Source organism: Micromonospora sp. NPDC005324 (assembly GCF_040607155.1).
Taxonomy (GTDB): domain Bacteria; phylum Actinomycetota; class Actinomycetes; order Mycobacteriales; family Micromonosporaceae; genus Micromonospora; species Micromonospora trifolii.
Genome location: NZ_JBEXGE010000043.1, coordinates 1 through 57671, shown reverse-complemented (window position 1 = coordinate 57671; position 57671 = coordinate 1). Strand labels below are relative to the sequence as shown.

The window sequence follows — 57671 nt, the reverse complement described above, 5'->3', positions numbered from 1 at the left end:
CAACCTGCATGCCGGCTGCGTGGGCCGCTTGAATGCCTTCAGGCGAGTCCTCGTAAACGAGACAGGTCGAAGGTGCAGCGCCCAGTCGGTGCGCGGCGAGCTGAAATAATTCTGGATCGGGCTTCCCGCGCTGGGCATCCTCTCCGGTTATCACATACTCGAACAGACGCCGCAGGCCAGTGGCTTCGAGGCCGGCGTCGACGACCCTACGAGCGCCTCCCGAGACGAGAGCCAACGGAACTTCTCCATGGAAGTCCATCGCGAGTTCGACGACCGGGACGTAGACTTCCAGGCCGGAAGTCCTCTCGACAATCCGATCGATACATTCGGCAACGATGATTTCGACTGGTGCAACGATACCGGCGACTTCAGCAAGCTCTGAAATCAACTCGCCACCGGAAGTGCCTATTCGAGAGGCATAGAACTCTTCCCGGAGATCGAGTCCCCATCGCTCACAGGCTTGAGACAGCGCGCGAAAGTTGATGGGGTGACTGTTGACGAGAGTTCCGTCCCAGTCGAAGAGCACCGCTCGGTAACGGTTGAAGTCGACCGGCGGACAACCGTGATGGCAAGGTTCCTGCGGCGAGCAAGAAGCTTTGACTGAAGGGTCACCTCCGGCTGATCCCAACATAACTTCTCCAAACTACGTGTAGTTGGCCGAATCCACAAATCCCCGCGGCGAACCTAAATTACGTATGGTCATCAGCGCATGCTCTCAACTCCCTTAGGTAACGTCGAGCAGCCGCCATATCTGGTGGAGCGGCGGTAATCGACGACATGAGACGACCGAGCAAGTGAACGCGACGGTAAATAGTCAGCGCTTGCTCGTTGAACGCAACCCCTTGATCATCAAGAAGATCGACCAATCGGGCTGGACGGATTCCAAGCGCACAGCCGACCCTGGCGTAGTCGAGGTCCGGATCGCCGTAGATGGCCAGTTCCCAGTCGAGCCCCGCGATGCCGGCAGAACTTTCGAGGAAGTTTCCCGGCTCTGGGTCATTGTGCAACAAAGAAGGCATGGGTGGTTCGGGTAGCCGTAAATGGGCAAGGGCGTCAGCGGTGTTTGCGACCTCGTTAAGCCCTCGGCTGACGAATGCTTCTCGATAGGAGACCAGGCGTTGACGAACATAGCCGTTCCATCGTGGCATCAGCGGCGCACAGAGCCGGCCAAAGCCAGGCCCGCCGAGCTCATGGACAGATCGCAGATAAGCAATTATTCGCCTTCCCGCCTCCTGAGTTCCGCCCGTCGTCGATCCGCGCATCCGACTCATTACAAGAAACTTCCGACTGCCGATACGACCGGAGCCTCGCTCGGACGGCGCCAATATGCGAGCGTCGTCGAGGCGCCGCAGAGCATTCTTTTCGTTCTCGGCTCGCCATGCTTCGCGGTACATCTTGATTACGACACCCGGTAGGATTAGGAGCCGATTCTTTGCAGGAATCTGTTTCATGTGCGCGACAGCGCGTCCAGTCGATCCTTGATGGCTGCCGTCACGTTCCGATACGGAGTATCAGTACCGAAGCGGAGATCCATGGCGGGTCGGCGCGCAAGCGCGTCGAGCACAGCGGCAGAATTGGCGGTCTGCTCGACGGTCTTTCTGTGGCGGATACTCAACCAGTCGCACACGTAGATATCGTCGCCCGGTGACATGCACTGGGCCGCCAAGAACCTCCGAGCTCGGCCGTCTGGAGTCGAACACGAGTCGATCTTGTGGTTGCCGTAAATGACCTCTGGGAAGACGATGAGCTCCACTGTCGCACTGGATAACAGCGGCGTGCCCGTGCGCTCACGCCACTCCTCGGGCAAGATGTGTAGCTTGTTGCTCCCCTGGAAGCTCTGCCAGTCCGAGCCAGATGCTGGCTTGGGACGGGCAAGGTTCCACCGGCTGGCGTGGCTCAAACCGAGGGCGCTCAGCGTTCCGCCGTTGAGTCGAATGGGTCCGGGCATCGCGATGGCTCGCGGAGCGGCGTCCGGAGATATCGCGATCATGGTCCGGTCGTTGGAGAGGTAAGCTCCGTCGTCGGCAGCGGCGACTGCGAGGGCGAGGCTGGACTTGCCGGCGCCGGAGTTGCCTACGAACAGGATGCCGCGGCCGTCGATGGTGGCAGCTGAGGCGTGCAGGCAGACCCAGCCGTTGTTCTCGGCCCGCCGGTAGCCGATCTCGCGGAGGTGCCGGGCGGCATTCATCGCCGCGTCCGTATCGTCGACCGTGATCACCGTGTAGCCGTCGGCGTGGCGAGCTACCACCTGTGGGGCTATCGCCGCACTGGTGTCGGTGACCAGCACTGGGCCGGCAGCAGTTCGATGCCACCTGGCCGGAGCCTGGGCATGCATCTTGACATGCCGTGGGACGCCTGCGGCGCGTAGACGGACGCGTTCGGCGAGCGCGTTGACGCGGTTGGTGGGAAGGGCGATGGTTCGCATCGTCGCAGTGGACGAGATGGCTTCGTCATGCGCGTTCCACAAGGAGCTGCCCGGGGTGAACAGGCTCCTCGTGTACCTCGCTGTCGTGCTGGACGACGCACGGAGGTGAATGGCCAACCCGCTGAGCTCTACAGCGACGTCTTCCCTGCACCAAGCATCGAGCGCGGCGGGCGCGTCGCGGCCCGCCAGGACGGCGTCGAGCATGGGCATCACTTCATCAATCGCAGTCATCGTTCCGCCCGTTGTTGAGAAAGTGCTCGATCTTGCTCTGACCAAATCGGACATGGGGAATACCGTGGGCCGAGAGTGCATCAGCGACAGCGTCCGCTGTCGATTCCACGGCCCGGCGAACCGGCGGAGAGCCGGTGGTTGCGGGCGCCGCAGTGAGGCACGCTCCGTACTCGATCTCGACCTGCTGAAGCGTTCCCAGGTATGGGGCGAGGGTGCTCGTGTCTACCGTGATGGTTGACCAGTGGCCGTCCTGGTCCGTTGGTGAAGGAACGTCCCAGGTGCTGCGTAGCAACTGGCCAACCTTGTCGAGAGGCCTGCGACCGAGCGCCTCGCTGACGAGGGCCAGAGCGTGTTCTTGGTCGGTCGCAGGACGGATGCTCTTGTGGAGTTGACCATCAAGGAGAAACTTTGCCTTCGCCCACCAACTGCCGTCGGGGCGCGGCGTCAGTGCGGCGTACTCGCGCAGGCAGGAGCCGGCCGGCCGGTAGATCTCCGATCGCAGGATTCGCCGGTAGATGATGCTGTCGGACACGGGCGTGCCGATGGTCGACAGGTGGTCCAACAGGATGCGGGCGACAGCGAGCGGGTTGATCTTCGCACTGAGGGTTATCTTGGTTTCTACTTCTGGACCTTGCGAGGGCCGTCTCCCGGGCCTCGGCACGGGGAAGTTCACTTCGGCCCGCTCGCCGACGAGGGCATGAGCCCATCCGGTGACGTCGGTGGTCACGCGGGTTGGCATCCGGGTGTGGTGGAAAGCGACCAACACTGCAGCGGCGGGACGCCGCTGCGTGGTGGCGTAGAAGGTGGCCTGCGCCGTCGCTGCATCGATGTGGCAGGCCCACAACGGGACCCTGAGGGCAGATGCGTCGGGCGGGAGTTCCTGACCGTCGTCGAGCCGGCGCCACACCTGTTGGCGCAGTCTGCGATCGTCGACGACGAGCAGAGGCCCGCCGGGAGGGTCTGGCATGCGGGTGAAGGCGATGTCCTGGTCGTTGAAACTGTCTGTGATGGCGGCGACGAGGAGCACGGTGTTCCCTTCGACGGGCTATACCCGGGTGAGGATGGCGCGCCACACGCTGCGTTGGCCCGGATCGCCCGGACTGAGGTACTGCGTGACGTCGCCGCACACTGACAGACCCGCTCCGACGAGAAGGCTCTCCAGGTCGTCGGGCGTCAGCAGGTTCATGTACTGGCCGTTCGGTAGGACGTAGACGTCGTCGCCGAGTGAGTCGAGACATGGGTCGAGGTACCCGGCAGTGAATGTGTTCAGCGACAGAAAGCCTCCGACGGCGAGGACTCGGTGCAGCTCACGCAACGCGGCCCCGAGGTCGTCACGGTCATGGAGGTTGTGTAGGACACCGTGGCAGACGACCAGCGAGGCCAGTTGATCGGCGACAGGCACATTGGTGACATTCGCACGGGCGAATGCGACACACGGCCCGGCATGGTGGTCGCGGGCCTCATCCAGCATGCCGGGATGCAGATCGATGGCCAGGACACGGAAGCCTGCAGCCACCAGACTAGGCAGGTTCCGGCCCGTGCCACAGCCCGCGTCGAGCGCAACGGCGCCATCAGGTGCGGGGTTGGAGAGAAGGTTGGTCAGGTAAACAGGCGCCGAAAGTGCAGCGAAGACTGAGACGGTGTTCTGATCGTTCCAGTAGTTGCCGGTAGGGGCCGGTCGTACGACCGTCACGATTCTGACCCGTTGTGGAGGCTGTAGCCGCTGTTGGCCGGCCTGCAGCGCAGGGTCTTCAATCCCGCGTCCGAGAACGCCTGCTCGCACAAGCCCGGAGTGCGGGTAACGGCGCAGAAGGTGGGGCCGACCGAGGAGAGGGTAAGGACGTCAGCAAGCTGGTCACTGAAGATGTGTTCGAGTTTCGGGGCGGTGATGAGGAGATCTGGATGGGAGAACGCGCAGTTGGCGATGCTTCCCATCCGAAAGCGGTAGTCGAAGAGTAGGTGCCCGAGCGGGCGCAGGTCACCGTCGATGAGGGCGGGCCAGGCGTCGTGCAGGAGGCGGTAGGCGATCTCAGGTGCGTGTGTGCGGCCGGTCGTGATAAATGCATCGAAATGACGTGCCTCGGCTGCGAGGCTTGCTCGTGCGTCCCAGATCACGGGTTCGTGGGGCATTGCCAGAACAATATGCATGCCGTCGGGCAAGGGAGCCTGTAGCAGTGGCACCTGAGCGCCGGCGATGACTTGGACGGCGCCGGGTATGAGCCCGGCGGCGGCGGATCCGCCCAGACATTGCACGGGCAGAAGGTGGTGGAGGTCTTCGTCGATCTCCTCGCCGTGGTTGCGGGCGAGGAACCTTACGAGCCGGTGAGCCGGGACCGGACGGCCATAGATCTCGTTGACTGCCGCGGCCACGGCGGCTATTTGGCCGCTGCTGGAACCGAGCCCGATGTGGGCGGGGAGATCCGGGGCAGTGACCCGGACACGTAGGCGCTCGTGGACCCCGAGCACTGTACGGATCAGTAACGCCGCATGTCGGGCCAGGACGGGATGGGCGCAGTCAGGTGTCGTCTGGACGGCGGGACCGTCGTCGACGATGCTGACCTCGACGTGGCGTGGCAGGTCACACGCCACCAGCAGTTCACCTGCCAGGTAGGTGCCGTCCCCGTTCGGCACGATCTTGCTGGAGTCCAGCGCCATGGCATTGACCCGGCTCGGATAGGCCACGCGGACGTACCTCGTGACGGGCTGTGGTGGAGTCGTCGGGCTGGCAGGCAGCGCGGACCGCACTGCGCCGAGGGGAAACGTTGGGAAGTCGGTATCGATCGAGCGGGTGCTCACGCGGTGCTCCCAGAGTCGAGGAGGATACGGGCGCCATTGGTTACGGCCACGAGGTGATCGAGGGCGCCAGTCGTGTAGCCGCCGCTGCCGAATGCACCTTCATCGCGTATTGCCATGTTGGCCTGAGCGAGTTGACGGTGTGGCAGGCGGAACCGCAGCAGATCGTCGATGAGCAGGCCGGTGGCGGCGCGCAGGTGCGGGTATCGGTGAGCGAGTCGGGCCAGACCCCTTTCGCCGCGGGCTTGGTCGATGAGTGCGCGGTGGTGTGGCGGCAGGTAGATGACGTTGTCGTCGACGTATTGCTCGAACCAGCCAGCAAGCTCGCCGGTGACCGCCTGGTTGAGCAGTACGACATCGATCACGAGCAGGGGCATCTGGGCGCCGCCAGGGGCGTAGTAGGTTTGCCCGGCGATGATGAGCGCTGGGAAGTAGGGGCGCAGTCGGCCGGTGAAGTACTGCGGTGTCAGGTGACGTTTGACGGTCACCAGATGAGCGGCAAAGGTCCGCAGGTGGTGGTGCACGATCGCGGCGGCGGCGTTGGCTTCGTGCTGGTTGGCGGCCTCTGGCAGGTGGCGGCAGTGCTCGATTGCCGCGTCGAGGCCGCGGCTGGCTGCGGAGACCTCGTTGATGAAGAGGTGCTCGCCGGGCGTGTCGGTGAAGGAACGCCGTCTGGGTCCGCGGGGGTTGCGGGTGCTGTATGAGTAGACGGTCTCACGTGGTACCTCGTCGGCGATGCTGCCCAGGTGGAGCATCGCCGCTTCGACCACAGGTGGTGCGAGGCTTCGGCCGGTATGGCGGGCGAGCGAGGCGGTGAGCATGCCCAGATCACGCAATGCTGCCCGAGCGGGGGCGGCGTCGCGGATTCGGGCGGCACCCTGGCTGAGGTGTACGGCTCGGGTGTGCAGCCATGCGGTGTCGGCCGCGATGTTGGCTTGGGGCAGTGACCGCATTACGGCGTCGGCGCCGAGCGGGTCGAGCGTTGTTATGCTCGCGTCGAGACCATGGGTGACCGTCATGATTCTCCCAGTTGTCCAGGTGTGCCCCGAGCTGGTCAATCAGCTGGTTGGTCGTCGCGGTAGCTCCACACCCGGTTGGTGCTGGCGCCATCGAGGTAGGCGAGCACGGGTTCGATCTCGGGTCGTGCGGCCGCGGAGGCCCCCAGGACCTTCTTGGCTTCGTCGAGCGGTAGCAGTACAGCGCCGATGACCTTGCCGTCCGGGTCATGCACGGCGATGTTGCCGTCCCAGTCGGTGCAGTCGAAGGTCAGCACGACTGTGGACGGGTACCGCTCGGTCGTGGTGTTGACGAGGTAGGCCAGCGGGCCGACCGTGGCCAGGCGCACACCGGTCTCCTCTTGTACCTCGCGAATGAGGGCCTCGGTCAGCAGTTCGCCGCGTTCGACGCCGCCGCCGGGGATAGACCAGATCTCCTGGCCGTCGCGCTGCTCTTGCACGAGCACGATGTGGTCGTCGCGGCGGAGTAGGGCGGCGACGACCTGCACGCCGGGGCCGGCGACCGGTGCGGGCGCTGGGATGGTGGGTTTCGTGGCGGGCATGTTCACTCCAGTTCGTTTCGCAGGGCCGCGACACATCCGGGGATCTGGGTGCTGTCACGGTTTTGCCAATACAGGACGTATGACAGGTGGATAACCAGGCGGTAGAAGGCGAGGCGGTGCTCGAATGTCGGGTCAGCTGGCTGGCCTCGCTGGCGCCAGTAGGCATCCAGCAGGAGCCGGCGCTCCTCGCCCGTGGGCAAACACCATCGATCGATCTTGACGAAGTCGCTGACGTCTTCGGCGATGGTGGCGTGATCGAAGTCGAGCAAGGCGATTCGACCGCCAGGTCGGATAAGAATGTTATCTGGGTGGATGTCCTGGTGGGTGTTCACCGTCGGGTGGTCACCGAGCATGTCGGCCAGAACGGTGCCGCGGCGGCGGGCAACCTCTTCAAGGTCGGCGGGAATTAACTGATCTCGTCCGAGGCGATGAAGCAGGTCGGACAGGTGACGTACGCGGGAGGCGGGTGTCGCGGGGACGGCGATGGTTGACCCGTTGTGCAGCAGCGCGATCTGCTCTGCCAGGGCCGGCCATAGGTTCGCAGTGATGGCGTCGGTGCGGCCGGCTTCGGTGAACGTGCGGCCGGGGAGCCACTCTTGGAGCAGGAATGGCCCGAGGTTCGGGTCCCTGCCGAGCCGCAGGACCTGCGGCACTTTGACACCGCTTGCCGAGGCGCCAATCATGGCCTCGGCCGTCTTCTGCAGGTGAGCCTCGCCCTCCCGGTTGTTGAACTTGAGGAGATAGGAGCGATCGTGGCCTGTCAGATGCCAGCAGGTGTTGAAGCGGCCTTGGGGAAGACGTCGGACACTGATGACTTCTGCGTCCGAGGCGAGCCGGCGGGCGGCGGTGCGGTCGAGCATCGGCGTCGTCATCGGCCTGCTCCGGTGATGGCGAGATCGGTGGGCAGCCCGTCTCGGATGAACACTTCGTAGACGCTCTCGGCGAATTCGACGACTTGTTCGACGCAGAGTTGAGATGGATCGCGGACGTCAAGGCGAGGCAGAGCGTGGTGCAGGCATCGTCCGAGGTTCCAGGGTGCGGCGAGTTCGGTGGCCTCGGTGCTGGGCTCGGTCAGTGGGGTGAGTGCCAGGTGTAGGGCAGTCGCCGTGAGCCTGCCCCCAACGGTGCATAGTCCGACGTTCGCGGAACGGGCGGCAAGTACCGTGCCCACGCTGGTCGGTGCGAGGAGTTCGGGCAGGTAGGCGGCACCCTCCCAGGTTCGACCGATCTCGATGTCGACCTCCGTGTCGAAAAACCGGTTCGGAAAGCGCCGCAACTGCTCACGGCGTAGGTGTGGGCGTCGGGGCAGGAGGACGTCAGCGTTGTACCGAGCGGTACGAACCGCGGGCGGTGCGGCGCCGTCGATGAGGCGGACGGTCAACTCTGCGGACGTGTCGATGGAGAAGGAATAGTCGTCACCACCAGGACGTCGAAATCCTGCCGCGTCCTTGCCGATCTTCGCCGTGATCGCGGCGGGAAAAACCTGTAGCTCGTCCGATCCACGCGTGCCCAACGCCTTGTACTCGGCAGAACGGAAGGTGCCATCTGCCTCGAAGTTCAACAGCACGCGAAGCGAGCCCGACAACACGATGGTGGCGTGGATCGCTCCGACCAGCGATAGTTGCTGCTGGTGACGGTCGAGGACCTCCAAAAAGTAGCGGTCGGTCCGCACGCCCAGCAGTTCGTTCGCGAACGGATCCTTGAGGTCGGGGGCATACACCCAGAGCGGGCCGCCTTCACGCGCACGACCCCACAACTCGTCCTGCATCTGCTCGCCGGTAGAGCGGCGTTGGGTGAAGGTGTGGAACGAGTAGCCCGGCGCGGCGGGATCGCGTCGCCCGTCGGGGTGCACGACGAAGTGGCGGAAGCAATCGGTTTGGTTGCGGACTTCTGCCACCACCTCCGACGTGATGCTGCGACTTTCGCCGCTGGCGGCCACTGCCTCGCCGGCGCGCACGACGCCTACAGCCAACCGGACGGCAAACGCGGTGATCTGCTCGTTGGTCAGGGATGGGGACGCATAAAAGTGGTAGAACAAGCGCCGCTCGCCGCCGCCTTGAGGATCCGGGAGAGCGAGCGGAACGAGCCGGTAGCTCGCGCAAAGGTCCGAGGGCAGCTCTCCGCCGAGATGGCTGAAGGCCGCGGAGACGACTGGTGCATGCGGAGCGGTCACCAGCACGGCGTCGGGGTCAGCTGCCGTGATGGCCGCAGCCAGCTTGTCGCGGCGGTCGATGCACTGAGCGGCGATGGCGCGGTAGCCGCTGCGACCCAGGATGTGCAGGGTTGCCCACAGTGCAGCCGCGGTAGCGCCGGGGCGCGAGCCGAGGACGGTCTCGTCCGGGATCCGTGTATGGGGATCGATTCTGGTGACGTGTTCGAGCAGTCCCCTTCGCACGAGCAGAACCCCGCACGAGTACGGCATGAGGCCGGCCTTGTGTGGGTCGACGGCCATGGCATGCACTCCGGGGTTACGGAAGTCGAAAGGAAGGTCGGGAGCGGTGAAGGGAAAGACGAAGCCGCCGTGGGCAGCGTCCACGTGAAGGAAGCACCGGACCGCTCCCGGCTTCTGGAGAGCAAGGTCACGGAGTTCGGCGGCGATCTCGTCGACAGGATCTGAGAAGCCGCTGTTGTAGTAACCGGCGGTGGCCACCACGACGATGCCCGTCACACCAGCGCCGATCGCATCGGCTGCAGCCTGCCGGACCTGCTGGCGGGTCATCGTCCAGGACGCGCCTGCCGCAAGCCGCACCAGATCCAGATCGAGAACCTCCGCAGCCTTCGCGACGGACGCGTGGCAGAGGTCTGAAGTGATTACACGGACGCGGTGCCCCGCGGTCCGGAGGAGATTGCGGGCGATTCGCAGCGCGGCGAGGGTGGCCTCGCTCGCGCCGCTGGTGAGATGCCCATCGGTGGCCCCCGCCCGGTAGAGACCAGCGAGGATGGCCAGGGATTCCTTCTCCAATCGTCTAGTGCCGGCCTTGCCTTCCCCGAAGCGGGTATGCACACCCACGTTGTTCGTGTTGACCGCACACCAGTCGCTGAGCGTCCGGACAGCTTCCGGGTGTGGTGCAGCCATGGCGAAACCGAGCCTGGTCTGCTCGGCGTCGTCCCACGCCGGTATCTCGCTCTTTGCCTGCGTCAGATGCTCCTCGATGAGGATGCGACTCCAACCGTCCTCGGGAAAGTCGCTGGGCACCGCCCAGCCGACGTCGAGATCACCCATGACTGTGTCTCCTCGAAATCATCGGGCGGTCTCGCCCATGTGATCGGTCTTGGTGAACCGCAGGTCGCGACCGGTAACCGCAGCCCTAATCGCCCGTAGGCCCAGCAGCCATGGCCCAAGCGCGCTTACTGCGGGTTGTACCGCGAAGGTGGCCATCGATCCCAGGCGTGCCGGCTGCTGCCACGTCGCGTCGGCTCTGCCTGGTGATCGGAAGTCGCGGAGTAGCCGACCACGCAGCCGATAAGCCACGATTGGCTCGATGACCGCCGCAGTCAGAGTGGCCGTAGCCAACAGCCTGAACTGCCGACGGGCTGCCAGGTGCGCGGCAGCAGCCGTCACGATCGCTGGTCCCAGGGCCCAGGCGGCACCGTCGGCCAGTGCGCGGGCCGCCAGCAACCGCTGGCCGGCGCGGGAGAGTCGGGTAGGCCTCGCCGCCGCAAAACGGTAGTCACGACGGGTGGCAGCGTTGGCGAAGGCCACGCTGCTGAACGCGCGGGCCATGGCGGCCACGCTCTGGTACGGCTCCACGATGTTGATCGAGGGCAGTACGGCTATTGGCTCACCGGCCATGCTCAGGCGGTGGCCGACCGCAAGATCGTCGTGAGGCTCCTGGAAGAATCCAATCTCTTCGAGCTTGTCGCGGCGCAGGATGAGTCCGGAGCCGACGCCGTACACCATGGGACGAGCGATGGTGGCCAGCATTCGGCGGCTACGTCCCGGCGCGCACCAGCCGGCCACCTTGATCCGCCGGTATTCAATGCCCACGGTGCGCCGGAAGGCAGCGAGGTCCTGCCCCGACATCGCTGCCGAACGCTTCCCTCGAGTGCCGGTATGAAATGCGGGCAGCATCGGCTGCTGCATCATCGCGGGCCGGCCGACTGCGGCCCGCGCGACGTGGGCACGCAGGCGGGCGTCGGGAACCGCGTCGGCGTCGAAAACTGCGATGTACTCCTCGCCGTTCGCTGGAAACAGACGTTCCAACTTCCCGACGGCGTAGTTGAGTTGTGACGCCCTGCGGCCTTGCCCCGGATACGACACGACGTGGAAGACCTCACGGCCCAGCTGTTCGTTGTGCTGGCGAGCCAGGTCACGGCACAGGTGCTCGGTAGTCTGCTGCCCTACTGGTGTCTGGGTGGCCTCGCGCACTGCAGTGACGACCAGCACGCGCAGCTGAGGCCAGTCGGCCGCCAGATGCAGGAAACACGCCAGGGAGCCGGGCATCACCGCCTGCTCACGCAGAGCGGGTATGACCACCGTCAGATCAGGCCCAACATCGATCGGGATGTTCCCGACTCGAGACGCATCAGTCCGAAGCGACCGCGCGGACCAGACCATGGAAGCGGACATGTAGACGCTGCGCACAGCGTACGCGCCGATGAGTATCCGGCTGATCGAGATCACGGCGTCTCCTGTTCGACGAGGCCCAACTCACGGAGGCACCTCTCCGCGTCCTGGAAATAGCGGGGTTGAGCCTGCGGGCGGCGGCTGAGTATCCGGTCGCGGGCGGCCACCGCGGTCCAGCCTCTCGCGCGAAGGATGGCGTACGCGGCAGCTGGGGCGCGGTTGATCCCGCTTGCGCAGTGGCAGTACAGCCGCGCACCGCTCGCCGCCAGGGCCAGTTCAGCGAATGCTATGCATGTGGCGTACCAGGCGGTGCCACGGGACCCGCCATCGTCCTCGGTCGGCGCTGAGTGCCATACCAGGCTGCCGCAGAGAGCGGCAGGCGGTGGTGACCACCGCGTTGTCCGGCAGTCCAGTACGTGCGACACGTTCATCGCAAGTAGTCGTGACACCATGGCTGGGCTGTCCGGTGCAGCACCGACCGCGATCCTCGTGGTCACCATCTGCGCATCCAGCGCCGGATCAACGAACACCGTTGGCGCCCGTCGTCGTACTGACCGAGATGGGATCTAGCCGCTCTGCGGTACCAAGCACAAGGCGTCGGGCGATGTCTTGGCCCATCGTCACGGCGTGGTCCATGTTGCCGATCTCGTAGCGCCAAGTGCCGAAACGTCCGCGGGAGTAGATCGCCCGCTGCTCCAGCCAAGGTTGGATGACTGCTAGGGCGGCGTCCCTTCCAACGGTCGGGACGGGGTAGGCGTACGGGATCAGCTCGACGTGCCCGCTGATCCGCTCGACTGCATCGGGCACCAGGTGGCAGCGACGCAGCGCAGCGTCACACTTCTCAACAAGTGCCGTCTGGTCGAGCTGGCACCCACTCGACAGTGAGACCTCTGTCATCCACGACGAATACCGGCCAGGGTCAGCGTCCGGAACGTTCGCTGGAGCGTAGGCGGCGAAGTTCGTCGCCCGGTAGAACGGAGCGTCGTGCCCCGGGAAGTACAGCCACGACCGTCGGTCGGTCGTCGGCGCCCGGTACCCGAGGCCGACCATGGCGACTGTGGTGTGACGCAGACTGGCTGCCGCCCGCCGCACGTCCTCTGGCACCCCTGCTGTAATCGCGACTAGCCTGTCCAACGCCCCGGTTGCCACCAGTTGCTCGTAGCCGAGCCGCGTCCCGCCGGACGTCACCACGGTTCGCGCGATCGGGTCGATATGTACGACTTTGGTGTCGGTGCGAAGGTCGCCCTGAAGCCGGGCAGCCAGCCGCCGCCAGATGGCGCCCGTGCCACCGGCAGCGGGAAACGCGAACCGGGCGTTCGGACCCCAGGCTTCCGAGGAAATGGGACTACCGTTCAGCGCACGTCGCAGGACCTCGGTGTCTGAGGGCGCGACCCGCTCCGCGATCCAGGACGCGGACATCTCATCCAGGTCAGTGGCCCAGACTTTCTGGTTGTACGGGGCGAAGAATTCCGTGACGAGGCCATGACCATAGGTGGCTGTCAACCATGTGCCGAAGTCCGCGTTTGCCGGGGCATCGCCATGGGCCTGAGCCGCGATCAGGTCGGCCAGGCACCTCGCGGCGCGCGCTGCCGGCAGATGGTGCAGGTGTTGTTGGAACGGATACGGCACCCAGCTCCGGTCGTGCCGGATGAACGACGAGCGTTCGTGATGCAACAACTCCTCTTCCGCAAACAGTTCGGCCATCAGCGTGTCGAAGCTGCGCAGCTTGGAGAACACCACGTGACCGCCTAGGTCCCAGGTAAAGCCGGCCTGGTCCACAACCGAGGAACCCAATCCCCCGACCTCAGGTGCCGCCTCCAGGAGGGTCCATTCGCTATGGCCCAGCCGCTGCAATTCATCGGCGCAGGCCAGGCCGCACGGTCCGCCACCCAAAATCACCACGGGGGTTGCGGAGTTCGCTCGGCCGCATCGATCGCTCACGGCACCGTCACCCACTCTCGAACTCGATCCCCGACTCATGAGTCGGACACCTGCATCTGGTACGTCTGGCGAGTAGCGTCGCGGGAGACTTCGGCGATCGGCCTGAACCCCAGATGCTCGTAGAAGCCCCGAGCGGCGCGCCCGTCATGATTCGGTCCGAATGTCGTCACCTCGATCGTGCAAGGGGGAACGAGCATCGTGCATAGTGCTGATCGAACGAGGAGGCTCCCGACGCCTTTGCCACGATGCTCGTGGTGGACGGCGAGCCAGGTGATTTGATAGGTCGGATGATGGGCCGACAGCAGCAGGCCACCCGCAAGTGTCGCCCCAGGTCCGGATACGCCGTCGCGCACGCATATGGCGGTTCCGCGCGCTATGTTGCGCACGAGTGCGGCTCGGAACGCGAAATCTTCGGCTAATGGACCGAACAGTTCCTCCACCCCTTCAGCAAGGGCCAGCCACGCCGGGATGTCCGACTCGACTGCGATAACGGCCTGCATTCGACCTTCCCCTCGGCAGCGAAATGAAGACGGACCTTCGAGTCCATAGTAGGATCGCTTGGCATAGCATTCAGGTGCGATCAACATTGCGCCGGCCGGGAGTCGATCTTTCGAGCCAACTGTCATCACGCCTGCCCAGCCACTGACTGATGCTCGATAGCCACATCGATCAGGCGAAGGATCTGACTCCGTCGAGCCCACAGGCTGGCTACGTCATAGGGTGCAGGCCAACCAAGAATCAGTTCCTGCGCTCCCCCGACGACATATTCGGCAGCACTCGGCTCGTCGATCGGCCGAAGTAGTACCGAACGGCGCACAGCTCCAGGTGACCGCCCAATGCCCTGACATGCACGATCGAGGCGGGCGTTTAGCAACGTAAACTCAGAGGGCGACCCGATCGCGTTCCAGATATCGCATTTCGCCGCGAGCGGCAGCATAGCGCCGCGACCGCCGACTAAGATAGGTAACTGCTGACCGCCAGTAGCATTCCACCGTGCACGAATGCGGTGGCACGCAGACGTCAATTCGTCCAATCGGTCGGCGGACCGCCGGAACTCCACGCCATACGTCGTGAAGTCCTCCGAGCGCCACCCGGCACCAAGCCCCAGCACGAGTCGTCCGCCGCTGATCTCGTCGACGGTGCGCGCCATGTCGGCAAGCAGCTCGGGCGGCCGTATTCCCGCGCACGTAACCAGGGCACCGATCCGCGAACGCTTGGTCCTGGCTGCAGCAGCTGCAAGAAGCGTCCACGCCTCGAGGCTCGCGACACGAAGGCCCGGCTTTAGCGGTGCTGAGTGGTCCCAAGTCCAGATCGAACTGAAGCCCGACTCGCAAGCCCGTTGCCATGCGAACAGTATCTCCCTGGCACTGCCGTGCTGGGGGTGGATCTGTACACCGATGTTAATCATCGCGAGTCCTTGCCTGTCACTGCGGCGCATCCGATCGCCTGCTCTATGAGCACGTACGTCGGCTCCATGGCTTGCAGGGTGACCGTTTGGGCGAGATTCTCCTGGCTTGGCCTCGTGGTGACGTGCGCGTCGAGAAATGCCTCAACCGACGAGGCATATCCCATACGGTCGAGGACATCGGCGAAGGGAGAGCGACGCGTCTGCACTTGTTGGTACGCCCGATAACCCGCCTCGGAAAACACATCGATTTGGTCAAGATTCCTCAGCTCGGCGACACTGCCGTCGTTGTTCAGGACGGTCACGACGTGACGGAATCCCGGTGCCCGATTGCTGACTGTGATGTTGCATAGGGATCGCTCAGCCGAGAGCGTCCAGAATATGGAGGTCCTGTCACCATCGTCTAAAATTGTCGTGGTTACAGACGAACACTGTCCAATAAGTGCCAGAGCCATGTCTAGGGCATGAACGGCCTGCGCAAGCAGGAGCGTACGCAATCGATCGAGTCCCCAGCTAGGCCCTGCTCCGGTAGTCGCCAGATGCTGGACCTGTATGTGGCACGGACCGCCACCAGCCTTTACGGATTGCCGCAGGGCGTCGAATCCGGGAGTGTGACGGTAGTTCATACCGACACACACCGGTACGCCCGCCCTCGCAGAGTCCGTACTTAGCCGCTTCAGGCTGCCCAGATCGCAGACCGGCGGCTTCTCGACCAGAACCGGCACCCCGCGAGCCAGAGCTGCAGCGATCACACTCTCATGCCCCTGTGGTGTGCACGCCGCGACAATGCAGTCAACGTCGGGCCGCTCGAGCAGTTCAGTCAATGAGACCGTCGGCCGCGCGCCGAGCTCGTTTGCGAGCTGCGACGACTTGGCCGCATCGACGTCGAATACTCCGACTACGTCAGCTCCATACGCTTTCAGGGCGGGTACGAGATGACGGCGCATCTGGACGCCTGCGCCGACAATTCCGACAGATGGTCGAGCGAGACACGTAGAAGTGCCGGCAGGCGGACGCGCCGGCTCGGTCACCACCGTGGCCCCGCAAGCAAGGCGTGACAGGTCGATGAACCGAGCTGCGCTTCAGGCAGGGCGGTGCGGTCGAGGACATAGCCGGTCGGACTAGCTGCTGTGCTCACAGTAACCTCCCACTCGAGTCTGTGTAGGTGACCTACTACTCGATTCGGCGCTGGCCTACGATCCACTGTGCGGGGTCCCGCGCTGACCACTGCCGCCTCGCTGCGTCACCGCGATCGGCTAGCAGAAGGGTCCCAAGATCTGGGCTGACCACGTCAGCTCTCGATGGGGGTCCAGGATGTACCCCCCCTGCGGATGTCGCCGGAAAGGTCGACGTCCGGCATGGGGCGATCTTGCCGATGGTGTTCACGACGTGCCCCACATAACCTGGTCCCATGGAAGCTCAAGATCATCCTTCCTCATCCCGACGAGGGCTGAGTGGGGACCAGGCTCTCGATCTCGTGACCAAGGTCGTCGCCGAGGCTGGTCACTGCACTGACGGGATTGCGCTGCTACGACCGCCCGCCGACAACGCCATGGTGGCTATCCCACAACTGGGCCTCGTAGCACGAGTGGGTATTGACATCATTTTCCGCGATCGGTTAGCCAATGAGCTGCACGTTGCGGAATGGCTGACAGCACGGGGCGTACCCTCTATTCAGGCCGTGAAGCTCCCGGGCTTGGTTCAGCTAGAAGTCATAGATGGTCGGGTTTTTACATGGTGGCGCTATCTTCCACGGCATGGCACGGCCACGGCAGGCGACCTCGGCAGGGCTTTGAGGCAGTTGCATGAGCAAGGTCCTCCGTGGCCACGACTGCCGGCCCTCGATCCTTGGTCTCGGGTCGCATCGCAAATTCGAGCCGCGAACCTGCCGCCTGAGGACAGGTTCGGCCTTGAGCGACACTGGCGTGATCTCGCCGATCGATGGGAGCGGTCCGATTGGCCTCATCGAGCTTCTGCGGTGATCCACGGAGACGCCCACCGAGGTAACGTCTTAATGTCGGGGGGAGTTGGATACCTCCTCGACTTCGAAGACACCCGCCTCGGCCCGCGCGAGTGGGACGTTGCCTATGTGGTCGCTTCCAAGCGGGTGGGATGGCTTTCCCCGGTTGAGGTGTCGAATTTCTGGCGGGAATACGGGATGGATCCGCAGCAAGGTGGCGGGCTGGATCTTCTCGTGGACATCGCGCAATTTCGTCGAACCTGCTGGCTGGCCTCGAGGCTTCCGTTCGAGCCTGATCTGATCCGGCACGTCCAGCACCGGATAGCCACTCTGCTCGATCCTCGCCTCCCTCGCCGCTGGCTGCCCGGGTAGGTGTGGCTACGTGCTCGGGGTCCACCGCCATGGGCGCCCGCCGTGCAGCCCTCGCAGACAATCGATCCGGTACAACGCCTCGCGGGTCAGAGGCGAGTCCTGGCCAGCGCGTTGCAGCAAGAAAGTTGCCATGCGTAGCTCTCGCGTGTTACGCATGAGCGCGAAGCCGGGCCAGTGCGTGACGTCACTTCCGTAAACGGCGATGAACTGCCGGTACTCCTCATGCTTGATCCAGGCAAAAGATTCTAGCTTGATGGCCGTTGATACCAGGTCCCACTCGGGTGGCCCTATTGAACAGCGCTCCAGGTCCAGCAGCACCGCCGTCCCGTCAGCATGGACCGCCACGTTTCCAACCCAGGCATCTCCGTGGATCAAACATTTCGGAAGCCCGTCCGGCAGCCGTTTCCATTCGACGCGCAGACTATCGATGCGCCGCAGGATCCATTCACGTCGAACACGATCGATGACCTCGCTTTCGCAGACGCGCTCGGGCAGCCGAACAAGCGGATCGAGTTCGGGCAACCCTAGGTCCTTCGGCGGGTCGAGGTCGTGGAGCTGGCGGAGGAGACGCGCCACATCTACCACATGACCCGCTTGATGGGATGGAAGCCGCCGCCAAAAGACCACCGGTATATCAGCAACAACGACTGGCTGAGGGCTGATATCACAGAGCGAGACACTTGGAACCCCGGCTGCTCGCAGCCATTGCGCCACCCTCACCTGACGAGATGACTGCTCGATGGACCCCGGCCTGCCGACTTTCGCAATCGTCTCGGAATCCACCGCCCATACGGCGTTCTCCCCTTCACGAATCAGCTCGAGTTCGCTCATGCCGAGCCCGACCCGCTGGCACGCGGCACGAACAGCGTCGTGGGATGCGATGCTCACGCGTAATTCGTCTCGAAGATCGCTTCGCAAAGTTCTGCGACTGGGGGTGCTCCGCGGCGGCTCACCGAGACACGGACGAGCTCTCTGAGTCCCTCGGCCACACGAGCCGACTTCAGCCCGTCGATGTCGCGGATCGTCCTGATCCCAAGCGCAGCAGCCTCCGCGAGCTCGCCGGAGAGCATCAGGAGCGAAGCAAGCTTGACTGCGGACTGGACTGTAGAACGAGCATAGGCGTCGCCATGCCCCTCAACTGCCGCTCGCAGGCGCTGGACCGCTTCCTGCATAGCATGACCGCTAGTAGCGATACCGAAGAGTGCGTGACCGGTGTCGCCGAGATGCTGGGCCTGGTCGTAGTACGTCATCCACGGACGCTCCGGCTCCGAGCCGATGTGATCGAAGGCCTCGTCGGCTGCGGCAACCGCAGCCACCGTCTCCGCGCGCAAGCCCATCCTTGCCAGCGCTCTCGCCCTGCCGGTGTGCAGCATCGCTCTTTCTGCTGGAGTTAGGCCTCGAAAGTGAAGAGCCGTGTCGAGCAAGCGGAGACCGTCAGTCGGTGATCCGCACCAGATGGCCTGCCGAGCCTTGTGGGACAGCAGCTTCACTTGAAGATTGACGTTACCGGCTGTGACCGCACACTCTGACGAGAACTCGAAGATCTTTTGGGCTCGGGTCTGGTTGTCTGCATCGAAGTTCATGAAGCCGGTTACGGCGCCAAGGCGGGCGACGGCGGAATAGAGATCGGATGCTAGGCCGTCAGCGCGACGTTGACGCAGCAGGCTGGCGCCCCACCGTAGATGCGCCTCCGCGGCCCGTCTGGCGATGCCGCCACCGTGGGCGAAATCCCAGGACGTCAGCAGTGAGGAGAGGCTGTTGATCTGATCGACCTCTTCGAGAGTGACCACCTCGGGAAGACCATCGGCGAACACCCGAGGAGTGTCGTCGACCTGTGGATGACTTGAAGCCGGTGACCCGTCGTAGGCGAGACCCATCATGTGCCTTGGGATGCCAAGGCCTTCCGCAATCCGCTCGAGTACCTCGTACGCGGTCACCTGTTGGGTTCCGTTGGAGATCGCACGGACCCTGGTTTCGGCGAGCCCTGTGCACCCTGCGAGGTGTGATCGGGAGTAGCCCTGGGAGCGCAGGAACCGGAAGAGCAGCGAGATGTCATGGTTCCGGAGAGCGGACGCGATCGGGCGACCTTCGAAGGTGGCCTGTCGCCACCAGCTCTCGTCATGCCGTCGCGAGACAGCCACGACTTACCTCCCCAGCGTTCCGTCCTTGCTACGTAGCGTACGCGTAGATCGACAGACGAAGGTTCCCCGATCATTGCAGCGCTGATCACGGGCGTCTGTCCGTCAACGACAGACACATACCACCTGGCTCGCCTGAGGGTCCAGCATGAACCCTCACCGAGGGCTGATGCGCCAGCAGGAGCGCTGTGAATGTATGCGGATGCACACGCCAGAACTCATCCGCCTGGCGTCTGACGATGTGCCCCGATACCCGCAGGCGATAGATCGCGGCTGAGCAGAGGTCGATCGACCTTGCCTGCGGCCAGATTTACCTGACCTCTCTACACCCCATCCCGGAGGCGCTCTGATGTACGAACAGAATGACCTAGCGCGATACGGCTACCGGCAGGAGTTGGCTCGCAGGCTTCGCTTCCGTGACCTGGTCGCGTACGGGCTGGTGTACATGGTGCCGATCGCGCCGATGGCGATCTTCGGCAGCGTGTACGCCGGCTCCGGCGGGATGGTGGCCCTGGCGTACGCGGTCGGTGTGGTGGCGCTGGTGTTCACCGCGTTCTCCTACGCGCAGATGGTCAAGGCGTTCCCCATGTCGGGTAGCGTCTACAACTATGCAGGTCGGGGCATCAGCCCGCCGGTGGGTTTCCTCGCCGGCTGGGTGATCCTCCTCGACTACGTGCTCGTCCCGGGATTGCTGTACCTGGTGGCGTCGATGGCGATGCACGCCACGGTGCCGTCGGTGCCGGTGTGGCTGTGGCTACTCGGGTTCGTCGCGGCCAACACGATCGTCAACTCCGTCGGAATCCGCATGACCGCAGTGGTCACCCGGGTAATGCTCGTCGGCGAGCTGATCGTCCTGGCGATCTTCCTGGCCATCGCCGGTTGGGCCCTCGCGACGGGCAAGGGCCGGTTCAGCTGGGACGCGTTCTACAACTCCGACACGTTCACCTGGTCCCTCGTCGCGGGGGCGGTGTCGATCGCGGTGCTGTCCTTCCTCGGCTTCGACGGCATCAGCATGCTGGCCGAGGAGACCAAGGGCGGCTCCCGGCAGATCGGCCGCGCCATGGCTGCCGTTCTGATCCTGGCCGGGGTGCTGTTCATCGTCCAGACGTGGCTGGCCGCGATGCTCGTGCCCGACCCGGACGGTCTCCTGGCGAACGGTGACCCGAACGGCACCGCCTTTTACGACGCCGCCGCCGTGGCCGGCGGAGGCTGGCTGGCCACGCTGTGCGCGGTCGCGACCGCCATCGCCTGGGGCCTGCCGAACTCGATGGTCGCGCAGGTCGCCACGTCCCGACTGCTGTACGCGATGGCCCGCGACCGGCAACTCCCGGCGTTCCTGGCGAAGGTATCGATCCGCCGCAACGTGCCGATCAACGCCACTTTGCTTACCGGCGCTGTGTCCCTCGCCCTCGGCCTGTACATGGCGACCCGGGCGGATGGGATCACGCTGCTGTCGTCGCTGATCAATTTCGGGGCGATGGTCGCGTTCCTGGTCTTGCACGTCTCCGTGGTCGTGCATCACCTGATCCGCCGACGCAGCGGCAACTGGTGGGCGCACCTGGTCATGCCGGCGGTGGGGTTCGCGATCCTCGCCTTCGTCGTAGTTAACGCGAACATCGCCGCGCAGCGCCTCGGCCTGGCTTGGCTCGCCCTCGGGTTTCTGGTGCTCGCTGGCCTGTACCTGTCCGGCCGCCGGCCGGTGCTGTCGGGTCTGTCGCCCGCGCAGGCGCAGCCGCGTGACGTGGAGCGGGTGTGACCGGCGTGGATACGATCACCTACCGTCCCGCCCGCGACGAGTTGGCCTACACCTTCGGTGGCCGGATGCCGGTGGCCCACGTCCGCTCCGACGACGTGCTGCAGGTGTTCACCGAGGACTGCTTCGGCGGACTCGTGCGCGGGCCGGCGGACCTGCCGTCGCGGGTGTGCAGGATGCCTTATCTCAACCCGGTGTCCGGGCCGTTCTTCGTCGAGGACGCCGAACCCGGCGACACCGTCGCCATCCACCTCGCCTCGATCACGCCTGCCCGCGACTGGGGTGTGTCGTCGACGTTCCCGCACTTCGGGGCGCTGACGTCCACCTCGCACACCGCCACCCTGCAGCCGCCGCTGCAGGAGCGGGTCTGGGTGTATGCCATCGACCGGCAGGCCGGCACGGTCCGCTTCCACGCCACCGGCAGCGACCACAGCGTCGACCTGCCCCTGGATCCGATGATCGGCACGATCGGTGTGGCTCCCGGCGGGTTCGAGAGCCGCTCGACGATCGTCCCGGACAGCCATGGCGGGAACCTCGACACCCCTGAGCTGCGTGCCGGTGCCACCCTGTACCTGGGGGTGAACGTTCATGGGGCGATGCTGGCCCTGGGTGACGGGCACGCCCGCCAGGGTGAGGGCGAGGCCTGCGGGGTCGGGGTGGAGATCGCTACGACCACCACCCTGATCATCGAGGTCATCAAGGGCGCCCCGACCGTGTGGCCCCGGGTGGAGACCGATCGGGAGATCATGTCGGTTGGCTGTGCCCGGCCGTTGGAGGACGCCTACCGGATCGCGCAGCGTGACCTGGTCGGCTGGACGAGTGGGCTCACCGGTCTGGAGGAGTTGGACGCCTACCAGTTGGTCTCGCAGGCCGGGCGGGCGCCCATCGGCAACGTGTGCGACCCGAACTACACGGTCCTCGCCGCCGTCGACAAGACGCTGCTGCCGGACCCGAGCGCCGCGTATGGCGGGGTGCACGCCCGGCTGCGGCAGCGCGCGGCCGGGTTGCGATAGGAGCCGGCGATGACCGCTTCGGTTCCGCAACTGCCGCTGCGCGACGAGTTGTTCCTGCTCGGCCACAACGACGACACCGGCCAACCCCACCTGCACCGTCAAGCCCTGGCCCTCGGGATGGCCGGCGCGGTCCTTATCGACCTGTTCCTCGCCGGGCGGATCACCCTCGACACCACCGATGACGACGCCCGCCCGGCCGGGCAGGAGCGGCTGTGGCTGCACCTGGACCGGCCCGTCGCCGACCTGATCGCCGACACCGCCATCGCCTCTGTCCGCTACGCCAACCCTGCCCCGTCGCTGCGGGGATGGCTGACCTGGTTCGCCGACGACCTCTACGAACGCACCCGCGCCGGCCTGCACGCCGGCGGCATCCTGCGCCACACCAGCCGCCGCCGACTCGGCGGTCTCGCCCGCGCCGACCGCTACCTCGCCACCGACACCAAGTGGGCGGTCGTCGCTCGGGCCCGGCTGCGCTACCTCGCCGTCGGCCGCGACCAGCCCGACAACCACACCGCCGCCCTCGCCGGCCTCGTCGCCGTCCTCGGCTTGACCACCCACCTCTACCTCGACGACGACACCTCCGCCCTCACCGCCCAACTCCGGGCTATCGCCGCCCAGCACCACCCGGCCGTACGTGACATCACCGCCGCTGTCGACGCCGCGGTCGGTGACCTCGCCACCGCCGCCTACCGCTGACCGCTGAAGACAAGGAGGCCGACCTGATGGACGCTAACGTGCGCATCCGCGCCGCCCGCTGGGCAGACAAAGACCCCGTCGCCGCGCTGATCGCCGCCGCTCTGCACCCCACGCCGCTCGCCGCGTGGCTCGTACCTGACCCGGCCGTACGGCGCCGGGTGCTGACCAACGTCCTTGCAATCTGGGTGGAGCACGCCATGTTCTACGGCGACAGCCACGTCACCGAGGACCTCACCGCCGCCACCGTCGGGTTCCACCGCTACCGGCCCATCCCACCACCGGCCAACTACCGGCTGCGGCTCGGCGACGCCGCCGGGACGGACGCCGACCGCTTCGACAAGCTCGACATCCTGCTGTCCGCGCTGCGGCCCACCGAGCCGCACTACCACCTGGCGTTCCTCGCCGTACACCCCAACGCCAGGCGAACCGGGCGGGCGACGGCGATGCTTACCCATCACCGCAGCCGACTCGACCGCATCGACCTGCCCTCCTGGACCGACACCACCACCGACGCCCACACCCTGTACACCCGCCACGGCTACACCCCGCGACCGTCGATCACCCTGCCCGACGGGCCGACCCTGCAGCCCATGCGCCGCAACGTCCGCCTCCGCGGCGCCATCCCGGTCAACTCCGACAGCCCGGCCGAGCACCGGGGGCAAGACCTGCATGCCTAGCCTCACCGTCGTCGACCCGATGGGGGCAATCGCGACCTGACGACGGCATCCGCGACGGATATTCACACCATGGCGGTGCCCCGCGGGATACTCGCCGGAGCTCATCGATGCCGCCGTTCAGCGCGTCGTGGACACCCGCGCCGTCAGCGCGTCGTGAACACCCGCGCCGTCAGGGCGTAGGCGGTCCGCGCCGTCAGCGCGTCGTGAACACCCGCGCCGTCAGGGCGTAGGCGGTCACTCCCGTCACGTGCGGCTCGGAGTGACCGGCGAGCGTTCCGGACCTGAGGTCACCGATCTTCTGGCACATCCAAATGATCGAGCGGGAGCCTTCACTGCAGGTGGGGTCGCTCAGGGCGTCAACTCACCCGCGCAGCCCGGGCTGACGTCAACCCGGAGGCAGGCGATCGGGTAGCCTGGTGGCCCAGGGGGCCGTTAGCTCAATGGCAGAGCTGAGGACTTTTAATCCATAGGTTCATTGCGAAGCCATCCGCCGCATTGACGTCTAGCTGGGCAAACCTCAGTTCCACCGCCCACTATGGACGAGGTGTGCTCCGTGGGTGCTCGTTGGTTCTGGCAACGGCGAAGGTCCCGCGATCTTGGGGGTCGGCGCCGTTGTCGGCCCGACGCCACTGTGGATGGGGGCGGCACGTCGCGATGCCCTGATCGGACATCAAACGATCGAGCAGAGGTGGGCGATTTGGTGGAATCGGTTCCCGCCCGGCAATGAGCGAACGACTGAGCTCGGCAGGCCATGCCAAACTAGTTGCGGCAAGGATTCGTGAGGCCCGCACCCGAATTGAGCCAAACGGGTCAGCTCATGCCTGGCGTTACGGGCAAAGAATGGACCACTTGTGCCGCTGCGGCTTCGAGGGCTCGGATGTCGTCTTCGCTAATGGTCGCGCGCAGCCTGCCGAAGGTCTTCCAATCTTGGGTGAGCTTGCCGTATCGTCCGGCAACGCTGGGTACGCCCACACCGAGCTCGGCAGCGATGAGGATGAGATCTTGCTGGCTACGAGCTCGAGCGATCCGCTCACTGGCATCGCCGGGGAAGAGTAGGCCCGAGGCGAACTCGTTGGCTTCGCTCTCTGCCGGGTCGTCGGGGTCGGTGGTTTCAAGATCGAGGTAGCTTTCCCGGCGCGGATGCAAGACGACATGCCCGACCTCGTGCAAGAGGCTGAACCAGAAGTTGTCTGGGCGTTTGTGTCGTACGGTGATGCCGATGGCTGGCCGGTCTCCGGTTATCCACCACGTGGCGGCGCAGACACGGGTGCCTCGGATCTCGCGGACGAACGTGAGCGCGACGCCGGCCTCTGCCAGTGCCGCCCGGGCGGCAATGAAGCCGTTCGGGACGGTCATCGTGGTGAGTTTTGGTAAAGCCCTAGCCGCCTTGCGAAGAAGTCGCGGGTTGAATGGCGCAACGGGCACGGCGTCGGCGGAAAGCTCCACGAGCCTCAACCACACGGCGGTGTTCGGTTCGTCGATGGTGAACGCCTGACTGCGCCGGAACGAGACGGACGGGCGCACCCAGGTCCGTTCGAACGCGGCGGGCGTGGCGACCTGGAAGAACTTGAGAAGCTTGTCCACCATCGTGGTGTCCGAGTCGGCCGGCTTGAGGATGCCGTGCCGCTCCAGGGCTGGGCGGTCGAACTTGGCGGCCCAGTCGCGGTAGGAGTCGAGTGCGGCAGCAGCCTTTTGGCGGCTCTCGTACTCCTGGTACTCGGCCTCCGCCCGGATCCAGAAGTCGGCGGGCGTGCTGAGCGCTCGCTCGAGAAGGATGGCGACGTCCGGGCTGATCCCGATCGACTTCTTGATGATCTGGTTGATGTGCTTGGCGGACAGGCCGGTGCGTTCCGCGAGCTCGGACTGGCGTAGGCCCCGCTCGTCGAGCACGTCGGCCAACAGCTCACCCGGGTGCATACACCAGTCGGGGGCGAACTCCATGGCGCCACTCATCGGGCGGCCTTCACGAGCGCGGCCACGTGGATCTCCTGGACCTCTAGGCGGACGACCTCCTGCGGGTGGTTGTGCGCGGCGTGCACCTCGCTGCCGTCCTCACGCAGACCTCGCGCGACGAGGCTCACCCGGCGGTACCTCAGGACCAGCGCCGACCGGGTCGCCGGAGAGGCCGCCAACGCGATCAGGCCGAGCGCGAGGACATCGGCCAACGTCGGCGCCGCCGTGTGCAGGACCTGCAGCAACGTCATGACCTCGCGGGTTGCGTCCCGCCAGGTCTCCACGAGTAGAGCGTGGACGCAGAGGGCCTGCGAGAGGTCGGGGTCGGCCACCGTCAGATGCACCGCCTGAATATATCCCGCGGCCGGTGACTAGCGCGGGTCGGACGCACCCTTGAATCCTGGCATAAATCTTTACCTTGTGCGCGACTTTCATCTCCAGTATCCTCGCTTCCAGACGAGTCGGGCTTTACCGACTCGACCATATCCGCACAGTCAGTAAGGAGTTGCCATGCGTGTTCACGTGTACGCCGCCGGTGCCGGAGCTGCTCAGACCCAGGAGGTCAAGCCGGACCTCCGCCTCAGCAACCTTCTCGGTCTGGAGGAGAACGAGAAGGTGTTCCTGGTCGATGACGAGTCCGAGCTGGACGTGACGGCGACCGTCGAGGGCGCCCTGGCGGGCCGGCCGGGGCACCTGGCCAAGACGACCTGCCGCGAGATCGCGGTGACCGTCGGCTACGCCGGAGTCGACAAGGTGGTAAAGGTCCACCCCTCCACCCGGCTGCGCCGCGTCCGCAAGCGGGCCATCGAGGTGTTGCAGGTCAGCGCGGCCGACGCCGCCGACCTGGTGCTGCGGGTCCCGGGCGGCACCGAGGACCTCGACCTGAACGCGCCGGTCACCACGATCGTCCCGAAGCGAACCTGCAGCGCCACGGTCGACCTGGTCCACACGGTCCGGCCGCAGGGATGACGGCAGCGCTCAAGCCCGGCGTCGACCCGAACCTGCGACGTCTGCGCCGGCACCTGCAGGCCGCCGACATCGAGGCCGGTGTCGACGCCGGATCCTGGCGCGTCGTCGACCTCACCTGGCCGTTCCTGACGGTGGCCATCACGGTCGGCGAGGACGCGGAGCTGGGCATGCGGCTCGACGTCCAGGACTACCCGCTCCAGGCGCCCGCGGGGCAGCCCTGGAACATCGACACGGACACGCCGCTTCCCATGGCCGAGTGGCCGGTCTCCGGCCGCAACCCGGAGATCTTTCGCCCGGAGTGGTCGCCCACGAACAACAACGCGCCGTACCTGGCTTGCGACCGAGCTGGGATCACGAGTCACTCGAACTGGGCCACCGAGCGCCCGGAGCGGTCCTGGGACGCGACCCGCACGATCGGCTTTTACCTGCGCGAGCTGCACCGGGAGCTGGCCTGCGCGACGACGCCCCAGGACGGAGTTGGCAGGTGACCGGCCGTCTGACGATCGAACCTGGCACGTTCGACGTCCTGCTCGCCGGGCTCGCCGAGCGGGGGCAGGGGCACCGCGAGAGCGGCGCGTTCCTGCTCACCGACCGGGCCCACCCGGACAACGAGCTGCCCCAGCCGGTCACCGCGATCGCGTTCTACGACGATCTCGATCCGGACTGCCTCACCGGCCGGATCGACTTCCACGCCGCCGGCTACACCGCGCTGCAGGACCTCTGCCGCCGAGACGGGCTACGCGTGGTCGGCGACATCCACACCCACCCGGCCCACCGCGTTCAGCAGAGCGGAATCGACGCCGCGCACCCCATGGTCGCCCGGGACGGCCACGTCGCGCTGATCGCTCCGCACTTCGCAGCCGATGTCACCGACGTGTCCCAGCTCGGGGTCCACCTGCGGGTGAGCGGCAACTGGGTCTCCTTCTACGCAGAACAAGCCGCCGAGCTCCTGCTCGTGCCCGAATGGCGCCTGGCCGCTGAACGCACACCGTGGTGGCGCCGGCTGCTGTCCCGCTTCCGCCGTCGGCAACTTCAGGAGACACCATGACCATCTCGATCACCGACACCTTCAACCGCACCGCCCTGCTGGCAGTGCACGAGGGAACCCGGGCGACCGTCGACGCCGTGCTCGACGCGCACGCCACCACGGGAATGGTCATCGTCGCGGACAGCGTGGCCGCAGACATTCGCGGCCAGGCCGCGCTGTGCACGGCCGTCGCGACGGCGGTCCGCGCGTTCGGCCAGGTCATCGTGATCACCGACGGCAATGCGCCACTGACCGCGGGGCCTCACCGAGGGCACACCACCGTGCAGATGATCGACTGGGAAGGCGCCCGGTACGCCGATGACCTGACCGACGTGCCGACGGCCTGGCCGGTCCTCTATCTCGGCGACGCTACGCTGCCGGCAGGCGACGGCGGCGCCCGGCTCCGGGCCAGATGGAGCGGCTGGACCGCTCACGTCCACCCGGCCGACACGGGGACTGACCACGCCGTCGAGGGGACCGTGCTGGCCGCGATCGCCGCCGGGGCCCTCGGTGTGCACGAGGCCTTCGGCGCGCTCCGCAACCGCCCGGGCAGCGACGCCGGCTGGCGCACCATCACCGTCAACCTCTGGCAGCCGGGGACCAGCGCCGACGGGCCCGAGATGACCCACGCACCGGCAGCCTGGTGGATCGTCGGCCTCGGTCACGTCGGCCAGGCCTACGCCTGGGTGATGTCCTGGCTCACCTACCTCGACCCGTCCCGGGTCGAGGTGGTCCTGCAGGACACCCAGCGCGTCGTGGACGCCAACCACAGCACCGGGCTCCTCACCCCAGTAAAGCCGGAGCCGGTCCGCAAGACCCGTCTGGCCGCGGCAGTCCTCGAGCGGGCCGGTTACGACGTCGTCGTCCTCGACCGACGGCTCGATCACACCAGCCGTGTGCTGGCCGAGGACCACCATGTCGCGCTGCTCGGCGTCGACAGCCTCGACCCTCGCAGGCTCATCTCCGGAGTCGGCTGGAAGCTCGCCATCGACGCCGGACTCGGCGTCGGACCGGCCGACTTCAACGCCCTGCTCCTGCGCCGATTCCCCGCTCAGGTCCCCAGCGACCAGGTCCGCGGCTGGAAGGAGGGCGTTTCGCAGCCTCGACGCGCTCCCACGGCCGCCCTCGCCGCCCTTGAGCGCCACGATCCCTGCGGATCCGTCCAACTTGCGAGGACCGCCGTCGGCGCCGCGTTCGTCGGCGTCATCACCGCATGCCTCGGAGCCGCCCAAGGCGCCCGCGCCGCCCTGTCCGGAGACGGCTTCGACGTGATCAACCTGCACCTGCAAACCAACGACGTCGATCTCGCACCGGCAACCCGCGAGGTCGATGTGATCGCGGCTCGCCTCTGCACCCTGTAGCCACCGACCCACCGGGCAGTGGCTGTTCATGAGCAACGGCGACCGGCAGACCTTCGAACGGACTGGGCTCCACCGCCGGCACCGCCTGGCGCTGCGCGAGATCTCGGGGGACATCCACGTCGGGCTACCCGACGGCATGGTGGCCGAGCAGGGGCCGGGCCTCAAGCAAGATCCCGGACTCCGGTGCCGCTACGGTGGGTCATCGGCGAGGATGCTGATAGCACGGTGTGTGGCTGCTCACACTGGCGGCCGTCATCACCGGGAACCCGGTCGGCTGCCGGGGCTGACCGGCGTCCGGCTAGCTCTGGGACAGCGACGGGTAAGGGAGTCAGGACAGGGTGCGACGTAGCGCTCGGCGTCGAGGGCGTCGGTGCAGCCGGTGCCGGCGGCGGTGATTGCTTGGCGGTAGGTGTGATCGACGAGGTCTCCGGCGGCGAAGACTCCGGGCAGTTCGGTGCGGGTGCTGGGGGCCCGGACGGTGACGTAGCCGTCGGGGTCGAGGTCGGCCTGGCCACGGAAGAGTTCGCTGCGAGGGTCGTGCCCGATGGCGACGAACACTCAATTGTCGTCGAGGACCCGCTCGTCGCCGGTGTGGGCATCTCGGACGCGCACGCCGACGACGACACCCGTCGCGGCCGAGGATCTCCTCGACCGCGGTATCCACTCGACGGTGATCTTGTCGTTGGTCAAGGTGCGGTCGGTCATGATGCGACTGTCGCGTCCGACCTCACCTCGTGGGTGTCCGCAACGGTGGCCCCGCCGAGAGCGTCTCAGTAGATCTCATGGCGCATCTACAACCAACGCGTACGGGTTCGTCTTGTCCACCGTCACCCATTGCATCAACTTGCCACCGGCCGGCACCGTGGTGAAGGGAGTTACCAGGTGGAACCCGATCGTTATCTTTTCGCCTTCGATGGCTTGGCCCTCGCTCCCGGAGAGGGTGCTCTTCTCGACAGTCGGGTAGAGGATGATCGCGCCGGTGGCTCCGCCCCTGAGAGCGTCGGCCTCGGAGTCCGGGATCGGCGTCTCGACACCGGCGATCCTCATAGCTGCGTTGCGGTGTCGTTCTTCGCTGAAGACTCGGAACGAAGCACCGGACGAGGTGCGTTGGCGTTCGAAGACGCTGAAAGGGCCTTGCCCGGCGACGACGCGCCGAGTGGTGGACCTCGTCTGCTGGGGCAGGAGTACGACCCACCGCGCGAGTTGGTCGGGGCGCAGTTGGCGTAGCCACGCGAGTTCGGGTTGAAAGGTGTCGTCGGCCAGCCACTTGAGGTTGCCGAGCACGGTCAGGAGCGCCGCGTGACTGATGAATGCCGCCCCCGCCTCGTAGGTGGTCTTGGCGCCCGGCACTGCGAATCTGACGGTCCGTTGGGTTGCGGCAGCGAGCAGCGGTCTCCACTGTTCGAGGTTGTGCTTCATCTTCGCCGCGGACGACGGGAAGGCCACGGGTTCCATGGCCTTGCCTGGTGAGCTCTTCATGACGAGCTTGGCGTTCCACATCTTGTTGCGACCTGTGGGTCGTAGGTCCGGGCGGTGTTGGGCGATCAGGGGTGGGATCTGTCGAGGGGTCAGCTGCGGCGTACCGTCAGCGGGGTCCGCGTACTGGCGCAGTTCTCGCCTGAGGAAGTCCTCGTCGCGGCAGGCGGCCTCGAACATGTCGTGCAGGTCCGGGGTGGTGTAAAGGCGGACCAGGTCTCGGTAGCCGGGACGAAAGCCGAACCAGCGGCCCATCTGCATGAGGGTGTCGACCTGAGCTGTGGCGCGCCGGTAATAGGTGACGGTGAGCCCTTCGACAGTGAAACCGCGAGCTAGCTTGTTGCCACCGACGAGGATGCGCCAGATCTCCCGCTGGTCAAAGTCAAGGCTCTCCTGCTGCCTCTCAAGGTCAGTGTCGCTGTTCACAACGATGACCGGGCTTCCATTGCGGTCGGCGGGGCTCATGAGTCTCAGCGCCTCGCCGATGTCGTCGCGTAGGTCGTCGAAGTTGCCCGGTGTGAGCAGCGTGGGTGCCTGCGCGCGGGACACCGGCAGCACGTCGTCGTGGTAGAGGTCACGGAGCCGGGTTAGGCCGTTGGGCCGGTAGTAGCCGCCGGTGTTCCACAGCTGCCCGATGAGCTCGGCGGTCTGTCGGTGGGAGTCTTTGCCCATGGCCTCGTGAACGAGCATGGTGTGGTGCCGGTAGGACGTACCGTGCCGTTGTCGATACAACTTGAGGGCACCGGTGAGGACGAACATGTCCACGGCGCGACGCAGTTCGCCGTCGTCGGGTTCGTCGTGGAGGTACCGGACGTGGGCCCGTTCCTTCGACGTTTCGAGGGGACGCTGTTCGAGGGGTAGTTCGGCGTCGAAGTCGTGGAAGTCCTCTGCGCCCATGTAGCCGGCGGGTCGCGGCAGGGAGATGAGGAAGTCGCGGGGGAAGATGTCCTCGACGTCGGAGGGGTCGATGAACACGTTGGCGTACGGGGTGGCGGTGTAGCCGACGTACTGGGCGCGGGGCATCATTCGCAGCAGTTGCCCGATGAGCCGGTTGATCGCGGTGCGCTTCTTGCTGTCCTCCTTCCACTTCTTCGGGCTGACGGTGTTGACCGACGCCTGGTCAGACTCGTCGTCGATGATGAGGACGGGCACCTCGCCGAGACGCTCACTGATGCGACCCAGGTCCGCCACCAGAGCTTCGAGAACTGAGGCGTTCTTCTTGGCGACAACGAGACGGGCGTCGCTGGTGTGAAGATTCGCTGGGTCAAAAAACTTCCGGTTACGCTCGCGTCCCCTGAACTCGAGGGCGGAGAACCCCATCTTGAGCCGCCTGTAGTCGCCGGCGTGGTTGCTCAGGCGGTGGATGTCGGGGTATCCGGCGTCTGAGGGCCGTCCTCCGTGGCGGACGAAGCGGTCGCCCTTCCAGTCGGGGTCGTTCTGGTACTCGTGGGCCTTCTGGTCGTGGGAGGAGATCTCCCGTTCGATGTTCTCCCGACCGCACAGTTCGATGTCGAGACGCCGCTGGGTCTGTGCGCGCAGCATGTTCGTGGTGCCCGTGAGGACGATAACGAGTCGGTAGCCGGCGTCAACGGCCTTGGCCACGACGCCGGTGAAGTTGGCTGTCTTGCCGCTCTGGACGTATCCAACGACCAAACCCTTGGCCTGGTACGCAACGGGTCGAGTTGGGTCGGACAGACGCCGGACGACCTCCTCGGTGGCCCTGTCGAGGTCAGCGACGGCGTCGGGGTTGCGCCACTTGTCGAGCAGGTAACGGTGGTAGTGCGCCCAGTAGAAGGTGCGCTCGGTGCGGCGTTGCGGGGTGCGCCACTCCTCCCAGTCGTCGGCGATGACGATGACCCCGTCTGCGACGGCGTAGGGGAACAGGTCGGCGATCAGGTCCGCCGTCGGGTCGTCGACGGCGAGCGCGGCGATCACCGCCGCGCGCCGTTCGGTGGTGTTGTGGCTGGTGCCTTCTGTCCAGGGGGCGCTGCTCTGCTCGTGGTCCCACCCGGCCAGGGTGTGCGCGATCTGTTGGCGTAGGGCATCCTCGGGGCCGGCGTCGCGTAGGTGGGTCAGAAACGCGGAGCCGTCGACGATGTCGGGGGCATCAGCGCCCAGCATGGCGGCCAGGGCGTGCAGCCGCTTGGGGCCCGTGCGTTGCATGGCGGCGAGCGCCGCGCTGTATGCGGTGGTGACGATGTCGCTCATGGCAGTTCCTGTTGTCCCCTCGCGAGTGCGTCGGTCAGGATTTGCGGCGTCTCGTCGCCGCTGAGCCCGGTCAGGTCCAGCCTGTAGCGGACGTCGGTTACGCGGGTGCCGTCGACACCGGCCCGCGCCAGAAGCCTCGGCGTCAGGCGGGGAAACGCTTCGGTGACCGCGAATGCCTGAGGAGGGGTTCGTAGTCGCCAACGACGCTGGCAGGTGGCCGTGTACCGGTCACGCCAGCCCGAGGCTTGCAACAGGCCGTCAAATCCGGTGTGCCGGCTCGTGGTGGGCAGGAGGACGCGGACTTTGTTGATGAGTTCCGGAAGGGAGCAACCACCGCTGCCTGCTGCGGTGATCTGCAGGGACACCAACCAGAGCGGCCGGTCGCCGGTCGCGACCATCTGGGTCAGCGAGGAGATCCAGTGCGCTCGTCGCTCAGACGTCGTGGTCTTGACCTCGACGTCGTGCTCGTCCAGCCCGAAGTCGTGTTCCTCGGCCTGTCCACCGCGCCATGCCGTCAGCGCGGCGTCCGGTCCGACGGCGTGCACGAGGCCTGCGAGGAACAGCAGTTCTCCGACGAGTCCGGTCTCCCTCTCCTGCGACAGGACATCCTCCGTCTGCAGGAGGTGGCCCAAGCGACGCAGGGTCTCCGCGAGCGCAGCGGTCAAGGTCTGCTGGTCTAGCTGGACTCGATCGGCGACAGCGCACAGCAGCGGGTAGGCGTCAACGAACAGCCGCGGGTCGGTGACGGCGATCTCGATCATGCGTTGTCCGTCGTGGTGGACGGTGTGCGCGGTGAGGTGTTCGAGCCCGGCTGGTGGAACCTCGTGGGGCTTTGCAGGTCCGCGTAGCCCAATGCGGGAGGTGTGAGGGTCGACGAAGAGCACGATCCGCGGCGATCCGGGGATGGGATGGTCGATCGGGGCCCGGGTGCGCAGGTAGGCGTTGAAGCTGTCGGTGCTGAGGTGGCGGTCTGCTGCGCTGGTCACTGGCGGGCCTCGAAGGTCGACTTCTCCGCCTTTGCGGCCGCTGTCAGGATCTCCTGCCAGAGGTCGATGTTGTCCTTGTCGCGCGCACCGAAGTGTGAGCCCTCGAAGACGTTTCCGGCGAGAAGGAACAGCACGGCCTTCAGCACCGGTAGATCGTTGCTGCCGCCGCGGCGTCCGCCGAGCAGCGCCTGCCGGTATGACCGGTTGAGCCACAGCGTCCTGGTCTCGCGGTCGAACTCGAGGAACGCGTCTGTGTTGAACCGCTTCCACTGGATGTTGACGGGGTCCTCGTGCAACAGGGGCAGCTCGTCGCGGATCTCGCGGGCGACCCTGGGGTGGAAACCCTTGCCGGGCGGTATTGCGGCACTGCGTCGCGCGGTCCTGCGGCGGTTCGCGGTGGCCCACGCCGCCTCGGCCGCCTGGAGGTAGTCGGTGATCGTGGTTCCGTCGTCGGCCTGGGCGGTAACGACAGCGGGGGCGAAGCGGGGTCCGGCAGATACCCGAGACTTCTCGGGATTCATGACGAACATCCCCGCGGTGTCGCCGTCGATATCGATTCGGACGCGGGCGAGTTGGAGTCGGGTGTCGGGCGCGTGAATGCCCTCCCACCCTCCGGCGTGCAGGAGCCGACCCCGGCGGTAGAAGTAGAGTCCCTGGCGCGTCTCTGCCCCGCCGGGGAGTCGGTACTCGGGCGTGTTGGAGCGGCGCGACCAGATGTGGCAGTCAAGGACAACCTTCGCCCCATCGATCGGTGCCCTGAGCTGTTTCGGCCAGCCGGGCAGGGTCTCGGGGTAGGCGAAGGGGTCGATCGGCGCGACCGGGTGACGTACGCCGGCGCCGAGGTCGGCGTCCTCCACGTCGATGACGATCCGCACGCCGCGGTCGACGAGGATGCGGTGGAAGGTCAGGCCGAGATGCCCCTGCAGATGTGAGATCGTGCGACTCAGGAACTCGTCGACCTGCTCCGGGTCGTCCGTCGAGGGGAAACCATTGACGCTGTCCCACCGTACGACCGTGCCCGACGGGCCGGTTGGGAGCTGCCAGTCGCGGTCAATTTCGGCGGCGGCGAACGCCTCCGGAACAATGTCACAGTCGAAGGTCTGACGACCGGCGTCGAGCTGCCAGCGTCGTCCGACCGGTTCCGACCCGGCGGCACGCGAGAGCACGCTGAGACTGGCTGCCTGACTGAACGATGCCGCCTTCAACCCGAGGCCGAAGTGGCCGAGGTCCTCTTCCGTGTAGCGGCGTTGGCCGCCGATGGTCATCGCGTCGTCGATGCTCTCGGGTGCGATGCCGCGACCGTTGTCGACGACGTAGAGGCCGACCAGGCGGGCGTTGCGTTGGACGAACCGGACGAGGATGTCGGTCGCGCCGGCGTCGATGGAGTTGTCCACCAGGTCGGCCAGGGCGGTCTCCAGCGAGTGGTTACGACCGAGGGCGTCCAAGGCTCTTGGATCGGGTGGCAGCTCCACCGATCCCTCGGTGGGAACCTCCTGGAACCAGACGGACATCTACCGCTCCCGATTCATTGACCGGTGGTGCCGGCGAAACATTCAGAATCCGCTGACTGGACGAAACCCGTTACGTCGGCCGCGACGCATGGCCTCCAAAGCGGTGCCTACGTGCTTGCCGGCGGGGTCCCACCCCTGGTCAATGGCTTGGCCGATCTCTGCTGCGGATCCGCGGTGCTCGGCGTCGAGGTGCCCTGTTTCGGCGCCCCAGGCGGCGAGGTCAGCCCAGTCGGTCGCGGTGGTGCCCCTGATCAGGTCCATGTCGGGGCCGTAGGTGTCGATATCGACGAGTTCCGCCGCGAGCGGCGCCGGCGTGGTCCAGTCGAGATCCTGTACGGCGGTCCAGCACTCCGGCCTCTTGGTCCACTCACCGACGTTGGTGCGACCCTCGGGCGGTGACGTGATGACCTTGTGCACGAGCAGGGAGAGGTCGGTGACGGCGTCCTGCAGGGCAGGCGTGAGGTCCTGCGTCCGCCAGATGCGGTCCAGGTCGACTCTTTCACCCGTCCCCTGGACCAGTTTCGCGACGGTGTAGGTGACGATGTTTGCCTTGTAGCCGCCGAAGTTCTGCCTGGCGACGAGCTTGTCGACCTTGCGGAAGAGGATCGCCTTGGCGACCAGGTGTCGGCAGTACTGCTTGTCCACCGCGGGGGGCTGCTCTTCGAGGCCCTGCGAGAACAGAGTGAAGTTCTTCTCCGCACCCAGGCTGACCAGGTGTGGCTCCTTGGCCCAGGAATGTTCGAATTTGGCGAGGTCCGACTTGGTGAACTTCTGGGCGGGCGGGTTGGCTGCCTTGAACACCTTCTGCCGGGCAGGCGTGCCCTCACGGGTCAGGGCATTGGCGTACTGGCTTCGGGCACGCTCGTAGAACCAGTGGGTGTCGTGGGGATGTGAGGCACTGGGCGGCGCCCACAAGGTCCGCATGATGCGCTCGACATCCACGTGGAACGCGCTGTTCGCCTTCAGATCCGAGGCGGTGACACGATTCTGGGTGTTCGAGTAGGCCGAGATCTGCGGAACGATGTCGTCGAGGCGGTCCGGTGACACGACCGTCAGCTTCATCTGCACGTACGCCACGTCGACGTCCACCTTGTTGCGGTGGGCGTGGTGGATGGTCGCGGTGGTTTGCCCGCCGTTGACGATCTGAAGATTGTGGATGCGACGGATGACCCGCTGCCCTGACGGGGCATCCTCGAAGTCCACCCTCGACGCGGTGGCCGCGATGCCGTTGTTGTAGGCGAGAAACCGCTCCGGGTTGCCTCTGAGGGTGTCGAGGATGCCTCGGTTGACCGCCCCACGCACTTGCAGGAACGAGCGGACGTTCAGCTCCAGGAGCCTGGCTCCGTGTGTCGAGTACAGGTCGGCGAGGCCGCGGGCCGGCACGATGGCGAGGAGGACCGAGTAGTCCTCGTCCGTGCGCGGGGTGGCCAGGCAGGGCAGACCTGCGGGAAACTCCGCCACGATTGGTTCGGCTTTGTTCCCGGATGCTGACCAGTTCGCCAGCCGGCGCAGGTCCCACAACTCCCGGGTGACGTGCCGCCCCTCGAACAACATCGGCGGAACGCCGTCGCGCGCGACGCTGCGTGCGTTGGTGACCAGCACCAGACGGACTGACTCGACTCTGCCGAACTTCTCCGCGACGGCTTCACACATTCCGGCCACCTCGGAGGACCGGTCCCGCCTTGCCATGCTGCCCCGCACGCAGCGAGACAGGAAGTTTTCCATACGCCGGAACGCCGCCTCGACGTCGGCACGCCCGATTTTGTGGTCGTCGTCGGCGCGGGGACTGTAGTAGGTGAGGAACAGGTCCAACGACCGGTCGTCGGACGCGGCACCGTAACCGCTGACCTCGACTCCGTGGTCTTTGAAGTGCACAGCCACGGCATCTTCGGTGTGCCCGTCGGCCGTCAGCTGGTCGAGCATCAGCTGGGTGAAGGCCTCATGAAGGTCGCAGCCCTCGATTTCAGCCTGGGCCCTGACGTCCTCGATGAGGCCGTGCGCGTAGGCACCGACGTCCGGTTCAGCCACGCGGGCCCCTGTGCCGCAGGACGCAGGCACAGCGCAGCGGGCCACACGTCCCGGGCGGACTCGTGAGGGGCATGCAGTTCTCCGGAGGATCGTTCGGCACGTGCGGTGACAGTACGCGCCGACTCGGTCGCTGATGGCACCAACTCTCCACGATAAGGACAGGACCGACAAGACCCACTGGGCCGAGGCACGGTCACCGCAACGGTCCTGTTGGGGGTCGGCCGAACCAACCACCTCTGGAGCGATCGGAGGCCGAGGATTCTCGTGCGACCTCGTCAGGTTCGGCGAGCCCGTGGCGACAACGCGGAGCGGCCGGACGCGCGGCGTCAGACCGCAGAGGTAACCTGCGCAGTGCATTCTGACCGATCGGGAGGTGACACGGGTGACGGACGATGCCGTCGAACGACCTCGGGCAGGCTACGGCGTCAAGCTCGTACGTGGCCCTTTCGTGCGCCTGGCTCCACACCATCAGGCATGCAAGGACGACGACGAGTTCCTCCGCTTCGCGGCGGCGTGCCGTGATCGCGGCGAGCGGCTGGCCGCGGACCTGTTCTGTGGTGCCGGTGGACTGAGTCTGGGTCTCACCGAAGCTGGGTTCCGTGTGGTCCTGTCGGCCGACCGCGACCTCGAGTCCGTCGAGACGCACCGACACCACAACCCGGGCCTCACCCTCGACTGCGACCTCGGGGAGTCCGGCAATGTCAGACGGATCGCCGCCTTGGTCAGGGAGGCGGGGATCGAGCTGCTTGCCGGTGGTCCGCCGTGTCAGCCCTTCTCCCGGGCGGGCCGCTCGCTGATCCGTCACCAGGTCCGCCATGGTCTTCGGCCGGCCCACGACGAACGCCGGGACCTCTGGCGTTCGTTCCTCGAAGTGATCCAGCTGGCCAGACCGGCCGCCGTGATCATGGAGAACGTCCCCGACATGGCACTCGACCGGGAGATGTTCATCCTCCGCACCATGGTTCACGAGTTGGAGTCCATCGGTTACGCGGTCGAAGAAAGAGTCGTCGACACCCTGCGCTACGGCGTACCTCAGTTCCGCCAGCGGCTGATCTTGGTCGCACTACGAGACGGGATCGCCTTCGACTGGCCGGAGGAGGTACCGGACCGGGTGTCGGTATGGAACGCGATCAGCGACCTACCCGAGGTCGAGGGCGGTTGGAGGCCCGAGGGCGGGGCGGACGGCTGGACGGATTACACCGGTCCGGTGTTTGCCTTCCAGAGGCACATGCGCAGGGGTGTCGCACCGTCGGACGCGGGCAAGATCTTTGACCACATCACCCGACCGGTACGCGAGGACGACCTGCGCGCCTTCGACATGATGGACGCCGGCACCCGGTACTCGGACCTGCCGGACGACGTCAAGCGCTACCGCGACGACATCTTTGACGACAAGTACAAGCGCCTGAGCGAGGACACCTACTCCCGCACCATCACCGCGCACATCGCCAAGGATGGCTACTGGTACATCCATCCCCGGCAGGACCGCACGCTGACCGTGCGTGAGGCCGCGCGGCTGCAGACCTTCCCCGACCGGTTCCGCTTCGCCGGCCCACCGTCGGCGGCGTTCCGGCAGATCGGCAACGCCGTACCCCCGGCGCTCGGCACCCAGCTTGGACGCGCCGTGATGACAGCGGTCGACGCCCTGAGGCCAGTCCCCTACCGCAGCCGCGACATAGCCCAGGCCCTCACCACCTGGTTCGACGACCTCGGCGAGCCGACCCTCCCATGGCTGCGTGCCCGGACGCGGTGGCAGGTCATCTCTGCCGAGATGCTCCTCGACCGGGCGGCACCCGAGCAGGTCCGAATCCTCTGGTCACTGCTCGAACGATGGGAGCAGCCGCAGGACACCATCGACGCCGGCGACGAACTCGTCGAGATCGGCCGGTGGATTAATCGCGAGCACCGCGCCGAGCGGCTGCTCGAACTTGCCCGCACGCTCGCGTCGCAACCGGACCTGCTCGACGACGATAAGATCCAAAGCCTCCGCGGGGTCGACGCCTCGGTAATCGACCTCGCCGTTCTCGCAATCCCGACCCGCGACGAGGACGACGCGGAGGAACCCGTGCTCATCACCAAGGGCACCCACCGCGTCGCCGCCCGCTTCACCGGCGAGCACGTCGAACGCAGCCACAGGATGACCGCGGGGCGTCTCGCCGTCGCCCGAATGATCGGCGATGACAAGAACGCACGGCGGGCGCATCTAGGCCTGATCGAGCTGGCTACCTCCGTCTGCCGTCCCACCGACCCCGCCTGTCCCCGCTGCCCGCTGAACGAAGCATGCAGCGAGGCTGCCAAACGGGGTAGTCGGACCGAACGGCAGCCGGTGGTCAGTCCCTGAAGCCGAGCGCGGCGGCGACGTCAGGGGCTTCAGCCCGCAACATCTCCCCGATACGCTGCAGGGCCGCGTACTCGCCAGCACGCATTGCTGCGGCGCGCAGCGCCAACCCGACAACCGGCATGGGCGGCGCCGCCCCAGACGCCTCACCGCGAGACAAGGCGGCCAATTGCTCGGGGTTTACCTTCGAGCCCTCGGCGGCACTGCGCGAGTTCTTGCGGTAGGCGTCATCCGCACGCATACACAGCTCGTGAACGGGACGCTCAATCAACTGACGCAGCTGCGGCGGCATCGCCACCCTGATCTTCGCCACGTTGATGTTGAACACGACGTCAAGGTCCGTGTCGAAGTCCAGCGCCACCCGCGCCAGCTTCGTGTGCTCGTCGATGCCCCGCATCCCGTTCCAGCCACCCCACTGGACCAACCGCTGGGCGCGGTAGATGTAAAGGCCCTGCTGACGGTTCCAGTTCAGCGGGCCTGACAGCCGCTCGAACTCCGACTGGGACGTGAACTGATCGCGGGACGGCAGGACATACCGCTGCAGTGCCACCGTGCCGGTGGCCTCACCGACTGTGACCTCGAAGCGCAGCGGAGAAAGCACCTCGCGGGCAGGCTCGTCCGGAGCGAACGGGTTCCACGGCCGGACCTTCTCGCCATTGATCGTGATTACGAGACCATCGCCAACCTGACCCTCAAGGAAACGGTGGAAAACCGTACCCAGGTGGTCTGCGGTCTTAGCTGCCAGCGCCTCCAACCGGCGACGCGCCCAGCCGCCTTCCGGCTTACGCTCCGGCAGGACACGGTCGAGTCCGCGCCAGAGCACCACGGTCCCCCCGGTGTCCGCCACCGTCTCGCGGGCTCGCTTGACCTGATCGTCGTCTTCCGGTTCGGCGACGACCCAGTCGTCCACCTCGGCGATGAGGTCGAGATCGATCATTCGCGACACGGTGCGGGCCGTGGCCGCCCTCCTGCGGCTGACCACCGTCAAGGACCGGCACTGAGACAGAGAGGCAGTCTTCAACCCCAGTCCGTAGCGGCCGAGATCACCGCGACCGTAGTCGCGTCGGCTGCCGTAACGCATCGCCTCCAACAGACCGTTGGCGCTCATACCCTCGCCGTCGTCGGCGATCATCACCCACGAGTCGGACCCGTCGAAAACGACGTCGATCTCGACCTTACTCGCGCCCGCGGCAACGCTGTTGTCCACCACGTCGGCCACTGCGGTCGGGAAGTCGTAACCGATGTCACGCAGCGAGTCGGTCAACCGCGCAGCAGACGGCGCCACGCTGTACAGGTTTCGCACGCTCACGACGCTTTCTCCGTTCGACAAACGACGACGGGGACCAGGATGTCACACTCCTTCGCAACCCACCTCATGGGACGCACAGCGATGTGCCAGAAGCCAACCTCTGAGGCGGAAAGCAGGGCGGTCGAGCGCTCGCCTACGCGCGAACTGGGAGGAGATTCTGGTGAACTTTGCCTGCCGTCGGCAGTGGGGATCAAAGCTTCCCGATGCATGACGGCGCCTCCTCTCGACACGCGCGCCAGATTAGAACAGGGGTACGACCAGGGCGCTCGGCTGGGACCAGCCGGGCGGACCGCGGTGGATGTGACGAACAGCGAACCGGGCCGCATCCGGCTTGCCACCCGCAGGTCGAACAGGTGTGCAGCGTCCGAAAGCAGAAGGCAGCCCAGTCACCCAGGGGCGAGGTTCTGACCGGCGGCCGTCCGTCCGACCGGACTCGCGGGGGTGGTGTCCGCGCACGACGGGCCACGCACCTCGACAACAACCCGATGCGCCGCCTCTTCAGCCCCTCGACGCACCTCGCACTCCCACACCCTGACCACTCGCCAACCGGCCTCGATCAACTCGTTGTCGACCCGCTGATCACGGGCCCTGTTCGTGGCGATCTTCGTCCTCCACCTCTCGGCGTTGGGACCACGGAATCGGGAGGGTCCGTGCTGCGGACATCCGTGCCAGAAGCACCCGTTCACGAACACCGCGACGCGCGGACCGGGGAACACGAGGTCCGGCCGGCAACGGTTGAACAGGGTTCGCCCCAGGCGAAATCGGAGACCCAGTGCGTGTACGGCGCGGCGCAACGCCATTTCGGGTGCGGTGTCCCGTGTACGCCGTCCTCGCAAATGAGATCCCTGGGCTGTGGTGACCCAGGCTTGAGAACCATCCCGAGACGGCGGGGAGCCGCCGCCATCGGCACTGGTCGTCACAGTCGTCACCTCGGCATCTCGGTAGAGGGCCACCCGGCTCCCCAGCCAGCTCTCACCCTGATTACCAGTACCCATTGCGCCTCGACCGACGTCGGCGGAAGGTCCAGATACAGCTCACATTGAGGGCATACCCGGCGATCCTCTGCGATCGAAGGCCCTCGGCCTGCAGTGGAGACGACGCGGACCTGAGCCCTGGCTCGCCCGCCTATCCCCACATTGACGCGGGTGCAGGTCGACGGCCAGGTGATCCTCGACGCCGTCGCGCGGGCGGTCCGGCTCAAGTTCGGGTGCTGAGGAGACGACCGACCGAACAGGTCAGGTCCTGCCGACACCGCTGATTACCTCCGGAGGTAGCTGGGGTTGCGGGATGGTCAGGCCTCTGCTGCCGCCTCCGGCTGGTGTCCGCAGGTCGGGCAGGCGTTATCGAGCAGTCGTCGACGTACGGTCCGGTGTCGTGCGGCCTGACACGCGAGGGCAACTGTGAGCAGCGCCGCGCTGGCGAGAAGAATCATTGACCCAGTGGTGACGACGAGGCCCGCCGGGGTGTGTCCGCCGCCGCTGGTCCCCCAGATCGCCTGGCTGAGTTGATCGGTGCCGAACAGACCGGCGGGGGTGGTGAGGAGCAGCGTCGCCCAGAGTCCGGTGTCATCGGCGCGCAGGGCGCGGCCGAGTCCGACGAGTAGGACCAGGGCGAACAGAAGCCCACCGGCCATCGCCAGAAGTTCCGGGGTCGAGCTGTACGAGACGAACCAATTCCCGCCGTTCTCGGCGGAGCTGAAAGCCGCGGACAGGGCTGTTCCGAAGCCGGCCGCGAGGAGCGGCAGGCCTCGTGCGATCCAGCTGGAATGAGAGGGCAGTGCGAGGGTGGCGAGGCCAAGCGCGATGGCGGGGAGCAGCACGGACAGCGGCGGTCGGGGTTGTCCGATGAGAGCGGCCACGAGTGGCAGTGCGACGGTCAGCAGGAGGCCGCCGGCCGCGGCGGTTCGTGCCCAAGACCCGGGCAGCGCCGTCGCGGTGAGGCCGACGACCAGCCAGCCCAGCCAGATGACGGCGCCGATGGTCTGGAACGGACCCGCCGGGTCCAGCCCGGTGACGCGGGGGTCGTTCAGCTCGACCTGGAGGAGCAGGAAGGCCGCCAGTGCGACGAGGGTGTTCAGCGCGGCGGTCGCGGCCAGTGGGAGGGCGGCGGCCAGCCCGAGGGCGCCGTACCCGCGCAGTCGCTCCCGGAGTCCGGCACTGAGGAGGTCGAGGGCGTCGTGCGGGGAGGGCCAGCGCCGCCCCGGTCCGACCGTGTCGAGGTACGTTCCGACGATCTCGTCGCCTCGCTCGGCCTGGTAGTCACCCGGGTAGGCCCGCAGCAGTCGCCGGTAGCGGGACTCCAGCGGTGATCCGGCCTGCTCCGGCGCGGGGTTGGGCTGGTTCATGCCAGGCCTCCGGTCGGTCGAAGGGTGGGGCGGCCGACCGCCCCCGGGAGGTTTATAGGGGCGCGTGAGGTGCCGCCGGCGGCGGGGATGCCTGCGGGCCGAATCCGTAGCCGCTGACTGGCGGCCTCGACGTTGCGGCGCAGTCGTTCGGTCTCCGCGGTGAGCACGGACCGGCCCACTTCGGTGAGCCGGTAGTAGCGGCGCAGCCGTCCCTCGACGACCTCCTCGTGGTCCCGCTCGACCAGCCCTTCGTCGCTGAGGCGATCAAGCGCGCCGTAGAGAGTGCCGGGTCGCAGCGCCAGCCGACCGCCGGAGAGCGCGGCAACGTCGCTGATGATGCCGTAGCCGTGCATGGGCTCCCGCGCGAGGGCGGTAAGGATGAGGAAGGTGGGCTCCCGTAGCGGCGTAGGTGTGGCCATGGCCTCAATATATCGGTGATGAAGCTATACCGGTGGCCAGGCGCTGAGAAACACCGGCCCAGTCCTAGATACGACAATCGCTGCCGTCCCCTTGGCCGGTCAGGTCGGGTGTCGTCCTAGGCGGCCGTCGGTGCCGACATGGATGGCTGAGGAGATCGCTGCGGGAGCCTGTCAGCCGCTGGTTGTGCCGGCGAGGTGGTGAACCAGCCACGAAACGGCAGCGGCCGGGAGGCGGCCACGGTCGCGCGCCGGTGCGGTCGCCGGGTTGTGGGCGGGGTGGTGGCTGGCCGTGCTGGCCGGGCGAGGTTCATGGCTCGGCGGGCGGTGCGGGCGGCGGCGCACATGCCGCGTTGGCCGGCGCACTGCAGGTTGCGGCAGTTGCCGTGGTTGTCGGGTTGGTGTGCGGCGGTGACGTCGAGGGCGAGCCGCCACAGGAGTGCATCGATCACATCGCCGGGGATCACGGCGAGCAGGCTGAGGCGTTCACGAGGCATGATGAGGTCCCTTTCGTCGACGGTCACGTCGTCCGGCACGGACTACCGGACGGACGGTGGACACGATCGACGCTCACCTTTTCCCAAAGATCAAGTCGTCCGGTCTCTTCGACTTCCCAGTCGGCGGCGCGAAGGTGCGCCTGGCAGCAGATCTTCGGTCGTCGGACGAGGCACAAGAACTGGCGGTTCTGAGGTAGTCCCTTGGACGCCGTCACGAGCGCGATGAGCCCCGACTCGCCATCACTGGTGCCGATTGGAGCCCGAAAGCTCCCCAACCGCGGCGCGATCGCCACCTCAACGGAGACACCGCTGGGCGCCGCGGGCCGGGTCGCCTGAGCATGTAGCGACCGCTGCCGATAGCCGGCCGGTCGCGTGCTCGTTGGAGAGCGCGAACTTGTCGGACGGCATGGCGGGATTGCTTGGCCGTGCCGACTTGGTCGGTCGAAGTCGTCCGCCGCGAGTCGCCGCGCCACGTGTTCGGGGTACCCGCCCTCGGCCGACCCAGTTTGGGCCGGCCGAGGGAGAGCGGTCAGGTGGTCAGTGGTTCGACGGGTAGTGGTATTCGCCGTCGGCGATGGATTCGTCGCCGGGGCGGTCGGGGTCGTAGACGGGGTGCGGGGCGCGTGGCTTGATGTCGTAGATCAGGTTGTCGGGCGGCCACTGCTCGGGAGTGTGGGGGAGGTCGGTCAGGGCGAGGCGGTGGGTTTCGCCGATGGGCTGCCACACCGGATCGGCGGGGTGGCCTTGTTCGGGGTTGCTGGTGACGACGGTGAGGTGTCGCACGTTGCGGCGGTCGAGGTACCAGCGCAGGTGCTGTTCCCGTTGCGGGTCCTCGGCGTGGAACAGCAGGGTCGCCAGGCCGGTTTGTTCGGCCAGCTGCCGGTAGTGGTGGACGCGGTTGGCGAGGGCGCTGGTGTGGATGCTTCCGGGGTCGGGTTCGTACCAGAACGCGTGTCGGTTGCTGGCGTGGATGTACTCGCCGTGCCAGGCGGCGCGTCGCGGTGTCGTGATGAGTCGGCAGGTGCGTGGTGACCACCAGGTCCGCAGGTCGGTGCCGGGCTGGGTACGGGCGCGGGTGGCCAGGTCGATGAAGAAGTCGTTGGCATGGAGCAGGCCGGGCAGGCGCGGGTCCTCGCACAGCCGGTCGCGGGCTCGGTAGACCTGCGCCGGCGTGACGCGTTGGTAGCTGCCGAGTGAACTGAGGTGGGTGCAAAGCGGGCCCGCGCACCACAGGGTGTGGTCTGCGTCGTCGGCGGCGGTGCTGAGGAGCCGGTCGATCCAGCCGCGGCGGGCGAGGATCTTCAGACGCCGGGTGGCCGACGCCGTGTCGGTGGCGAAGCCAAGTGCGGTGAGTTGGACGGTGGTCAGAGTGCGGTGCTCGGCGAGCATCTCGACGACCCACCGGTCGCGAAGACGCAGGCGTTGAGTTTCGGCGATGACCATTTCCGCCGGGATCGGTTGGGTGGACGGGACGATGAACTGTGGGTGGTAGGGGGTCAACATGACCGGTACCTCCGGTGTTGTGCCGCCGATGGGCGGCAGCGGTGGATTGGTTGCCCGCGCGACGCGTCGGTGCGGTCGCGCGGGTGGGGTTCACGTCCGCCGCGACGCTGCGCGACGGTGGATCAAGGGGTTGCGGTGGCGGGTCGTCGGCCCTGTGCTCGGACGTCCGCGTGGACGCGACACCGAGGGGGTTCGCAGGAAAGGTCGCCGGATGCGGTTGTTTGCCGCCGGTCTCTAGGAGGAGGACCGAAGCGTCTTGGCGTTTCGGATTCCTCCGGCGGGGAGAGTGGGTGCCAGCCGTGGGTTCAGCCATGCGACGGCTCGGGCTTAAGGCACTAACCGAAGGGCAGCCGAACGCGTCAGGCCCGTCGTCGGGCTCGCAGGTATGGCGGCGCGACGGCGAGGCTGGCCAGGGTGTGGAGACTGTTGGTGGCCGTGTGGCCACCACAGCGGCCTTGCGGGGCCGACACCGGCCTGCATGGCGTGGTCACGGTTCGCGACGACTACAGGCACCTGCAGGGTCTGCTCGGTTAGACACTGGTGCGGATGGTGAGCGCGTTCGGCGGGGTGGAGCCACAGCGGCACCGTCCATCGGGGGCCTTCCCAGCGGGCCATACGGTGATAGGTGCGCCAAGTTCGCAGCCGAGTTCGGCCAGGGGTTTGCCGCTGGACGTTCGTGCCCGCCTCGCGTAGTTCGTCCGCCTCTTTCGTGATCGTGGGTAGGCGGAGCTGGCGCAGCGCGACGGCGCTGGAGCCGGCCCGAGCGGTTGCAGGTGCCCGTCTACGTCGACGCGGTCTATTCGGCCGGGCGGCCTGGTCCTCGCGGTGGGGCAGGGCTTACGGCGTACAGGTGAGCGCGGATGGCGGTCAGCCGTCGGTCGAGTGTGGCGACCTGGTCGCGGCGCTCGTAGGGCAGTGGGGTGCCGGTGTGGCAGTGCGGGCAGGCTTCGTCGTCGCGCCAATGCTCAGCGTGGGGGTCGGGGCGGGGGTAGGTGATCGCGCAGGTGTCGCAGATGAGCAGGTGCTCGCGGTCGTGCTCGACGGTGAGCTGGTCGATGGTGGTGTGGCGGCGGGCCCGCCACGGCAGGTGGGCGCGAACGGCGGTGACCTCGTCGTCGCGGGCAGTCTGGTAGCCCTCGATCGCGGCTGCCTGGACCTGAGCCCAGGATCGAGACGGTGATTGGCGCAGCTCGTCGAGCATCCAACTGTCGAGGAGTTGGCCTCCGTTGGCGAGGGTGGCAGCGGCGGTGCGTAGTCGGAGGTGGTCGCCGTGCCGGTCGGCGGCGGTGAGGAGTTGTTCGGCCTGCTCGGTCCAGACGTCGGTGTGCCGGTCGAGCAGAGCGGTCCCGGCCTGGCGGGTCAGGTGCGGGTCGTCACGGTTGGCCCACCAGGCCAGCAGCGTGTCGACGAGTTCCGGGTTTTGGTCGTGCAGGTCGGGCAGGGTGGCCGGGTACCAGCGGGCGAGCAGGTGCGCGACGGCGGGGATATTCAGGTGCCGTGCGACCTCGTCGGCGGCCTCGCGGATGGCGCCGAGTTGGTCGATGCGATCCCGCCGGTCGGTCCCAGAGGCGGCCTGGTCGTAGTGGTGCTGCGCCCGGACTTCGGCTGCGATGCGGCCGGCGAGGAGCTGCGGCAGTGAGGCGCGTGCGGCGGCCCGGTCGGGCAGCAGCCATACCGGGGCGCCGATGGCGGCGGTGGGGTCGCGTACGAGCCCGCACGCGGCGACCACGAGGCTGTTCGCGTCGGCGATGTCCCGCCATGCCTGCCCGCCGCCGGCCTGGTGGTCGCGGCGGGCGGCGGCGAGTTGCTTGCTGGCGGCGGCGAGGAACGTGGCGGCGCGGGCGTCGGTGGTGGTGAGCAGCAGCAGCGGCGGGCAGTGCGGCCACCGGTCCTGCCAGGCCCGGTCGGCGGCGTAGGCGAGGTAGCGGGTGACTTTGTCGCGGAGCACGGCCTGGGTCATGGTGGCGAGGTCGACCTCGACGAACGCGGCGGCGGTGCCGGTGACCCCGCCGTGGTCGACGTCGACCAGCAGCGCGGCGTCTGGGGTCAGCCGGCGGGTACGGGTGCCCCAGCCGGGCGAGCGGGTTTCCCATGCCTGCCAGCCAGCCCGGTCAGACCACCACCTGCGCAGCGCGAGTCCGGCGGCCGGGCCGTGGTCGCGGACCGCGAGCCACATGTCGCCGATCGTCGCGGCATGCGCGACGTGCAGTCCGGATGGGCGTTGTCGGCCGGGCGCGGCGGCGGTTCCCGAGACGAGCCTCGCTCCGGTGGTGCGCAGCCACCAGTGCCGTGGCGCGGACCCGGATTCCCGTCCGGGGCGGACCGCGTCGATGAGGCCGGCGGTGCGCAGCCGGTCCAGGCGGTGCCGGACCGTGCGCACCGGCGCGTCGGTGGCCCGAGCCAACTGGTTGGTGGTCAGCACTCGGTGGGTGTCGAGCAGGACGAGCAGGTCATGCGACGGACCACCGGAGGTCCGCAGACGCCGCACGAAAGCCTGGTTCGACATGCCAACCTCCCTCATTCGGCCCCCATGGCCCACTCTCGGTGACACGGACAGTGTCAGTCGCCTGTCGATCGGAATCCGTCGCAGCGGCCCTGGCCTGCGCTGTGACGGCGGTGAACGTTGCCGTTCGGATCCGAAGCAAACGGCAACCCCCACAACCCTTCTTCCACGGCCGTGACGCCGGACAGCCGAGCGAAGGTCGGCACCGTTCGGCCGTTCGTAGCGAACCGATCGATGCCGATTCAGCTATAGATCGCCACCCAGGTGCGGTGGGTCGCCCGACGCCGGTCTTGTGGGCCCGACGGAGCCTGCGGCGGTCTGGGTTCGGTCTTGTACCGGCCGCTGGAACCTCCTCGCCCTCAAAACGGGGTTTGTCAGCTCTGGCGAACGCCCCCCTGGTCTGACAAACTCTGACACCGCTCGCACACAACCGTTAGCAAGGCTGACAGAGCAGCTCAGCCGGCATGCGCCCCGGTTGGCGGGGGGATGCCGCCGGCCGAGGTGTCTGCCCTTCCCGTCCCTGCTGATGTCTCATATCAAGATCGGGGATCAGCCGGCAAAGCTCTGACAGTCAGCGGTGCTGTCCGTCCAGAGGTGGATTCGGCGTGCAAGGGCGGGTAGGCCCGTGACCAGGGCTGTCAGGCCAACCGGCTGCGCTGTCAGAGGCCTGTCAGACCAGGGGGGCGTTCGCTAGAGCTGACAAACCTCGTTTTGAGGGTGTCGGGGCATCCCGCCCGCAATGGCGGCCTCGATCAACGCTCATCTTCGCCTGAGCGCCAAGCGGTCCGCCGCGCTCGTGGTCACGGATGGACGATGAGGCCTGCCCCTCGGCCGGACCATCGGACCGGCCAGGGATCAGCCGGTCGGGTGGGATGACAGATTCGTCGTACGGGCGGTCGGGGTCATAGATGAGGAGCGAGGCCCGCGGCAGCACGTCAGCGAGGATTACGTTGTCGGGCAGCCGCTGCTCGCAGACACCGGGCAGGCGGCCGGGGTCAGGGCCAGGGCCAGTTCCGCCGATCGGTTGCTAGATCGGCGCTCCCACACTCATACCGTCGTTTGTGTGCTCTGGCGAACGCCTGCCGAACTCACAACCGCTCACAGCGCCTCGCCACGCCGAGCGGACGGCGGTGTCCGTTCTCAGGCAATCTGCTCCGTTCTCAATTGCTCCGACCACCCCTGGTTCTTTCACCTGCTCGCCGCGTTCCCACCGTGATAGGAGGGCGTGAACCCGGCTCTACCAGTGACGATGCTGAGGACGAGGTTCGCGATCAGGTCCCACTGGCGAACGCGGCCGGGCCGAGCGACGCGCCGCAGAACGTGGCTGCGGAGCAGATTGATTGAGAATCCAGCCGAGTGGCTTTCTCAATCAATCTGCTCCGCCCAGCTCAGCGCGTTCCACCCGGAGCAACTTCGCTGAGAACGGACAGGCAGCAGTCAGCTCGTTGCCTATGGGGTCTCGACCAGCGCCGTGAGGGCAAGCACCGCTGGCACCCGGGGCGCATGACGGCCACGTCCGCGGTCCCTAACTCGAAAATCGAACCGTACGTAGACAGGCGGCAGCATCCCGCGTCGCGAAGCGGCGTGGGATGGGTCGTGGTGTAGCGGTGGTTATGCGGCGAGGTCGAGGGTGACGCGGTAGCCGAGGGCTTCGAGTTGGTGGATGTGGCTGCGTTTGCGGCGTTCGGTATCGGTTCGGGTGAGGTAGAGATCGTTGCCGAGGTCACGGAACCGGGCTTCGGGGTCGGACAGCAGGTGCCAGATCGTCAGGACCGAGCGTCCGACTGCGACGATCACGCGTTTGGCACCGTGTCCACACCAGGCGCCGATCAGCGTCCGAGCCTGCGACACGCCCGTTCCGGTGCCCCACCCGCAGACGCGCGAGGCCATGTCATCGAAACCGTTGATTGACATTCGCTGCGCGAGGATGGCCACGGCCACGTGACAGGACTGCCGGCAGGGCGCCGGTCACATGTTCGGACACGGCTGTGACACCAGCGCCAACTCAACGACGACCGGCGATTCCATCGCGTATGCAACGTGATCCCTAGGTAGCCAGAACTTCCGTCACTACGGCCCGGCCGGCGTCCGAGATGACGCGCATGTCATCAACGTTTATCGTTGACAAAGTGTCCGGCAGCGCCGCTGAGCAGGGCCGGGACAGTCCGTGAACACGTGACACGGACGCCGAGTGACACAGGCTTGGTCACGGGACATGTGCGCACCAACGTTGGCCATCCCGGCGCGCTGCCACCACGCCACTCAGACAGGCCGGTAGGCGGCCCGCCGGCCATGACCGTCGCGCCGCTGCCGGAAGCGTCCTGCGACAACAGTGTCCATCCATGAGCATGAGTGCCGGTTTGCCTGCCACGATCGCGTCCATGTCATGTCCGCGCCACCGGCACCTGTCACGTTGACACGGCGCCAGATATCCACAAGCCTGTCACGCCATCTGCCGTGACAGACAGAACTCAGTGACAGATCGGCTGGTGTGACACGTCGGCACGCGAACGCGACACACGCGGGCCCAGACCAACGGTGGTCGATGGCACCGAACAGTCCTGCAGCTCCGTCTGCCACTACATCACCCAGAAGTTCCACGACCGAAGCGACCCCAGGATCAGGTCAACTGAGAAGACCAGCCCGGAACGCCGACGCGGATCAGGTCGACTGAGAAAACCCGACGACCCGCTTTCTCAATCGAACTGATCCGCCCAGCTCAGCGCGCTGCACCCGGATCAACTCCACTGAGAACGGACAGTCGACCGGGTGGCCCTGCGAGCCGCTGTGAGCGGTTGTGAGTTCGGCAGGCGTTCGCCAGAGCACACAAACACGGGTTTGAGGGTGTCAGAGCCCGACCCGTCCGGCTCAGAGTCGGCTTCGGCTTGAGCGAGCTCCACGTCGCACCACCACGACCTTTGCCCGGCTCGTACCAGCTCGGTCCGTTCACTTGACCGGCCACCAGCGTCCGGACGCTACCTGACGCCACCAACGCCGCAGACCCGATCGTCGCCATCGAGTCGACGCCACGTCGCCTGCCGCCTCACCCCCGCCGTTCCGAAACCATCCCGGCGACACCGTCGCCTTCTCCCACTGCGAAGGACCACCGCGATGAGCACCCCTGAACCTCACATCGAGCACACACAGCCCGTCCGCACCGTCGAGGACCTCCCACCCGGCACATGGACTACCGAGCGGATTCGCGCCCTGGGCATGGTCACCGACCTGAGCACCGCGGCCCGGATCTTCGGGCTATCCCGTTCCGTCGCCTACGACCTGGCCAAGCGCGGCGAGTTCCCGGTCGCCGTACTGCGCTTCGGCAGCCGCTACCGGGTGCCGATCGCCGCCATCCTCCACGCCCTGCACCTACCCGACGGCGACGACAGCCATCAGCCACCCCATCGCCGGGGGACGACTTGATCCTCGGCGGAAGGCACGCGTGGATCACCCCGTACGCAATCCGCAGCCACCGGCTGCCGAACACCCCACCCGAGGGAGACAACTGATCATGGCGGAAGGATCCGTCTTCAAACGCTGCGCGTGCCGCGACGGCAACCGACGCAAACTCGGCAACCACTGCCCCCAGCTGCGCCGGCCCAGCGGAGCGTGGAATCCCACCCACGGCCGGTGGGCCTACCAACTCGAACTGCCCACCCACCCCGGCCAGGCGCGCCGGCAACTACGCCGCAGTACCTTCGACACCCGCGACGCCGCCACCGGCGACCGCGACCACGCCAAAGCCCTGCTCGCCCTCGCTGCTGACGACCCGGCAGTCGCCGCTGAGATCGCCGACATGCTCCTCGCCGTCACCGCCGGCGCACCCCTGCCGGACCGCGACACCATCGCCCGACGGGTCCGCGCCGGACTGCCCGCCACCGTCACGACCACCGTCGGCGAGTACCTGCACTCGTGGCTGGCATCCCGCCGCAGCCTCAGCAGCGTCCAACCCAACACCCTGCTGGCCTACGAGTCGCACATCCGCGTCCACCTGGTCCCGCACCTCGGCGCCATCGCCCTGGTCAAACTACGGGTCGAGCACGTCGAGGCCATGTTCGCCGCCATCGCCGACCGCAGCACCGCCATCGAGATCGCCCGCCAGAGCGACGACCCCGCCATCCGCGCCAGCGTCCGCGGCCTGCGCACCACCAAACCGGCCAGCATGCACCGCATCCGCGCTACCCTGCGCAAGGCACTCAACGACGCCATCCGCCGCGGCAACAACCGGCTCATCGACTTCAACCCCTCCGCCCACATCGAGCTGCCCTCCGGGGTACGCCCCAAAGCCCGGGTATGGACCACCAAAGCCGTACAACGGTGGCGCGACACCGGCGAGCGGCCCAGCCCGGTCATGGTGTGGACCCCACAGCAGGCCGGCGCGTTCCTCGACCACGCCGAAGAGCACGACATCGCCCTCTACCCGCTGTTCGCGCTCATCCTGCACCGCGGCCTGCGCCGCGGCGAGGCCGTCGGACTCACCGACACCGCCGTCGACCTCGACAACTCCCTGATCAGCGTCACCCAACAGATCGCCACCCACGGCTACACACCCGTGATCAAGAAGGTCAAGTCCGAGTCCGGCAACCGGATCATGGCCATGGCCAGCATCACCCGCGTCGTCCTGCGGGCCCACCACGCCCGCCGCGCCCAGTGGAAACTCGCCGCCGGCCACACCTGGCCCGACACCGGGCTGTTCTTCGTTCAACCTGACGGGCAGCCCTGGCACCCCTACGCGGTCACCGACCGCTTCGAGGTCCTCGTCCGCGACGCCGACCTACCCCCGATCCGACTGCACGACCTGCGGCACTGCGCGGCCACCTACCTCAAAGCCGCCGGCGCCGACCTCAAAGACATCCAGGAACTCCTCGGCCACTCCTCGGCCGCCATGACCGACGTCTATACCTCGGTCATCGCCGAACTCGACGTCGAACGCGCCAAAGCCGAAGCCGCCGCCGAACTACTCCCCCGCCGACGCAAGCGCGCAGCGTAGACAGACAGCCCCGCCAGGCGGGGGGCGGCAGCCCTCGGGGTCGCCGCCCCCGCCGACGAGGTCGACGCGACCGGCTTTTACGCAGCCCGCTACCGAGAGGAGCAAGGCAGAGCTCCAGCCATCCGCCACCCCAGCGACCACCGCGCGCGAACCCTGGACCGGAGGCTCCGTCTGGCGAGATTGACGGTGCCGTACGGCATCGAGCGGTCACCGATGCTGGCCACGGGGCATCGAGACCATCAGAGATCAGCCAGCCGGAGCGAGCGAACCTGGACTTGGCCGCAGACGAATCCTCCCCTGGCTGGACTGCGGCGTCACCGGCACGGCGTACCTCCGTCCGTCCCCGGATCGACAGCGAGTCGCCGGGCGAGCGGACGGTGAACGTCATGGCCCAGATACGTGCCGAACGACCCGACGCGAACCTGACCTAGACCGCCACGCAGCCAGCGGGTCACCGCGCCATACACAACGCCTCACGGCACCGAAACCACGAGCACCAATATCAACTTCGGAGGAACACCTTGATCAGCGACTGGCAGGAACACCAAGAACAGCAAGCCGCCGCCTTCGCAGCAGTACACGACGTCCTCGTCGACGGCAGAGTCAAGATCCGCACCGCCGGCCAGCTCGCGAAGCTGATGCAGCGACTGCCCGCCGACACCCCAATCACCGTCGCCAGCAGCACCCTCATGGATCCGCGCCCGCCGGACGACACGAAGCGCCGCACCATCACCACCGTCGAGGCGGTACCCCTTGAGGACCCGGACAAGATCATCGAAGTCGACGACGGCGATGAAGTCCGTAGGTTCGCCGCCGTCACCCCAGCAGTTGAACTGGCCGCGGTCATCGTCGCTCACGACACACCCGGCGCACCCCCGCTGCCCGTCCCCGCGCCCGCCTACGAACGCGCCGTCGACGCCCTCCGCAGCGGCGAACCGTGCGTAGCACTCGACAAGCAGGTCGAACTACTGAGATGGATGGCCAGCACCCTAGACATCACGGACCCCGCCGACTCCGACGACGAGATCGAGGTCGACCACGTCCTGACGTGGATCGACGACACCGACTTGCTCGCCGCTCTCGATGTGGAGGGCCGACGCCTTAGACAGGCCGCAGCTCGACTCGCGGCACTACGGGCCCGGGTCGCCGACTACGAGATCGTCGCCGACGTCATGTTCGACGCTGAGGAGATCGTTCGAAACGCTGCCGAATACCCACCGCCCGACGAAGGGAGGCCTTCCTCAACGCCATGACAAGTTACGGCAGAACCGAAGCCGTGATGACCTCGCTCATCATCGTCACCGGCCGACTTCTCCCTGATGCGACCCAGCGGCGGACGCGCTAGCTCGGTCGACTCAGACGTTATCGGCGGTTTGCCCCTGTCATACCTTTGTGCCCGATATATTGCCATGGTGGATGCACCTCTGCGGGAACCGACCTTCTGGATCCTGACCGCTCTCGCTGGCCCGCCAATGCATGGTTACGGGATCATCAGGGAGGTAGCGGCCCTGTCCGAGGGTCGGCTGTCCCTGCGGCCCGGCACCCTGTACGGCGCGCTTGACCGACTGGTGGACGCCGGCCTCATCGAGGCCGACCGGGAGGAGGTCGTCGACGGCCGCCAGCGCCGCTACTACCGCCTCTCCACAACCGGTAATGCCACCCTCGCCGGCGAGACCGAGCGCCTGCGGCGCAATGTGAAGGCGGCGACCGCCCGCCTGGGTGCCCTGGCGCCCGCCGCCCGACCCATTGCCCCAAGCGCCCTGGGAGGGCTGGCATGAGAAACCTGGAACGCCGTTACCGGCAGCTGCTGCGGGCATACCCCGCTGGCTACCGCCAGGCACGGGGCGGCGAAATCGTCGGCACCTATCTCGACTTGGCGGACCCCGATCGCCACTGGCCGTCGATGTTCGACGTCGCCGATGTGCTGGCTGGAGGTGTCCGTGAGCGCCTACGCGCTGCTGGCGCCGCTGACCTCATACCTGGCATACGCCTCGCCGCTGTTCTCAGCTTGATCACCGCGACCGCTCTTGCGGGTTTCTGGGGAGCCGCCGAGGTGGTCACCACTTCGGCTAGCTGGGGTGCGCCAGCCTTCGGGCCATTCGCTACCACCGGCGTCGTCGTGTGGGGCTGTTGGCTGCTGGCGGCCGTCGTTCATGTGATTGCTCCAGCCCCGTGGGCACGCGTCGCCATCGGACTGGCACTGTTCCTCACCGCCGCGGTGGTTACCGTCGCTGCCCTGTTCGAGCTGCCCCGCCCGTACTTGTTCGTTCTGGTGCCCCAGGTAACCCTGGGCCTGTTGGCACTGGCTTTTCCTTCCCAGACGGCGCGACGCCATCGCCTCACGCCCTTGGCGGTCGCGGCGGCGGCGGCCCTCATTGCAGTTGGGGTCCTGTCCGGGGAGAGCGCGTGGTTCTACCGGTTTAGTTACGGGGCCGCGTTCCTACCGGAAACCGGCGCGGCTCTCTTGCTGACCGCCATGCTCGCCGCGATCGTGCTGTCGCTGCGCGGTGACGCCCGAGGACTCTGGGCTCTTCTTGTCCTGCTCACCCCGATCGGACTGCTGGGCCTGTACCCGCTGACCGAAAACATCGTCCCGGTCGTCGGTGCTGGTTACGCCGACTTCCGCGTCATCACCGGGACGACCGCAGCCATATTCCTCCTGGGCGCAACCACCCTGGCTGCCGCGCTCGCCATCCGTGCGCGATCCAGCGCGACGGCCAACACTCTGGCGGTACGCCTGCATGAGCGGTGCCCGAACTGCGGCAAATAGCGGTCTGCGGATCATGACAAGGGTCGCGCGCAAGTGCACATGACGGGGACCAGCAGGCCGCTAGTGACCCAGCGAGGCTGGCGCAAGCTGGGCTTGTCGCGCGTCGATAGCGCGGCAGGTCAGGAATGGGAGATGCTGCGCTTGGTGACCGGGCGGGGGCGGCGGACTGCGCCGCTGCGGGCTCAGCAAGGGCCGGCATCGAGGTCCTAGCCCTCATGCGGTTCGCGCTGATCACCCGCAGGATGACTGAGCAGAACGCTTATATGGTGGGCCGCCTGGGACTCGAACCCAGAACCTAAGGATTAAAAGTGCCCAGAACAAGACAAAGCCACTTCGGGGCATCGGAGCTTTCCGCCGCCCGGATTCCGGCCGTGTGGTCCGGCTGCGTCTGGGCTGGTCCGCGCCACTTCTATCGCAAGCGACGCCACGACGAGTGACCGGCAGAGGCGCGAATCCGGCCATCGCGATGTGAGTGCGCTCCGGCACCGGAACATCCGAGCACCCGCGGAGCACCCCGGTCCCGGCTGCCCGCTTGCCGGCCACTTCTCCTTGCCTCCGGGCGGTGGAGGGCTATGGCGACCGCCCAGCAAGAAGGTCCGAGCCGGTCGCGCCCATCCATGCGCTCGGGGCTGAACTCGGCACCGATGACCGGCGGCAGCGGGAGGTCTCGTCTCTGGCGTCCGCTTCTACCCTCCGCCCGCGCTCTACTCTCCCCATAACGCAGGCATTATCTCTGGGCTATAGTGGGTGTGTGAGCGAGTGGGAGGTCGGCCTTACCGAGGACGTCGAGGACTGGCTGCTTGACTTGGCGAAGTCTGACCCCGACTCCGCTGACCAGGTCGCTGCGGCCATCGATCTGCTCGCCGCCGAGGGTCCGGCGCTCGGTCGACCGTTGGTTGATCGGGTCAAGGGTTCGAACTACAAGAACATGAAGGAGTTGCGGCCAGGCTCGGCCGGGGGAACCGAGATCCGTATCCTGTTCGCCTTCGATCCTCAGCGGGAAGCCATCCTGCTGGTGGCGGGTGACAAGAGCGGCAACTGGAAGGGCTGGTACGAAACCAGCATTCTCGAAGCCGACAGGAAGTTCGCTGATCATCTGCGAGAGCTGAAGGGACAGCACTGATGGCGCGAAGCTGGCGGGATGTCCGCTCCCGCATAAACCTCGACGAGGCCAAGGTTGAGCAGCACAAGGAGCGCATGCGCGGCGAGGTACGCGCAACGCGACTGCGTGAGATGCGCGAGAAGCGCGGCCTGACTCAGCAGCAGGTTGCCGACCGCATGAACGTTTCACAGCCGCGCGTCGTCGCCATCGAGAGCGGCGAACTGCCGAAGACTGAGGTCGGCACGGTTGCCCGGTACATCGCTGCCCTTGGCGGCAAGGCCGAGTTTGTTGCCGAGTTCGATGGCGAACGGGTGACCCTGAGTTGATGTCTGGGGCATGAGGGCACCTCTGTCGTTGCGCCCATGTTTGTCGTTACATCGCGAAGCCTCGGCTGATGCCGGGGCTTCGCCGTTTGAACGGGAACCTGACTGCGGCATCGGTCTCGCCCACCGCCGGTGAATCGCCGTTATGGCGATGCAGTGCGAGCGGCGCTATCGGCCCTGGGCTGGTCGGCATCATGAACGAGTTCGCTTCCTCGCCAACACTTGGCGCAACGCCACCAAGCCGAGCCTTCTCGATCGCCGTGCGGCTGGCCGCGACACCGGGCAGCACGATGTCTGCAAAGGTTGGCAACCCATGTGGGTTGCGGAGCAAACTCCTCCGGTGGAGCGCTGGTTCAGCGCCCGACCGCCGCGACGAAGCGTGGGAGCTTCGTTCGGTGTACTGCCCTTCCGCCTGCCAGACGGCCCCGCTACGTTCAGAGGGCGGTCCGCAGTAACTTGATCTGATCTATGCGTTGCGTCTGGTTGGTGGCTTTCCGATAGGTTCGCTATGGATAGCGACAGGTCGATGGG

At 66.7% G+C, this 57671-nt stretch carries 48 protein-coding genes and 2 pseudogenes (1 of these 50 running past the window's edge); 17 read left to right on the top strand and 33 right to left on the bottom strand.

Annotated elements, in window-relative coordinates; translation table 11 throughout:
- The 16 genes and pseudogenes from ABZS40_RS31210 to ABZS40_RS31135 all read right to left on the bottom strand — a co-directional run.
- On the bottom strand, positions 1–526 hold the 5' portion of the coding sequence (locus ABZS40_RS31210; protein ID WP_354947506.1) for an HAD family phosphatase. Its footprint begins 50 nt before the window's first position; only the first 526 of its 576 coding nucleotides appear in the window; it begins with the start codon at positions 524–526; its stop codon lies beyond the left edge, outside the window.
- A gap of 163 nt (positions 527–689) precedes the next feature.
- Positions 690–1394: a phosphotransferase gene (locus ABZS40_RS31205; RefSeq protein WP_354947504.1), complete on the bottom strand. Its 705-nt coding sequence runs from the start codon at positions 1392–1394 to the stop codon at positions 690–692.
- 53 nt (positions 1395–1447) lie between these two features.
- On the bottom strand, positions 1448–2656 hold the full coding sequence (locus ABZS40_RS31200) for a hypothetical protein (RefSeq protein WP_354947502.1): 1209 nt from the start codon (positions 2654–2656) through the stop codon (positions 1448–1450).
- A complete protein-coding gene (locus ABZS40_RS31195; RefSeq protein WP_354947500.1) occupies positions 2643–3683 on the bottom strand; it encodes a hypothetical protein in 1041 nt (346 codons plus the stop codon). Before ABZS40_RS31195 ends, ABZS40_RS31200 begins: the two co-directional genes overlap by 14 nt.
- Positions 3684–3701: 18 nt before the next feature.
- Positions 3702–4349 carry a class I SAM-dependent methyltransferase gene (locus ABZS40_RS31190; protein ID WP_354947498.1) on the bottom strand — a complete coding sequence of 216 codons (648 nt, stop codon included), beginning with the start codon at positions 4347–4349 and terminating at the stop codon, positions 3702–3704.
- A complete protein-coding gene (locus ABZS40_RS31185; protein ID WP_354947496.1) occupies positions 4346–5338 on the bottom strand; it encodes a hypothetical protein in 993 nt (330 codons plus the stop codon). The genes ABZS40_RS31190 and ABZS40_RS31185 overlap by 4 nt, the downstream gene beginning before the upstream one ends.
- A 110-nt stretch (positions 5339–5448) precedes the next feature.
- Entirely contained in the window at positions 5449–6507 is a 1059-nt protein-coding gene (locus ABZS40_RS31180) for a monodechloroaminopyrrolnitrin synthase PrnB family protein (protein ID WP_354947494.1), read from the bottom strand.
- Complete coding sequence (locus ABZS40_RS31175; RefSeq protein WP_354947492.1) at positions 6504–7007, bottom strand: NUDIX hydrolase; 504 nt, start codon at positions 7005–7007, stop codon at positions 6504–6506. Before ABZS40_RS31175 ends, ABZS40_RS31180 begins: the two co-directional genes overlap by 4 nt.
- A 2-nt stretch (positions 7008–7009) precedes the next feature.
- Positions 7010–7879 (bottom strand): aminoglycoside phosphotransferase family protein, encoded by an 870-nt coding sequence (locus ABZS40_RS31170; protein WP_354947490.1) that lies wholly within the window; start codon positions 7877–7879, stop codon positions 7010–7012.
- On the bottom strand, positions 7876–10230 hold the full coding sequence (locus ABZS40_RS31165; protein ID WP_354947488.1) for a pyridoxal-dependent decarboxylase: 2355 nt from the start codon (positions 10228–10230) through the stop codon (positions 7876–7878). Before ABZS40_RS31165 ends, ABZS40_RS31170 begins: the two co-directional genes overlap by 4 nt.
- A gap of 18 nt (positions 10231–10248) precedes the next feature.
- The gene (locus tag ABZS40_RS31160; protein WP_354947486.1) at positions 10249–11631 is read right to left on the bottom strand and encodes a glycosyltransferase family 2 protein; all 1383 of its coding nucleotides are present in this window, start codon (positions 11629–11631) and stop codon (positions 10249–10251) included.
- A 462-nt stretch (positions 11632–12093) separates the two neighbouring features.
- Positions 12094–13476: an FAD-dependent oxidoreductase gene (locus ABZS40_RS31155; protein WP_354947484.1), complete on the bottom strand. Its 1383-nt coding sequence runs from the start codon at positions 13474–13476 to the stop codon at positions 12094–12096.
- A 74-nt stretch (positions 13477–13550) separates the two neighbouring features.
- Positions 13551–14015: a GNAT family N-acetyltransferase gene (locus tag ABZS40_RS31150; protein ID WP_354947482.1), complete on the bottom strand. Its 465-nt coding sequence runs from the start codon at positions 14013–14015 to the stop codon at positions 13551–13553.
- Between the two features lie 125 nt (positions 14016–14140).
- Positions 14141–14923, bottom strand: coding sequence for an LLM class flavin-dependent oxidoreductase (locus tag ABZS40_RS31145; RefSeq protein WP_354947481.1), 783 nt, complete (start codon positions 14921–14923; stop codon positions 14141–14143).
- Positions 14920–15225: a hypothetical protein gene (locus ABZS40_RS31140; RefSeq protein WP_354947520.1), complete on the bottom strand. Its 306-nt coding sequence runs from the start codon at positions 15223–15225 to the stop codon at positions 14920–14922. The genes ABZS40_RS31145 and ABZS40_RS31140 overlap by 4 nt, the downstream gene beginning before the upstream one ends.
- A 333-nt stretch (positions 15226–15558) precedes the next feature.
- A pseudogene (locus ABZS40_RS31135) lies at positions 15559–15951 on the bottom strand (Gfo/Idh/MocA family oxidoreductase); the annotation flags it as partial.
- Positions 15952–16397: 446 nt separating this feature from the next.
- Here ABZS40_RS31135 and ABZS40_RS31130 point away from each other — a divergent pair.
- The gene (locus ABZS40_RS31130) at positions 16398–17252 is read left to right on the top strand and encodes an aminoglycoside phosphotransferase family protein (RefSeq protein WP_354947479.1); all 855 of its coding nucleotides are present in this window, start codon (positions 16398–16400) and stop codon (positions 17250–17252) included.
- Positions 17253–17258: 6 nt separating this feature from the next.
- Here ABZS40_RS31130 and ABZS40_RS31125 read toward each other — a convergent pair whose 3' ends face one another.
- Both ABZS40_RS31125 and ABZS40_RS31120 read right to left on the bottom strand, forming a co-directional pair.
- Complete coding sequence (locus ABZS40_RS31125) at positions 17259–18140, bottom strand: aminoglycoside phosphotransferase family protein (protein WP_354947477.1); 882 nt, start codon at positions 18138–18140, stop codon at positions 17259–17261.
- Positions 18137–19189 (bottom strand): hypothetical protein, encoded by a 1053-nt coding sequence (locus ABZS40_RS31120; protein ID WP_354947475.1) that lies wholly within the window; start codon positions 19187–19189, stop codon positions 18137–18139. Before ABZS40_RS31120 ends, ABZS40_RS31125 begins: the two co-directional genes overlap by 4 nt.
- 550 nt (positions 19190–19739) lie before the next feature.
- On the opposite strand from ABZS40_RS31120, the gene ABZS40_RS31115 reads away from it, so the two are divergent.
- Genes ABZS40_RS31115 through ABZS40_RS31100 form a run of 4 tightly spaced genes read left to right on the top strand, consistent with a single transcriptional unit; the run spans position 19740 to position 23529 of the window.
- Positions 19740–21146, top strand: a complete 1407-nt coding sequence (locus ABZS40_RS31115) for an APC family permease (RefSeq protein ID WP_354947473.1) — start codon at positions 19740–19742, stop codon at positions 21144–21146.
- On the top strand, positions 21143–22156 hold the full coding sequence (locus ABZS40_RS31110) for an acetamidase/formamidase family protein (RefSeq protein ID WP_354947472.1): 1014 nt from the start codon (positions 21143–21145) through the stop codon (positions 22154–22156). The genes ABZS40_RS31115 and ABZS40_RS31110 overlap by 4 nt, the downstream gene beginning before the upstream one ends.
- A gap of 9 nt (positions 22157–22165) precedes the next feature.
- A complete protein-coding gene (locus tag ABZS40_RS31105) occupies positions 22166–22852 on the top strand; it encodes a GPP34 family phosphoprotein (RefSeq protein WP_354947470.1) in 687 nt (228 codons plus the stop codon).
- A gap of 26 nt (positions 22853–22878) precedes the next feature.
- On the top strand, positions 22879–23529 hold the full coding sequence (locus tag ABZS40_RS31100) for a GNAT family N-acetyltransferase (protein WP_354947468.1): 651 nt from the start codon (positions 22879–22881) through the stop codon (positions 23527–23529).
- Between the two features lie 810 nt (positions 23530–24339).
- On the opposite strand, the gene ABZS40_RS31095 is transcribed toward ABZS40_RS31100, so the two are convergent.
- Positions 24340–25470 (bottom strand): HigA family addiction module antitoxin, encoded by a 1131-nt coding sequence (locus tag ABZS40_RS31095; RefSeq protein WP_354947466.1) that lies wholly within the window; start codon positions 25468–25470, stop codon positions 24340–24342.
- An 8-nt stretch (positions 25471–25478) separates the two neighbouring features.
- A complete protein-coding gene (locus tag ABZS40_RS31090) occupies positions 25479–25826 on the bottom strand; it encodes a hypothetical protein (protein WP_354947464.1) in 348 nt (115 codons plus the stop codon).
- A gap of 166 nt (positions 25827–25992) precedes the next feature.
- Between ABZS40_RS31090 and ABZS40_RS31085 the strand changes: the two genes are divergently transcribed.
- From ABZS40_RS31085 to ABZS40_RS31070, 4 genes are read left to right on the top strand one after another with little or no spacing between them, the layout of a single operon-like run.
- Positions 25993–26451, top strand: a complete 459-nt coding sequence (locus tag ABZS40_RS31085; protein WP_354947463.1) for a hypothetical protein — start codon at positions 25993–25995, stop codon at positions 26449–26451.
- On the top strand, positions 26448–26939 hold the full coding sequence (locus ABZS40_RS31080) for a hypothetical protein (protein WP_354947461.1): 492 nt from the start codon (positions 26448–26450) through the stop codon (positions 26937–26939). Before ABZS40_RS31085 ends, ABZS40_RS31080 begins: the two co-directional genes overlap by 4 nt.
- Positions 26936–27499 (top strand): hypothetical protein, encoded by a 564-nt coding sequence (locus tag ABZS40_RS31075; RefSeq protein WP_354947459.1) that lies wholly within the window; start codon positions 26936–26938, stop codon positions 27497–27499. The genes ABZS40_RS31080 and ABZS40_RS31075 overlap by 4 nt, the downstream gene beginning before the upstream one ends.
- Positions 27496–28839 carry a hypothetical protein gene (locus tag ABZS40_RS31070; RefSeq protein ID WP_354947457.1) on the top strand — a complete coding sequence of 448 codons (1344 nt, stop codon included), beginning with the start codon at positions 27496–27498 and terminating at the stop codon, positions 28837–28839. Before ABZS40_RS31075 ends, ABZS40_RS31070 begins: the two co-directional genes overlap by 4 nt.
- A 255-nt stretch (positions 28840–29094) precedes the next feature.
- On the opposite strand, the pseudogene ABZS40_RS31065 reads toward ABZS40_RS31070, so the two are convergent.
- The 5 genes and pseudogenes from ABZS40_RS31065 to ABZS40_RS31045 all read right to left on the bottom strand — a co-directional run.
- Positions 29095–29559: pseudogene (locus ABZS40_RS31065) on the bottom strand (FAD-dependent oxidoreductase); the annotation flags it as partial.
- 60 nt (positions 29560–29619) lie between these two features.
- Entirely contained in the window at positions 29620–32523 is a 2904-nt protein-coding gene (locus ABZS40_RS31060) for a Z1 domain-containing protein (RefSeq protein WP_354947455.1), read from the bottom strand.
- Positions 32520–33284 (bottom strand): PD-(D/E)XK motif protein, encoded by a 765-nt coding sequence (locus tag ABZS40_RS31055; RefSeq protein ID WP_354947453.1) that lies wholly within the window; start codon positions 33282–33284, stop codon positions 32520–32522. Before ABZS40_RS31055 ends, ABZS40_RS31060 begins: the two co-directional genes overlap by 4 nt.
- Positions 33285–33505: 221 nt before the next feature.
- Positions 33506–35020, bottom strand: coding sequence for an ATP-binding protein (locus tag ABZS40_RS31050; RefSeq protein WP_354947451.1), 1515 nt, complete (start codon positions 35018–35020; stop codon positions 33506–33508).
- A 42-nt stretch (positions 35021–35062) separates the two neighbouring features.
- On the bottom strand, positions 35063–37048 hold the full coding sequence (locus tag ABZS40_RS31045; RefSeq protein WP_354947449.1) for an AIPR family protein: 1986 nt from the start codon (positions 37046–37048) through the stop codon (positions 35063–35065).
- Between the two features lie 382 nt (positions 37049–37430).
- Between ABZS40_RS31045 and dcm the strand changes: the two genes are divergently transcribed.
- Positions 37431–39389 (top strand): DNA (cytosine-5-)-methyltransferase, encoded by a 1959-nt coding sequence (gene dcm, locus ABZS40_RS31040; RefSeq protein WP_354947447.1) that lies wholly within the window; start codon positions 37431–37433, stop codon positions 39387–39389.
- On the opposite strand, the gene ABZS40_RS31035 is transcribed toward dcm, so the two are convergent.
- The 8 genes from ABZS40_RS31035 to ABZS40_RS31000 form a co-directional block, all read right to left on the bottom strand.
- The gene (locus tag ABZS40_RS31035; protein WP_354947445.1) at positions 39379–40695 is read right to left on the bottom strand and encodes an ATP-binding protein; all 1317 of its coding nucleotides are present in this window, start codon (positions 40693–40695) and stop codon (positions 39379–39381) included. The two genes, dcm and ABZS40_RS31035, sit on opposite strands and share 11 nt — an antisense overlap.
- Before the next feature lie 386 nt (positions 40696–41081).
- Entirely contained in the window at positions 41082–41690 is a 609-nt protein-coding gene (locus ABZS40_RS31030; RefSeq protein WP_354947443.1) for a very short patch repair endonuclease, read from the bottom strand.
- Positions 41691–41986: 296 nt separating this feature from the next.
- Complete coding sequence (locus ABZS40_RS31025; RefSeq protein ID WP_354947441.1) at positions 41987–43039, bottom strand: GlsB/YeaQ/YmgE family stress response membrane protein; 1053 nt, start codon at positions 43037–43039, stop codon at positions 41987–41989.
- Positions 43036–43458, bottom strand: coding sequence for a PadR family transcriptional regulator (locus ABZS40_RS31020; RefSeq protein ID WP_354947439.1), 423 nt, complete (start codon positions 43456–43458; stop codon positions 43036–43038). The genes ABZS40_RS31025 and ABZS40_RS31020 overlap by 4 nt, the downstream gene beginning before the upstream one ends.
- A 116-nt stretch (positions 43459–43574) precedes the next feature.
- On the bottom strand, positions 43575–43952 hold the full coding sequence (locus tag ABZS40_RS31015) for a hypothetical protein (RefSeq protein ID WP_354947437.1): 378 nt from the start codon (positions 43950–43952) through the stop codon (positions 43575–43577).
- A gap of 537 nt (positions 43953–44489) precedes the next feature.
- Positions 44490–45455, bottom strand: coding sequence for a replication-relaxation family protein (locus ABZS40_RS31010; protein WP_354947435.1), 966 nt, complete (start codon positions 45453–45455; stop codon positions 44490–44492).
- A gap of 796 nt (positions 45456–46251) precedes the next feature.
- Positions 46252–47961 (bottom strand): replication-relaxation family protein, encoded by a 1710-nt coding sequence (locus ABZS40_RS31005; protein ID WP_354947433.1) that lies wholly within the window; start codon positions 47959–47961, stop codon positions 46252–46254.
- Positions 47962–49569: 1608 nt separating this feature from the next.
- Entirely contained in the window at positions 49570–49899 is a 330-nt protein-coding gene (locus tag ABZS40_RS31000; protein ID WP_354947431.1) for a hypothetical protein, read from the bottom strand.
- Positions 49900–51069: 1170 nt separating this feature from the next.
- Between ABZS40_RS31000 and ABZS40_RS30995 the strand changes: the two genes are divergently transcribed.
- The 7 genes from ABZS40_RS30995 (at position 51070) to ABZS40_RS30965 (ending at position 57143) form a co-directional block, all read left to right on the top strand.
- Positions 51070–51378, top strand: a complete 309-nt coding sequence (locus ABZS40_RS30995; protein ID WP_354947429.1) for a helix-turn-helix domain-containing protein — start codon at positions 51070–51072, stop codon at positions 51376–51378.
- An 88-nt stretch (positions 51379–51466) separates the two neighbouring features.
- A complete protein-coding gene (locus ABZS40_RS30990) occupies positions 51467–52945 on the top strand; it encodes a tyrosine-type recombinase/integrase (RefSeq protein WP_354947427.1) in 1479 nt (492 codons plus the stop codon).
- A gap of 521 nt (positions 52946–53466) precedes the next feature.
- Positions 53467–54198: a hypothetical protein gene (locus tag ABZS40_RS30985; RefSeq protein WP_354947425.1), complete on the top strand. Its 732-nt coding sequence runs from the start codon at positions 53467–53469 to the stop codon at positions 54196–54198.
- A gap of 159 nt (positions 54199–54357) precedes the next feature.
- A complete protein-coding gene (locus ABZS40_RS30980) occupies positions 54358–54723 on the top strand; it encodes a helix-turn-helix transcriptional regulator (protein WP_354947423.1) in 366 nt (121 codons plus the stop codon).
- Positions 54720–55715 (top strand): hypothetical protein, encoded by a 996-nt coding sequence (locus ABZS40_RS30975; protein WP_354947421.1) that lies wholly within the window; start codon positions 54720–54722, stop codon positions 55713–55715. Before ABZS40_RS30980 ends, ABZS40_RS30975 begins: the two co-directional genes overlap by 4 nt.
- 751 nt (positions 55716–56466) lie before the next feature.
- On the top strand, positions 56467–56838 hold the full coding sequence (locus ABZS40_RS30970) for a type II toxin-antitoxin system RelE/ParE family toxin (protein ID WP_354947420.1): 372 nt from the start codon (positions 56467–56469) through the stop codon (positions 56836–56838).
- Positions 56838–57143, top strand: a complete 306-nt coding sequence (locus tag ABZS40_RS30965) for a helix-turn-helix domain-containing protein (RefSeq protein ID WP_354947418.1) — start codon at positions 56838–56840, stop codon at positions 57141–57143. Before ABZS40_RS30970 ends, ABZS40_RS30965 begins: the two co-directional genes overlap by 1 nt.
- Positions 57144–57671: the final 528 nt, after the last annotated feature.

Bases quoted from the DNA above. Each gene is read 5' to 3' on its own strand.
- ABZS40_RS31205 (WP_354947504.1), bottom strand. From the start codon at position 1,394: ATGTACCGCGAAGCATGGCGAGCCGAGAACGAAAAGAATGCTCTGCGG.
- ABZS40_RS31200 (WP_354947502.1), bottom strand. From the start codon at position 2,656: ATGACTGCGATTGATGAAGTGATGCCCATGCTCGACGCCGTCCTGGCG.
- ABZS40_RS31175 (WP_354947492.1), bottom strand. From the start codon at position 7,007: ATGCCCGCCACGAAACCCACCATCCCAGCGCCCGCACCGGTCGCCGGC.
- ABZS40_RS31170 (WP_354947490.1), bottom strand. From the start codon at position 7,879: ATGACGACGCCGATGCTCGACCGCACCGCCGCCCGCCGGCTCGCCTCG.
- ABZS40_RS31165 (WP_354947488.1), bottom strand. From the start codon at position 10,230: ATGGGTGATCTCGACGTCGGCTGGGCGGTGCCCAGCGACTTTCCCGAG.
- ABZS40_RS31150 (WP_354947482.1), bottom strand. From the start codon at position 14,015: ATGCAGGCCGTTATCGCAGTCGAGTCGGACATCCCGGCGTGGCTGGCC.
- ABZS40_RS31145 (WP_354947481.1), bottom strand. From the start codon at position 14,923: ATGATTAACATCGGTGTACAGATCCACCCCCAGCACGGCAGTGCCAGG.
- ABZS40_RS31115 (WP_354947473.1), top strand. From the start codon at position 19,740: ATGTACGAACAGAATGACCTAGCGCGATACGGCTACCGGCAGGAGTTG.
- ABZS40_RS31105 (WP_354947470.1), top strand. From the start codon at position 22,166: ATGACCGCTTCGGTTCCGCAACTGCCGCTGCGCGACGAGTTGTTCCTG.
- ABZS40_RS31100 (WP_354947468.1), top strand. From the start codon at position 22,879: ATGGACGCTAACGTGCGCATCCGCGCCGCCCGCTGGGCAGACAAAGAC.
- ABZS40_RS31095 (WP_354947466.1), bottom strand. From the start codon at position 25,470: ATGGAGTTCGCCCCCGACTGGTGTATGCACCCGGGTGAGCTGTTGGCC.
- ABZS40_RS31085 (WP_354947463.1), top strand. From the start codon at position 25,993: ATGCGTGTTCACGTGTACGCCGCCGGTGCCGGAGCTGCTCAGACCCAG.
- ABZS40_RS31080 (WP_354947461.1), top strand. From the start codon at position 26,448: ATGACGGCAGCGCTCAAGCCCGGCGTCGACCCGAACCTGCGACGTCTG.
- ABZS40_RS31070 (WP_354947457.1), top strand. From the start codon at position 27,496: ATGACCATCTCGATCACCGACACCTTCAACCGCACCGCCCTGCTGGCA.
- ABZS40_RS31060 (WP_354947455.1), bottom strand. From the start codon at position 32,523: ATGAGCGACATCGTCACCACCGCATACAGCGCGGCGCTCGCCGCCATG.
- ABZS40_RS31055 (WP_354947453.1), bottom strand. From the start codon at position 33,284: ATGATCGAGATCGCCGTCACCGACCCGCGGCTGTTCGTTGACGCCTAC.
- ABZS40_RS31050 (WP_354947451.1), bottom strand. From the start codon at position 35,020: ATGTCCGTCTGGTTCCAGGAGGTTCCCACCGAGGGATCGGTGGAGCTG.
- ABZS40_RS31030 (WP_354947443.1), bottom strand. From the start codon at position 41,690: ATGGGTACTGGTAATCAGGGTGAGAGCTGGCTGGGGAGCCGGGTGGCC.
- ABZS40_RS31025 (WP_354947441.1), bottom strand. From the start codon at position 43,039: ATGAACCAGCCCAACCCCGCGCCGGAGCAGGCCGGATCACCGCTGGAG.
- ABZS40_RS31020 (WP_354947439.1), bottom strand. From the start codon at position 43,458: ATGGCCACACCTACGCCGCTACGGGAGCCCACCTTCCTCATCCTTACC.
- ABZS40_RS31015 (WP_354947437.1), bottom strand. From the start codon at position 43,952: ATGCCTCGTGAACGCCTCAGCCTGCTCGCCGTGATCCCCGGCGATGTG.
- ABZS40_RS31010 (WP_354947435.1), bottom strand. From the start codon at position 45,455: ATGTTGACCCCCTACCACCCACAGTTCATCGTCCCGTCCACCCAACCG.
- ABZS40_RS31005 (WP_354947433.1), bottom strand. From the start codon at position 47,961: ATGTCGAACCAGGCTTTCGTGCGGCGTCTGCGGACCTCCGGTGGTCCG.
- ABZS40_RS30995 (WP_354947429.1), top strand. From the start codon at position 51,070: ATGAGCACCCCTGAACCTCACATCGAGCACACACAGCCCGTCCGCACC.
- ABZS40_RS30990 (WP_354947427.1), top strand. From the start codon at position 51,467: ATGGCGGAAGGATCCGTCTTCAAACGCTGCGCGTGCCGCGACGGCAAC.
- ABZS40_RS30975 (WP_354947421.1), top strand. From the start codon at position 54,720: ATGAGAAACCTGGAACGCCGTTACCGGCAGCTGCTGCGGGCATACCCC.
- ABZS40_RS30965 (WP_354947418.1), top strand. From the start codon at position 56,838: ATGGCGCGAAGCTGGCGGGATGTCCGCTCCCGCATAAACCTCGACGAG.